We start from the raw sequence: 57,671 nt of genomic DNA on the forward strand, positions 1-57,671 counted from the left end.
ATACTTATGTGCCTCTACAAAAAAAGGATATGCTAAAAGAGTAAATAAAGGATGAAAAAGGTAATTTTAAAAACTGCTCTCTTTTGCTCGCAAATAAACTGTTGCAAAAGAAGAGCGGTAGAAAAAAAAACTAAAACTAAAACCAAAATAACGGCAAAAAGAAAAGTGATACTTACCTCCCAATAGCAAACTTACGGCGACGTCGGTCAACCCAAAAGTATACCACAAAGCCCCGCAAAAGGACTACAATGCGGGGCTTTGATTGGGGGCTTCGCGGATACTTTTCTTTTTGTTGGCTGTAATTAAAAAATACGTAATGCACTACTTTGACTTATACTCCTAAATCAAATAAACACAAATGAATACTGAATTAGCAAACTCATTAAGTGATGAACAAAAAGCAGCGACATTAACTGCTCTAAAATGGATCGGCTTATGGGTAAGTATGGATATTTCTGATTCGGGTGATTTAACGCCTTCATGCGCTGAAAGACTAAGAATAAATTACCAGTTATTGAAGTTTAGTCGCTCCAGTACTTTGTTGAGTAAATACGAAGATGACGGTGCAGAGGATCTTCTTTTTAGGACTCTTAATTCTATTCCAACTATTACAAAGCCTTGGTTTGTTGTGGAAACGTATATGATGGTTTCTGTGGAAGGTAATATTTCTCCAAGAGCTATGCAAATCGCTTTAATGTATTGTGAAAAAATTGGAGTATCAGAAGAAATGTATTTAGAGATTATTAAGGAAGCTTATGTTGCAACAGGCGACTATCGAGAAGGTATGTTCGACAAGTAACTATTAGAAAAGGCAAAACTACAGCCAACATGGGTATTTATGCAAGTATTTCGGGACGTTAAAAACTGGCGGATGAATACCAACTGCATCGATATTTTTTCAGTCAACATCACTACTGCCAATTCCACACCTGCATAAATACCTAAACGTTAGCTGCAACTCTTGAACATTTCGATAATTGATCCGTGCCGTTATCTTTGCCAATGTTTTATAAATTTTTACTTACCTTATTAGCCGCCATAGTTTTATTAGTCTCAACGCTAGGTAAGTATTTTAGTGAGAAGAAGATTGATAGAACAAGAATTAGATTAATCACTATTTGCGCTGTTTTAGGTATCACAATTTCAATTTTTCAGGCTATATTTCAATATTCTTCAGACTTGAAAGCTGAAAAGGGTGCAAAGGAGAGTCGACTTAGGATTGATTCGGTTAACAACGAATTGAAAAAATTACAACAGAAAAATGTCGACTCATTAATAGCATCGTTAGAGATGAGTCGAAAAGTTATATCTCTTCAGGATCGTTTACAATTAAGTCAAAAAGATATTATCCGACGCCAGGAAGAAACAAATAATCAATTAACTGGAAAAAATTGTTTCCCAACGATCAACGTAGGAACAAATGAAGGTAAAATAATTACCAATCAGATTCTCCTGTCCATATCTATTATTAATAATTGCACTTATCCTATTAGAAGTTTAACCGCTGTGGTATCACATCAATACCCATTCGGAAGACAGGAAAATGTGGTTAATGCAGTGGAAGTACGGCTAAATCCCCAAAAATTTGTTGACCAAATTTATACTCCTGTAACAATTGGCGATTTGGGGCCTAAGCAGACCACCGGCTTATTTTATGCCGCCGTGCCTCCTAAAAACGATTCAGAAAACTATAACTTTATAATTAGGTGGACGGGTGGACAATATGAAGTAAGTTATACAATGAAACATACCTCAGGGGGAAAAATAGTTATTATTAATAAAAAGGTAACATCACCTATGAAATCAATTGATATTCCATCCGTTTTAAAAGAATTATAACTACAATGAGAAGAAGAAATGCAGCTAACATTGCATTTAAGCTATGCCGGGTTTTGGGAAGTAATTGATCGTTAGTTTTTCAATTCTAGCTTTAAATCTTCAATTATAGTGATTTAAAGTCTATTGCCGCCACATCTTAAATGCCTGTACGTTTTTCCAAAATCTTCCTACTAAGAGTTTTTCAAAATGTTACTTGTTTTTTCCTGTGTTACCAATAATTACACGTTAATAAACCAAGAATAATCCTGCATTTCAAGATTTGGACTAAGGAAGTTAGTAAAAATATTTGTAATTAGTGCAGGTAAACCGCTTTAGAGGTCTTAACTAATATGCATTAAATGCCGCTCGCTGGGCAAGCTATCAACTGCTATTAACCTAATATTCCTACTTTCTTCCTTTTTTATAATTGTGGTCAAAAAAAGGATTTTTAAGGTGCCTTGTACTTTTACAAACAATATCTAAGATTTGCCTCTTTAAACTAAAAATTTTAGTATTTTTACCTAATATTATTTGCAATGAGTGAACGGTTAATGGAAAAGCTTTCAATACTAGCTGACGCTGCAAAATATGATGTATCCTGTTCATCAAGTGGCAGCAGTCGAAAAAATGAGAACAAAGGTTTGGGCGATGCTAAAGGAGTAGGTATTTGTCATGCTTATACAGAAGATGGGCGATGCGTTTCGCTGTTAAAAATTCTTCTTACCAATCATTGTATTTTTGATTGTGCATATTGTGTTAGCCGCAAAAGCAATGATGTAAAACGTGCGGCTTTTACCGTACAGGAAGTCGTTGATCTCACCATAAATTTTTATCGCCGCAATTATATAGAAGGATTATTTCTAAGTTCCGGTATTTTCAAAAATGCTGATTATACTATGGAACGGTTGGTAAGAATTGCAAAAAAACTTCGGCAAGAGCATAATTTTCATGGGTATATCCATCTGAAAGCTATACCGGGAGCAAGTGACGAACTGCTGAAGGAAGCCGGCTTGTTTGCTGACCGGCTTAGCGTAAATATAGAAATGCCCACAGAGCAAAGTCTGAGGCTGCTTGCTCCTGATAAGAACCGAAAAGACATGATAGCACCTATGAAATACCTGAAAGGTGCAATTGAAGAAAACAGGGAAGATAAAAAAATATTTAAAAAAGCTCCATTATTTGCCCCTGCGGGGCAAAGTACTCAAATGGTTATTGGCGCTACTCCTGAAAACGACAGGCAAATTCTTTGGATGGCCAACCAGTTTTATGATAAGATGAAATTGAAGCGAGTGTATTATTCAGGTTATGTGCCTGTTAGTAATGATAATCGTTTACCTGCTATTGGCACGCCTGTTCCCATGATCAGGGAAAACCGGTTATACCAGGCCGATTGGTTGCTGCGGTTTTACGGCTTTGAAGTAGATGAAATAGTAAATGAAGAAAATCCGTTGCTTGAGATGGATATTGACCCTAAATTAAGTTGGGCTTTAAGAAATCTTCAATTATTTCCACTTGATATAAACAAAGCTGATTTGTCTCTTATCATGCGCATTCCCGGTATTGGTGTTAGCTCTGCAAAAAAAATTGTTGCCGCTCGTAAGTTTAGTAAACTTACCTGGGATCATTTGAAAAAGTTTGGAATTGCAGTTAATCGCGCACGAAATTTTGTTACCTGCCAAAGTGATGTTTTTAACAGGAGAGACTGGCTGCCATCGCAGATAAAAGATAAAATTTTACAGGCAGGAAAAAGTAAATACTCACCCAATTTTTCACCCCAGCTAAAATTGTTTTAGAATTGGTAACTGTTATTTACGACGGAACATTTGAAGGTTTTCTTACTGCTGTTTTTGAGGTGTATGAGTATAAATTTTCTTCAGTTAATATAACTACTAAAGAACGTTTTCAACAAAATGTTTTTAATAATCATCATGAAAGTTTATTTAATGAGGAAAAAGCTGCAAGAGTATGGAAAGGATTGACAGCAAAAATATCTGCAGCAGCATTAAGCCAGTTGTATAAAGCCTTTCTGTCAGAAGAAACAGGAATGGAGGATATACTATTGAAATACATTCAATATGCATTTGCCAAAAAACAAACGATAGAAAGTGACTATTCTAATGCTGCTGTTTTAACGGTTATTCAAACAGCAAAAAAAGTGTATCGCGAAAAGCATAGAATGGAAGCGTTTATTCGTTTTCAACTAACCGGAGATGGTTTGTTTTATGCAGTTTGTCAGCCTGACTTCAACGTGTTGCCTCTTATAGAAAAGCATTTTAAAAGCAGGTATGCAGACCAACGCTGGCTGATCTATGACAGCAAAAGAAAATATGGTATTTACTATGACCGGTTTAAAGTGGAAACTGTACAGTTGTCTTTTGACGAAAAAACAAATAATGGAAAAAATATACAAATTATGCTGGATGAAAAGGAATTATTGTACCAGCAACTATGGCAGCAATATTTTAAAAGTGTAAATATTGTTGCAAGGAAAAACACGAAGCTTCATATACAACATATGCCCAAAAGATATTGGAAATTTTTGCCTGAAAAGCAGTCGGATGCGTTTAGATAAAATGATCTATAGCAAATAATAATGTCACAACTTCTATCCTTCAGATACAAGTTGTGACATTATAAATTACATATTAAACGCTTGCATGAGTTGTGCGGTTGCACTCTACGTTACAAGATCTATAGAGAAAAATTCAGTAACAATTTTTAATAATCATTACTGTAAAAATAGCGACTTATTAAATTTGAGAAAAACTCGCCGGAACCAAAAACGTGCGTGTAATGTTCGAAACAATCTTTGCGTCAGCATACTCGGGGATTGCTTTTATCCTGTTCCATTCAGGATCGCCACCGAATGCTTTCCAGTTTTTGTCATGTTCTTCCATATCATCAAAAGTGAGCATGTAGGTGAGATTGGGACGCATTTCGCCTATTAGTGTTTCTCCAAAAAATACCGGCGTAAGACCAACTCTTTTAAAAATGGCTATTTCCCCTATATCATTAAACATTTTAATTTTCTTTTTTCCTGCGGCTTCACTTGCACTTTCATAACGGCGCAGTTCAAATATTCTTGATTTATTAGGTGGTGCCTGCAGTTTCGGCATTCCGGCAAAAGCTTTCAAAAAAGAGCTTTGAATCCTTTCATATGCCGGGGCAGTAGCGGGAGCATTTAGATAAGCATCACCAGCAGACTGGTAAGTAGCGTCATTAGCCAATTTATCGGAAACATTTATAAAATCTTCGACAGAATTATAAGGAATGATCACATATATTTTACTTTGCCCCTCAGGTTGTTGTTCGGTGAATACTCCTATATTTTTACTGCCTAATTTATTTAAAGCAGGTATAGCAGCATTTTGAAAATAATCTTCTACCAGCTTTTGCTGCTCACTGTTTTTTAAGGTATATACTCTAAGTTCATAATATTCGCCACCTGATTTTTTTCCCATCTGGTCTTTTTTGGAAGCCTTACTAACTATTGGTGCTATGCCTGCTGCTAAAGAGCCGGTAACAAGGGATGCTTTTACAAATAACCGTCTTTTCATCTGTCTTATTTTGCGACTAAATTATCTTAAATAATCGACAATGAGCGCATCTATGTTTTGATAAATATCGTCTTATAAAATTACGCCTGTTTACAATTTTGATTGGGAGGTTTTGAAGGCATATAAATTATAATTTTACCACAAAGAATACTGTAACAGGTAATAAATATTTTTATAGATTTAACCAGTTTTAATAATAAAAAAAATATAGCAATGGGTTTGTTTGATAACATGTTTAATAGTGTACCGACAGAAAAAAAATATGTTCCGGAAGATACCCGGGAGGCTTATGCAGTGGTTTTATATTGCTGTGCAAATGCTGAAGGAAATATAGGGGATGAGGAAATTATTTTTATAGATACTTTATTTCAAACCATGGCTATTTTTAAAGATCACGATGGGGCGGAGTATTTACAAATCGCTGAAAGAGTGTATAGCAATTATAGTTCGCATGAACTAATTGAAGGAAGCATTAATTGTGTGAAAGAAAACCTGCGTCCCCAGTTATTTTGCTATTGTTGCGATGTGTTTTTAGCAGATGGTGTTGTAACCGAAGAAGAGAAAAAAATTCTTGAAAACCTTGCCCAAATATCAGGCATTGATGAAGAAACCTCAAAAAAAATTGTAGAGGTTGCTATAATAAGAAATGTAATAGAGAAATAAAAAAACATAAAAAAAGCATCAATAATTAAATAAATTCCTGATGCTTTTTTTCTTTTAATGATTTTTTTAATCTACCACTTATCTACCTCGTCGGTACTATGGTTGATTATGGGTGCAGAAACCAGCTCTTCATCATCTAAAGTCTCCGTTACTTCCGAAGTTTCCTCAGCAGCCACTTCTACTTCTGCCACTGGTGATTCTGATCGGCCATTTTCTTCATAGTTGTCATGATTAAATGCATCGAAATCAAAGTCAGGCATTAATTCTGTTTTTACATAATCTACCGCTTCAGTTAATGCTTTAGAAAATTTATTAAAATCTTCCTTGTACAGAAAGATTTTATGACGGTCATAACCATTGTCGTTAAACCTTTTGCGACTTTCAGTAATGGTTAAAAAATAATCATTACTGCGGGTAGCCCTTACATCGAAAAAATAAGTTCTTCTTTTTCCTGCACGAATTCGTTTGCTGTAAACACTTTCAATTTTCTGTTCGTTGTTTTCGTAAGCCACAGTTGTTGGTTTTTGTTAATAGTTCATTAAAAACAATGATACACAAATATAGAATTACTTTTCAATTGCCAAAATTTTTAAAAGAAACCTTGTAATTTTTTTTTATTTATCGCTTACTGCAATCACTAACCCTTATTACCCAACGGAAGACACAGTTTGCATCTTATATAGCTCTGCATAGTAGCCATTTTGTAAGAGTAATGACTCATGTGTTCCCTGTTCTGTTATTCTTCCATCCTCAAGTATAACTATTTTATCAAACTTTAAAAGCGTAAATATCCGATGTGTAATTATTATTGCCGTCTTATCCTGCAAATACTGGTATAAATTGGAAATTATTGTATTTTCAGTTGCTGTATCTACGGCGCTTAAACAATCGTCAAAAACAACTATTTCCGGCTGCTTTATCAATCCCCTTGCTATAGATATTCTTTGTTTTTGCCCTCCGCTAAGTGTTACGCCTCTCTCTCCAACCATGGTATCGTAACCCTTCGCAAATTGAAAAATTTCGTTTTCAACGCTTGCCTGTTGAGCGGCCTTACTTATTTGTTCCTCAATAAAATTTCCTTCAAGTCCGAAACTTATATTATTTGCAACCGTATCACTAAATAAAAATACGTCTTGCGGTATGTAACTTACCTGCTCACGTAAACTCTTCAGCGAGTATTCCGAAATATTTTTACCACCTATTGTAATGTCTCCTGTCTGGGGCGTATAAAAACGAAGTAGTAACTGAGCAATGGTAGATTTTCCAGACCCTGTTTTTCCCAATATTAGTACTTTTTCACCTTTTTTTATTTTTAAAGAAAAATCTTTAAGAGCATGAATGCCCGTATGCGGATAAGTGAAATTAACAGTATTAAACCTTATATCGCCCTTAACCTGCTGCGGTATTTTACCATTGTCTGATATAGCTGGCCTTGTATCTAAAAATTCATTCAGCCTTTTTTGTGACGCTGAGGCTCTTTGTACCATACTTGCTACCCAGCCTATTGCGCTTACGGGAAACTGCAACATATTTATATAAATAACGAATTCTACAATTACCCCAACTTTTAGAGGATCATGTAAGGCCTGTATTCCACCTATTAAAATGGTAATTAAAGTACTTAAGCCAATCATTAAAGCCATACTGGGAAAATAAATAGATTCTACCTTAGCAAGACCTATTGCATTGTTGCGGTAATCTTCGCTGTTTTTTGCAAAAAAACCAAGCATAGCTTTTTCCTGCACAAAAGATTTTATAACCCTTATTCCTGAATAGCTCTCTTGTGCATTTGTGGTTAGGTCTGACAGGAGTGATTGTATTTTTTCGCTTTTCTTATAAATAATCTGGTTTACAATATATATTGTTAATGCAAGAATAGGTAAGGGGGCCAGCACGTATAAGGTAAGGGTAGCATCTTTTCTTACCATGTTTACAACGCAAAAAGCGATCAACGTAATAAGGTTTATAAGATACATGATAGCCGGACCGGTGTAGCTCCTAACCCTGCTTACATCTTCGGTCATTCGGTTCATCATATCACCCGTGCTGTGTGTCTTGAAAAAGTTGGTATCAAGTAATTGGTAGTGATGAAATATTTCATTCTTCTGATCAAATTCAATATGACGGCTCATAACTATTATTGTTTGCCGCATAAAAAACATGAGTATGCCGCGTAGAATGGCAAGCATTAAAATAGTGATACAGCAAATAGCAACCAATTTTATAAAGTTGCCCTTTAAAGGCTCCATTATTTTAATAAACCACTGCACAAGGGGATCATTCCATGGTCGTTCAGCTACATGTTTTGCATTGGGCAAACGCTGCTGTACCTGGTTAACCACATAGCTGGTAACCTGCGGTGCCAGAACTGCAAAATAATTTGAGGCTATTACAAACAGGATACCTACAATAAACCTCACTTTGTATTTCCAGAAATACTTATTAAGCGCCGAAAGGTGTTTCAATTAAAGACAATTTTTGCAAATGTACACCTTGCAATCTCTATACATAGCTACAACCAGATGGACCATAATAAATTTTAGCATTCAAATTTCTATTGTTAGCGGTAACTATTTTAGAATGTCATTAATTATAGTTATTATTGTATAAGGCTACAGCCTAAATAGTAGGCTATATAAGCCTGCAGCCTTATAATAATTCTTTTGAAGTCTACAGACTTATAATTAAAAATAATGAATATGGAGGCTATTATAACCGGAGATATCGTTTCTTCGCAAAATATTGAACCGGTACATCGTGAACAATTATTTAAAAAGCTGGATGTTTTCCTAAAGTCTTTAAAAAACAATTATTTAAGCAGTTATGAAACATTTAGGGGTGATAGCCTGCAGTGCAAAACGATTGTGCCTGAGCTTGCATTGCGAACAGCTATACTTATAAGGGCTTTTTTTAGAGCCTATATACCAGAAAACACAAAAAGTGTAATAAACAAGAAAAATAAGAAAGGGTATTTCTCAACCAAATACGATATACGTTTGGCTATTGGAATTGGCGAAGTAGATTTTATAGATGAAAAAAAAATCAGCAGTTCTGATGGGCAGGCTTTTAGGTTATCAGGTGAAGGTTTAGACAGCTTGAAAAATACCTCGCAGCACCTTTTAGTAAAAACTGCAGACCATAATTTTGACGAGCAAATAGAGCCAGCTGTTTTATTAGTAGATGCGCTAATACAAAAATGGACTCAAAACCAGGCCATACTGGTATTATATAAGCTTCAACAAATGAAAGAAGACGAAATAGCTGCACAGTTACAAATATCACAATCGGCCGTAACACAAAGAAAAAAAACAGCTGAATGGTATGCAGTTGAAAAATTGGTTACTTATTTTGAAAAGACAATCCATAACTGGCAAAAGTGAATTCATTTTTTTCATATACAGATGGTAGTATAGTAGTAAAGTTATTAATGGCACATTGCATTACCGATTTTTTTCTGCAACCAAACTCCTGGGTGACAGATAAGAAAAATAATCTATGGGGCTCACGTTATTTATACCTACATGTACTTATAACAGGTATAGTAGCATGGCTATTACTAGCTAATATTCATTTATGGCCCCAAGTGCTTTTAATTACATTAACCCATTTATTAATAGACGGGTTAAAAGTACAGGTTGAAAAATATCTTAAGAACACCAGGAATATCGACTTCCGTCTTTTTATAACAGACCAGGTGCTGCACATTACTGTTATTATTATAGCCTGGCTATGGATTATTAATGGCTGGGTTAACTGGACGAAGATGATAAATGGATTGGTTAGTAATTTTAATATATGGGTAAGAGCGTTCGGATATATTTTTGTAACCTCACCCGTTGGTTATATCATTCAGTTTCTTACACGAAAATGGAATACTGATTTAGCAGGAAACGACAGTTTGCCAAACGCCGGCAAATGGATAGGCGTACTGGAAAGGCTTTTGATCTTAACGATGGTGTTTATAGACCAGTTTTCGGCGATAGGCTTCCTTGTAGCAGCTAAGTCAATATTGCGTGTTACAGATAAACCAGACAAGCCAACATCTGACCCAACAATGGGTAGGCCTTTCAGCTCGCGAAAGCATACCGAGTATGTGCTGATCGGTACTTTTCTAAGTGTCGGCATAGCCATTTTTACCGGTCTTGTAATCAATGCTCTGTTAAGATTAAATAGATAAGGAGAATATTCCTTTTGTAATTATATATGAAATTGCTTGGAAGCAAAAAGTGAATTTCTCCATGGCTGCTCTACATTACATTCCAATTAAATAGTTCTTGCCGGATATATTTTTAAAGCTTCCTGAAGGCAATCCATTGCAGCATTTATTGCAGAAGGATTTATAACATAAGCTAATCTTACTTCCTGCTTTCCGAGTCCAGCGGTTCCATAAAAACCGGTGGCGGGAGCAAGCATAAGCGTTGACCCTTTATACTCAAAACTCTCAAGGAGCCATTGGCAAAATTTGTCACAGTCATCAATAGGCAAGCGTGCCATTGCGTAAAAGGCTCCACCTGGGTTTGGACAAAAAACACCTTCCATGGCATTTAATCTTTTTACTAAAAGATCTCGTCTGCTTCTGTATTCTTCTTTCGTGGTACTAAAATAATCTTTCGGAAGGTCTACTGCAGCTTCGCCAGCTATTTGTGCAAAGCTCGGCGGACTTAATCTTGCCTGGGCGAATTTAATAGTTGTATCTAACACTTGTTGATTTTTGGTAACCAGTGCTCCAATACGCCCACCACACGCACTATATCTTTTGCTTATGGTGTCCATCATGATCACGTAGTCATCAACACCTTTTAGATGCATAGCACTTATTTGTTTCCCTTCATAAGTAAATTCTCTATAAGCTTCATCAGAAAAAAAATACAGGTTGTGTTTTTTTATCAGCTCTTTCAACTGCTCCAATTCCTCTGCAGTATAAGAATACCCTGTAGGGTTATTGGGGTTGCAAATAAGAATTGCTTTGGTTCTTGGGGTAATGGCTCTTTCAAATTCTTCTATAGGCGGTAGCGCAAACCCGTTCTCTATATGAGAAGTAACCGGTACAAGTGAAACTCCGGCTTCTACTGCAAAGCCATGGTAATTAGCATAAAAAGGCTCTGGCACAATTGCTTCATCACCTGAATCCATGCAAGCCATAAAGCCAAACAAAATAGCTTCACTAGCCCCAGTAGTAATAAGGATTTGCTTATGATTTACTTCTATTCCTACAGATTGATAATATTGTACCAATTTTCTTCTGTAACTTTCATTGCCGGCACTATGGCTATATTCAAGAATAGTGAAATTACTTTTTCTTACAGCATCCAGTATCAATTTTGGCGTTTCTATATCAGGTTGGCCTATATTTAGGTGATATACATGGACGCCTTTTTCCTTAGCAGCTTCTGCATACGGAACCAGCTTTCTGATAGGGGAGGCGGGCATTTCTTGTCCGCGATGGCTGATTGTTAACATTTCGCAAAGATAAGGGTCGGAGCAGTTTTTCGATATATCCTTACATTAAAAAAGCTGCCCGTTATGGCAGCCTTTTTTAATGCTTTTATAATAACGTCTATTTTCCTGATTTAGATTTAGTCGCAGCGTCTGCTCCAACAACTTCTCCATCTATTGTTAAAATAATCGGGTCTGCTACTTTAGCAACTTTTACAGTTACCTGCTTTGTAAAAGAACCCATTGATGCTGCATTGTAAGTAACTTTTATTGTTTTTGTCGCACCTTTTGGAATGACACCCTTAGGATAGTCAGGCGTTGTACATCCGCATTGTGCCGTTGCACTTTCAATTACAACCGGAGTTGCAGATGTGTTTTTAAATGTAAAAGCGAACGTGGCCGGAACATTTTGAGGAATTTGGCCAAAGCTATGTTTGGTTTCTTTAAATTCAAGTGGTGCTTTACTTTGAGCAAAAACAGTAGCTGCAGCTAGAAAAGCAACCATTACAAAGAGAATTTTTTTCATGAGTTTTATTTTGTTAAGGTTATAGAGAAAATGTAAAAAATAATTGATTTTTAAATTTATTATTTGCCTGCAGTTTTCAATTTTTGTACTGCACTATTTGACGGAGCGGGTGTTTCGGGAACTTTGTAACCCGTGCCATGAAATTTTATTTGTTTGCTCAAGCCATTATTGAAAAAAATGTCTACATATTTTTCAAAAGGTCCGTCTGCATATCCACTAAAGCCTAAAGTAACTTTAAAATCTTCTCCCGGTGCATAAGCTTTCCCCTGCTCATATTTTGGAGTAGTACAACCACACCCTACTTTTACGTTTTCAATTTTAACTGAATCTTTACTAACGTTTTTTATTAAAACGTCAAACTCTACCGGTTTGCCGTAAGGTATTTTACCAAAATCGTGATTGTCTTCTTTAAATTCCAAGACTTTAGATACGTCAGCTTTTGCCACCGTAGGTGTATTGGCAGCAGTTGTAGTTGCTACTGAAGTCTGGGCATTAACAAACGCGGCAGCTAATAAACACGTCAGAAGACCAGTAATTTTTTTCATTAAGAAATGATTTTTAGGATTATTTAGATTATTGTTGCTTTTACAACGCAATATTATTGTTTTTGAAAGGAATAATTGTGCCTATTTTCGTACTGGTATAGTTTTTAAGTTTTTATTAATTACTATAAAAATAAATAATTAGTTTTAAAAAAGAAGACGAAAATTGGACTTATAAATTTTGGCAGAGTTTAAATAACGATTGTAATTAAAGAATTTTAACCTGCTGTGCCATTTATATATTTTTGATTATGGAAAATTATCATTCTGACATTGATCTTACTGATGAGGTGATGTCATACGACAGGTTCAGGGAGGAGGTGTTGCAGGATTATAAGATTGCAATGGAAAGCCGTGAAACAAGCCTGTTGGGAAGACGTGAAGTGCTTACTGGTAAAGCCAAATTTGGAATTTTTGGTGACGGAAAAGAAATCGCCCAGATTGCAATGGCAAAGTTTTTTAAGAATGGTGATTTTCGTGCAGGATATTATCGCGATCAGACTTTTATGTTTTCAACGGGCCTTGCCACTATAGAACAATTTTTTTCCCAACTATATGCAGATCCTGATATCACACATGATCCTTTTAGTGCAGGTCGACAGATGAACGCGCACTTTGCAACTCCCTTTGTAGATGATGAGGGTAACTGGCTTGATCTTGCAAACCGAAAAAATATTTCAAGTGATATTGCCCCTACTGCCGGACAAATGCCCCGAGCGTTAGGATTAGCCCTGGCGTCTAAAGTTCTTCGAAGTTTACCAGACATAAAAAAATTAAAGAATCTTAGCAATAATGGCAACGAAATATGCTTTTGTACCATAGGGGACGCCAGTACAAGTGAGGGGCATTTTTGGGAAACTTTAAATGCCGCAGGGGTAATGCAGGTTCCGCTTGCTGTATTTGTATGGGATGATGGATATGGAATTTCAGTCCCCAAGAAATATCAGACTACAAAGGGTTCTATATCAGAAGCGATGTCTGGCCTGCAAAAAACAAAATTTAGTAATGGAATTAATATATATAAAGTTAACGGATGGGACTATGCGGGTATGTGCGAAGTATTTGAGGCAGCTTTAACCGAAATGCGGGAGACACATGTACCTGCCCTTTTTCATGTGGAAGAAATCACTCAGCCACAAGGTCATTCAACCAGTGGAAGCCATGAACGTTACAAAACCCACGAGAGGCTAATGTGGGAAAAAGAGTGGGACTGTATAAAAAAGTTTCGTGAATGGATTGTAGCTAATGGGCTTGCATCAGAAGATGAACTGTCTGAAATTGAAGCTGCAGCAAAAACCCTTGCGCGAGAATCTAAAGCAAGAGCATGGTCAAATTATATTGCTCCAATAAAAAAACAGGTAGAAAAAACAGTCAGTCTATTAAATAGCCTTACAGTTGAAAATGGTGATGTGAATGCACAATTGAAGAAAATAGTTACCGAACTTCAGACCAATCGTGACCCTCTCAGGCGCGATGTTATGAAGACTTTGAGCACCGTTTTACAAATAGTTCCTTCTGCAACTGAGGTTAAGGCATACTATAAAGAATTAAAGAAGGAGAATGAGGCGCTTTATAATTCTTACTTGTTTAATGAGGGACCAAAGTCAGCTTTAAAAGTCGCTGAAATAAAACCTTTTTATAATGAAGATTCCCGTGTTGTAAACGGATATGAGGTACTTAATAAATATTTTGATGCATTATTTACTGTCAACCCAAAAGTGTTTGCTTTTGGTGAAGACGTAGGGAAAATAGGCGATGTAAACCAGGGGTTTTCAGGATTGCAGGAGAAGCATGGTGACAACCGGATCTTTGATACCGGCATTCGCGAATTAAGTATAATAGGTCAGGGCATAGGTATGGCTCTGCGAGGTCTCAGGCCAATTGCAGAAATACAATATCTTGATTATCTTTTATATGGACTTCAGCCTTTAAGTGATGATCTTTCTACAATCCATTATAGAACAAGAGGACGCCAGAGTTGTCCGCTTATTGTTCGCACCCGCGGTCACAGATTAGAAGGGATTTGGCACAGCGGTTCGCCTATGGGAATGATAATAAACGCATTACGAGGTTTGTTTGTCTGTGTTCCAAGAAATATGGTGCAGGCAGCGGGTATGTACAATACTTTGCTGAAGGCAAACGATCCGGCTATTATGATCGAAAGTTTAAACGGCTACCGCCTGAAAGAAAAACTGCCGGCCAACCTGGCTGAGTTTACGGTGCCGCTAGGTATACCGGAAGTAATGCAGGAAGGAGAAGATGTAACAGTGGTTTCTTATGGGTCAACCTTACGTATTGTGCATCATGCTGCTGCAACATTAAAAGAGTTTAATATTAGTTGCGAAATAATTGATGTACAAACACTACTTCCTTTCGACATACATCACTCTATTGTTGAGTCGTTAAAAAAGACAAACAGGATTGTATTTGTTGATGAAGACGGACCAGCAGGCAGTACAGCCTTTATGTTTAACGAGGTTATAGAAAAACAGGGTGGTTATCGTTTTTTAGATGTAGCTGCACGTACCATTACTGCGCAGCCCCACCGTCCTTCTTATGGAAGTGATGGGGATTATTTTAGTAAACCAAACGAAGAGGATATTGTGGAAGTCATACGGGAAATGATGGCGGAGTAATAAATAATGGGGTAATAATATTGAGTGGAAGATCCGTTTTTGTATTTGCTCGTTATTGATTGCTATAACTTTTTGGGACCTTTAAGAAGAGGCAGCAAATGCAGATTATATCTTTTTTACGCTTAATCTAAAAACTTGTTTTGCAGATCTGGAGAAGGTACCCAGCACTTTTCTTTCTTTCCGAACCATCTGTACCTGTTGCGTGCAATTAAGTTATAAAAGCCGTTTCTGATAAGCTTAGGAATAAATATAAAAATGGTCAATAGAGGCCACGTGCCATGTAGTTGATTTGTGACCAATAATGCGGCAGTAGACTTAGTGTAAATTTTCCCTGACCTATATAAGATAAAAGAATTGAAAGCATCAGTTGATAAATGAAACTTTTTCAATACCGACAGGCCGTAATCAGACTGCAAAGAGGCAAAACGAAAAATGTCTTTTTTGTCTCTTTTTATTACAAACTGAACAGCGCCGCTGCACAAATTGCAAACACCATCAAATAAAATAACAGGGTGTGGGAGTTCATCAATATCAGACATAATAGATACAGATGTAAAAGTAAAGATAGGTACACAATCAACTTAATTTGACCTGTCAATTTCTGCTTAAAGAAAAGCCTTTTTCGGCCATTCTGGCTTTAACTCTTAAAAATCTTCGTAATTAAGCAATATGGCAAAGAACCAAACAACATTTGACAGTTGCAAATTTTGCAATCTTCCCTAAAATTTATTTAAATTATTTACTGTCTGCATAAGGTAATATCATATTATTAGGCAAAACAATGCTTTTTATAAAAATGCTTCTTCCTATACACGAGAACGACTCAGAAAAATCAAAAATTGGCAGTATTTTTATTGCTATTAAATGACGAGAGATTATTATTTAATTTTTTAAAGTTTTAAAATTTGTAATAAAATTACTTGCAAACGTTTTTATCGAACTTTGCCGGTAAAACCTTTGTTAAGATAAAAAGCGAAAAGTCATAACAAGACTTTTTACTTTATTTTTGATTAGAATGAATAAAATACTTCAATTTATGCTTAAACGCAAAGTACTGCCTGTAGTGCTCGTAGTCTTGTTTGCCGCAATTTTCTGGGCTTTCCAAAGCCAGGGGGGAAGTGGAACTTCTCTTACTACCCAACAAAAAATACTAACCACACTTGGAACTATAATCGAGCAAAATCATTATAAACCTAAACCAATTAATGACAATTTTTCTGAGCAGATTTTTACAAAATTTTTAGCGGCGGTCGATCCAGATAAAAACGTCTTTCTTTTGTCAGATGTAAACTCTCTTAAGAAATACCAAAACAGCATAGATGATGAAATTCACGGTGCTCCTATTCAATTTGTTCCTGCTGTAGATACCATTTATACAAGGAGGATGCAGGAGGTAATGTCTATGTACAAAAAACTCCTTGCAAAGCCTTTCGATTTTTCTGTTGAAGAAGAGATTACCGTAGATGGAACTAAATTAAACTATCCTGCTACTGAAGAGCAGAGAAATGATATGTGGAGAAAAAAGCTGAAATTTCTTACTTTGGAGAGATACACAGATCTTATTGACCAACGTGATAAACTTAAAGCCAGGAAAGACACAATTGTAAAAACCGATGCTGCGCTAGAACAGGAAGCAAGGGAGAAAGTGGGTAAAATGATGGACAAGAATTTTGAGCGATTAAAGCTGAAATTCAACGACGATGATCGTTTTAACCTTTTCATCAATACGATTACTTCTTATATGGATCCTCATTCCGATTATTTTCCTCCTGTAGAGAAAAGATCTTTTGACGAGCAAATGAGTGGAAAATTTTATGGTATCGGTGCTTCATTAAAAGAAGAGGATGGAAATATAAAAGTAGCAAGTCTGCTTACAGGTAGCCCTGCATGGAAAAGCGGACAGATACAAGTAGGAGACATAGTAACTAAAGTTGGGCAGGGAAAAGAAGAACCAGTGGAACTTACCGGTCTTGCAGTAGAGGATGCAGTAAAAATAATAAGGGGAAATAAAGGAACTGAAGTCAGGCTTTCTTTAAGAAAACAAGATGGAACAATAAAAGTTGTATCAATTATAAGAGACGAGATCGTACAAGATGAAGTATATGTACGCAGTGCTATTATTAATGGTAAAGAGAAGATAGGTTACATTTATCTGCCTGACTTTTACGCTGATTACGAAAAACCCGATGGGCACCGTTGTGCGCAAGACGTAGCGAAAGAACTGCAGAAACTGGAAGCCGAAGGGGTAGATGGTGTAGTAATGGATTTACGCAACAACGGGGGAGGATACCTGCCTGAGGTTGTTGAAATGGTAGGTTTATTTATACCGGATGGCCCTATAGTGCAAGTTAAAGACAGGGAAGGAAGACCAACAGTTTTGAGAGACAATGATAAATCCGTATTGTACACAGGACCTCTTACTGTCATGGTAAACGAGTTTAGCGCATCAGCATCTGAGATATTCGCAGCTGCCATTCAGGATTACGGCCGCGGTGTTATAATTGGCAGTTCTTCTTCTTATGGAAAGGGCACCGTTCAACGCAGCATTCCTTTCGGTCGCCCGTTGGATCTTTTCACCGGAAGAACAGAGTATGGAGCTATCAAGCTTACACTGCAAAAATTTTATAGGATAAACGGTGGATCGACCCAATTAAAGGGAGTGACTCCGGATGTTGTTCTTCCAGATGAGTATGAGTACCTGAAATTTCGTGAGAAAGATAATGACAATGCTATGCCTTGGGACGAAATTGCAAAAACAGATTACACAAAATGGCCTGCATCCTATAACATTAGTTTGATAAAAGCAAAAAGCGAACAAAGAGTAAAGAACAATGCGAAATTCAATTTAATAAACAACAACGCATTGTGGTTGTCGAAACAAAACGATAAAACTTACAGTCTTAATCTCGATAAATATAAAGAAGAACAAAAAGCGATAAGAACTACCGTGAAACAAAATGACAGCCTTGCAAAATTAACAGTTGAACTTCCGGTAGTCGGGTTAAAGGCAGATGCGGCGAAATATAATAACGTGGATAAAGACAAGGGAGAGCGTTATAAGAACTGGTTAAAAAATTTAAAGTCGGATATATATATCAATGAGGCTGCTAATGTAATAGAAGATATGAGTGCAAAGCAAACCAATGTAGCAAAACATTAGCATTGATAGTATAACCTAAAGGGAAAGCTGCTATTTTTGATAAAATCTTTTGTATAAATACAATCAGCACCATTTTTAAGAATGTTTTCCTGAAACACATTCTTAAAAATGGTCTTGGTTTTAGTCGAACTCTAAACAAACCTATCTTCAATCACCAATATTTTCCACTTTAAATTATTGCAGTTGTATAACAGCAGAAAGTTATAAAGCTTTTCGAACCGCATAAAGGTAGACTATGGATAGCAGTAAAAAATGGTTTGCACTATACACAAAACCGCGTTGGGAAAAAAAAGTAAGTAGTATTCTAGAACTAAAAGGAGTTGAATGTTGGTGCCCTCTTAAGAAAACCCAAAAGCAATGGAGCGATAGAAGAAAAATTGTTGAAGAACCTTTATTTACTTCATATGTTTTTGTGCGTATAAATGATACAGAGAAGTCTGGAGTTTTAATGACTGATGGTATAATCAACTTTGTTTTTCACGTTGGAAAACCGGCCGTAATAAGAGATCAGGAAATTGAGATAATCAAAAAATTTCTTTTAGAGAAAGAAGCATCAATAACGGTTCAATCTTTTCAATCTTTAGATGAAAATACAAAAATTAAAGTTAATCATGGGGTCTTCATGGATGCTAAAGGCATTGTAGTAAAAGGCGGAAAGAAAAAAGTGTATGTTAAGCTTGAAAGCCTGGATCAGGTAATGATTGTTGAGTTTCCGGCGGAACATCTTTCCCCGCTTTTTTAGTTTTTCCTTATTGTTAGATCTTTTGCCAGTTCTTACTTATTATCTATTTTTTATAATCCTTGTTGTTGTATAAGATTTAAAGAAGTTAAAATAGTTTCCCTACTATTTGCTCAAAAAAAATTTTTCTCTTTTTAGGGCTTAGATGTTGCTTTATCTGCATTATTGTCGTCTTTAACTATAAAGATTTCAGTTATTATTGAATAATATGTAGTATAGCATTGTAAACATAAACTGGCATAAGTTTACAAAGGTTGCACGAAAGTAAAATTTTGAAATTACCAGCAATGATAGATCAAAACTTTTATTAGGTCACTTTATTGAATTATTAAGTATGAGCGATATGAGGTTTGCAATTATTGGTTGTGGCAGAATTGCAGAACGGCACGCTGGTCATATTAACAAAACAGGGGTGCTAAAAGCGGTATGTGATTCAGATTTTAAAAAAGCTGTTGATATTGCAAAAAAATACGATGCAATTGCCTACCAGGATTATGATGAAATGCTTGCCCGGGAAAAAGAAGTTGCTGTAATATCTGTTTGCACCCCTAATGGTCTGCATGCAGAACACTCAATAAAAGCATTACAAGCGGGTTTTCATGTATTATGTGAAAAACCGATGGCAACGAACGTAAAAGATGGCCTTGAGATGATAAAAGCGGCTGAAAAAGCCGACAGGCGATTATTTATTATTAAGCAAAACCGTTTTAATCCGCCTGTAGCGGCGGTAAAAAATGCTGTTGATAAGGGAATTCTAGGAAAGATTTACAGTATTCAGGTAAGTTGTTTTTGGAATAGAAATGCAGATTACTATAAGAATTCATGGAAGGGTACGAGCGCTCTTGACGGAGGTACTTTATACACCCAATTCAGCCACTTTATAGATTTGTTGTATTGGATAGTTGGTGATGTAAAGCAAGTGTTTGCTTTAACAAGCAATTTCGCTCATAAGGGAGTGATCGATTTTGAAGATACAGGGGTTGTCGCCCTGGAATTTGTTAATGGTGCATTAGGAACAATAAATTATACCGTAAACAGTTTCAACAAGAACATGGAGGGTTCACTTACTATTTTTGCTGAGAAGGGAGCTGTAAAAATTGGCGGCGAGTATTTAAATACAATAGAGTATCAAAATATAGATGGATTTGAAATAAAGGATATTGGTGAACAATCCATAGGCAATAATGGTAGATATACAGGCGCCAGCAGTAATCATGATAAAGTATATGAAAATCTAATTAATGTTTTAAGAGATAAAAGTTCAGTTTCGACAAACTCGTTTGAAAGCTTAAAAACATTGGAAATTATAAACAAAATTTATCAATCTTCAAAACTGGGAGGTGTTTAAAGATATGAGGCACATAACATTACAAGTAAGCGTACGCGATGTAGTTTTTGGTGAAAATGTCACTATTATAGAACCTGTAAATATTTATGGCTGTAAAATAGGTAAAAATTCTTTTGTAGGTCCTTTTACTGAAATACAAAAAGACGTGGTTATTGGTGAGAAATGTAAAATTCAAAGCCATGCTTTTATTTGTGAATTGGTGACTATAGGCAATAATTGCTTTATCGGCCATGGAGTTATTTTTGTAAACGATCTTTTTTCTACCGGCGGACCGGCAATGCGTGACAAAGATTTATTAAAACCAACAATTATAGGCAACAACGTATCGATTGGTAGCAATGCTACCATACTTCCCGTTGCGATTTGTGACAACGTAGTAATTGGCGCAGCGTCAGTTGTCACGAAAAATATAACAAAGCCGGGTATATATGCCGGTAATCCAGCCAAATTTTTAAGAAGTATTGAGGGTACTAACACTTATACTACCAACGCACTGAATGGTGAAATAAGTGAAACTTCTGAAAGCGGTATAAACAATTAAAAATTTTGCTTGAATTAGAAAACGTAAGGGAAAAATTACCTTTAAAAGCTAAGGCTATTTTAATGCTTCGTGCCCTTTTCCTTTATAGTTGATATCTTGCATATTGAATCTCCTGCTACATGTTTGATTTCTTGAAAAAATTTGGTAAAACCGTTGACCCTGATTTGTCGTTTCTTGGGGCAGATATGCATTCACATCTTTTACCCGGTATAGATGACGGGTTGCAGGAGCTGGAAGAATCTGTCGAGTTTATAAAAGAGCTGCAAAAGCTTGGCTACAGTAAGTTGATTTGTACGCCTCATATCTTATCTGATTTTTACCCAAACAGCCCCGGTACTATTCTGCCCAAATTAGCAGAAGTAAGGGCTGCGTTAGCGGAGGCAAATGTAGATGTAAAGGTAGAAGCGGCAGCAGAGTATATGATAGATAATGATTTTACTGAATTAATAGCAGGTTCTAAAAAGGAAGATTTATTAACTATTGGCGGAGACTATATTTTAGTTGAACTTTCTTATATGTATCCGCTACCAAATATTGAGAAAATTATTTTCGATGTAAGAATGCTTGGGCTTCAACCCATTATTGCCCATCCTGAGAGATATAGTTATTACCATAACGAATTTTCGAAGTATGAACGTTTTAAGGAACTGGGCTGTAAACTTCAGGTAAATTTATTGTCACTTTCCGGCGCCTATGGGTCGCAGGTAAAAAAGACGGCTGAAAAATTATTTAAAAATCAGATGGTTGATTTTTTAGGAACGGACATGCATCATCAAAGACATTTGGCTATGTTGAAAACCCTTGCTTCAAAACAAGATTTTTACGATCTTGTTGGTAGTGCTCAACTCTTAAACAAAACATTATTATAGTTATGCAAAGATGCCTATTCAACTTGTTTTAGAAAATGGTCATCCTGTAAAATAAACAAACGTTCTGCAGTCCAGTTTTAACCTTTAGTTTCTCCAAGTTTCTTTTTATTGACTTAACTATCTTGCTTTATATTTCTATTTAAATGAAAAACACTGTACAAATTACTATTCCTGTAGAAGATGATAACACGCGTGAAGAATTAATTGCAAAATTATCAGCCATAGAGTTTGATGCATTTGAAGAAAAGGAGTCAGAACTAGATGCTTTTATTGACGAAGAAAAGTTTAATTCTGCTCAGCTTGAAAATATTCTTTCTTATAATAAGCTCAGTTATACAAAAGAAATTATCCAAGATCAAAACTGGAATGCTTTGTGGGAAAGCAATTTTCAACCTGTGATTGTAGATGATTTTTGTGTAATAAGGGCATCATTTCACCCTCCGTTTTCAAAAATTAAACATGAAGTTATAATTACACCAAAAATGAGTTTTGGAACAGGGCATCATGCCACCACTTATTTGATGATAAGTGCTATGAGCCAAATTGACTTTACAGAAAAACAAGTTGCAGACTTTGGTACGGGTACTGGCGTTCTGGCAATTTTGGCTGAAAAACTTGGAAGTAGTTTTGTGTGGGCTATCGATAATGATGATTGGAGTATTGAAAACTCGAAAGAAAATATTGAAAGAAACAATTGTAAAAATATTACAATTGAAAAAGCTGATGGATTTCATTCCAACAAAAAGTTTGAGATCATTCTTGCAAACATCAATAGAAATATAATTCTAGAAAACGCAGAAAACATGGTAACGGGTCTTAAGGCAGAAGGAAAACTTTTGTTAAGCGGATTACTTAGGGAAGATGAAATGGATATTGTCTCATCTTTTGTCCAAAAAGGCTTAATACATGATTCTACGACCGAAAAAAATAACTGGATTTGTATATTATTACATAAAAAGTAGAAAGGCTGCTATAAAGTTATTTAGACCAAAGATGGCTATATTATAAGTAGCCAGAAACATCTTAAAGCTGCATTCAACATAATAAGAATATCTGCCCCTTTTTTGACTATGTTGTTTCTTAACTTTCTGTTGTACAACTGCTTGTGGCTTCTTTTTTTCTCTTGGTACTATTATTGTTTATACTAATCAAAAAAAATATGAAAAACAAATTATTATTATTAAGTATTTTGGTAACGATGCTTGTTGTGGCTTGTTCACGAAATGCCATTACTGGTCGAAACCAACTTTCGTTAGTTTCCGATGCCCAGGTACAGCAAATGGCTCAAACCGAATACAAGACATTTTTATCACAAAATAAAGTAATAAGCCCAAGCCAGAGTAAGGATGCTGAAATGGTAAAGAGAGTAGGCAGCCGTATAGCTAATGCAATTACTCAGTATTATACAAAGCAGGGGCTTGGCAAAGAATTAGAAGGTTACCAATGGGAATATAACCTTGTAAGCAGCGACCAGGTAAATGCGTGGTGTATGCCGGGAGGTAAAATTGTGGTGTATTCCGGGTTGTTGCCTGTTACCCAAAATGAAGCAGCTTTAGCAGTTGTTTTAGGACACGAGATTACACATGCTGTAGCTAAACATGGTAATGAAAGAATGAGCGAAGGCCTTGTTCAGCAATTAGGTGGCGCAGCGCTGCAAGTTGCACTTTCAAACAAACCCGCGGAGACCAGAAATCTTTTTTTACAAGCTTACGGTCTTGGTTCTACTATAGGTGTTACCTTGCCACACAGCCGTAATCAAGAGTATGAAGCCGATAAATTTGGACTTATTTATGCCGCCCTTGCAGGCTACAATCCTCGTGAAGCAATTCCTTTATGGGAAAGAATGGAAAAAATGAGCAACGGTCAAAAACCACCGGAGTTTTTAAGTGATCACCCATCAGAAGGAAACAGGATAGCAAGATTGCAGGAACAGATGCCGAATGCCCTTAAATACTACAAGCCAATGGGGCAGAATAGATAAAAATATGTCTTAATACAAAATCGAAGATATTTGATCCCTTAGGTAATCGAACTTTGATCAGAATTAGATTACAAATCAATGTAAGGCCCTCCAATCAAAGTTGGAGGGCTTTTACATTTTGAATATTCAAGTATGAAAAAGTGCAGGATTGCAAGGTGAAAGAAACAAATCAAGAAAAGTAAGAAGTACAATATGTAAAAGAAAATGCATCTATCAAAAAAATATCTTTTCTTCGACTTGAAATTAATTATCAATGGTTACAGCAGCAATTCCTAAAAAGCGGATTCTTTCGGTAGATGTTCTTCGCGGATTGGTAATGATTGTTATGGCGCTCGATCATGTCAGAGACTTTTTTCATATTTCCGCCCAGACTGCAGACCCGCTCGATCTTGGCACAACTACACCTATCCTTTTTTTTACCAGGTGGATTACTCATTTCTGTGCCCCTACATTTGTTTTCCTGTCCGGCGTTTCTGCTTACCTCTCTGCTGAAAATAAGACTTTGCAAACGGTTAGTAGTTTTCTTATGAAAAGAGGATTATGGTTAGTAATTGTGGATCTTGTTTTGATCTCTTTTGCATTAACTTTTAACCCGTCTTACAATTTGGTCATGCTCACTGTCTTTTGGGCGATTGGTTGTTCTATGATTTTTTTAGGTCTCATATTGAAGATCACTCCCAAACTTGTTCTTCCGTTAGGCCTTCTTATTTTTATTAGTCATGATCTTGTTTCTGCCGCAAATATTCCCGCTGGTGGTACCGCAGAGTTTGCCTTAAAAGTTTTGTTTACAGGAATATATGTAATCCCGGTAACTCCATCTCACTTTATTGGCTTTTTTTATGCTATTGTTCCCTGGTCTGGAGTTATGTTTTTAGGCTATGGGTTGGGGAACCATATTCGTAATAGAAAAACGCTTTTTATTTTAGGAATATCGTTATTGTTACTCTTTTTTTTGTTGCGTTTTATAAACCAATATGGTGAGCCCAAACCCTGGCAGTTGCAAGGCAATTTTTTAAATACTATTTTATCCTTTGTAAATACCACTAAGTATCCACCTTCTCTGCAATTCTTATCCATGACACTAGGCGTTGCTCTCTTACTGCTTGCATGTATTCCAAATTCTTCCTCACGTTTCAATAAAATAATTTCCGTTTACGGCCGTGTTCCATTCTTCTATTTTGTCATGCATCTTTTTCTGGCCCATCTATTATTAGTGGGGGCCTTTTTTATAACCGGTCATACTACGCAGGAAATTAGAGACACAGCATCACCAATTTTATTTAGACCACGTGATTTCGGCTTTTCGCTGCCAATTGTATATTTAGTATGGATTTCGGTAGTTCTGGTGCTTTACTATCCCTGCAAATGGTTTTATAAATATAAAGTCAATAGTAAAAAATGGTGGCTTCGCTATTTATAAAACATCAATAAAAAACCTTCTTTCAAATGCCGGTGGATTTTAAAAGATAGCTCAAATTTGAAAAAATTCAAGATTACGTTAGGGAAGTACAGAACAACGAAAGCGCATTCAGGCATTTTTTTTAGAAAGACAGAAAGAGAGTAAGCGTTTCAAAAAAGCAAAATAAAAAAAGGCTGTCATTTTTAAACAGCCTTCTATCTATTAATCATAATCACTAATTTATACTGATTTTCTTCCCATTATTAATGAAAGAACAAACAGTACGATAAAAATAAAGAATAAAACTTTAGCTATACCTGCAGCACCTGCAGCGATGCCTCCAAATCCAAAAATTGCAGCAATTATTGCAACAATCAAAAATATTACTGTCCACCTTAACATAAAAAAAGATTTAAATTTTACTAAATATATTTCCAAAGAATTAATTAAAAAACTGTGCCATTCATACACGCAGATTCGACTGTAGAACGGTAAATAAAAGAATATTTTTGATTATTATAAAACAATGCACAGAGCCTTCTAATAAACAATTGGTTAAATCGATTGCTTTTTTAAGAAACACAATAGGGTAAACGTCTTATATTTACAATCTTGCTTTTGCAATTACGACGTTGAATAAATTATAATATTTTGTCTGAAGAATTATGGTAGAAGTTAATAAGTTATTGCCTAAAACACCTACAGGAATAGTTGGCCTTGATGAGATAACCGAGGGAGGCATTCCTACCGCCAGACCTACGCTTATTTGTGGCGCCGCAGGTAGTGGAAAAACATTGTTTTCAATTGAGTTTATCGTAAAGGGGGCGCTGGAGTTTAATGAACCGGGTGTTTTTATGGCTTTCGAAGAGAAAGCAGAGGAATTGTCTCTAAACGTCGCTTCACTTGGGTTTGACCTTGAGGCACTGCAAAGAAACAATTTAATTAAAGTTGATCATGTACATATTGAAAGGAGTGAAATAGAAGAAACCGGTGAATACGATCTCGATGGACTTTTTATACGATTGGGCTATGCGATTGATAGCATAGGTGCTAAACGTGTAGTATTGGATACTATAGAAAACTTATTTTCAGGTTTGTCAAACCAATCAATATTAAGGGCAGAGCTGCGGCGATTGTTTCAATGGCTAAAAGAGAAACGCGTTACCGCTATCATTACCGGAGAAAAGGGTGATGGTTTTCTTACAAGACAAGGGCTTGAAGAGTATGTTTCTGATTGCGTAATATTGTTGGACCACAGAGTTAGCCGACAAATTTCGACAAGACTTTTACGAATAATAAAATACAGGGGGTCAGTACACGGTACTAATGAGTATCCCTTTTTAATAGATGCAGACGGAATATCTGTTTTGCCAATTACCTCCCTTAAACTTGAACACAGCGTTTCCTCTGAAAGAGTTTCGTCAGGCATTCCCTCATTAGATAAAATGCTTGAAGGACAGGGTTTTTTTAAAGGAAGCAGCATACTTGTATCAGGAACTGCGGGTACAGGCAAAACAAGCATCGCCGCATATTTTGCAAACGAAACGTGTAAGAACAAAAAAAAGTGCGTCTATTTTGCTTTTGAGGAATCTCCGCAACAGATTATAAGAAATATGCGGTCGATAGGGATTGATCTACAGGAACATATTGACAACGGATTTCTTGAGTTTCACGCATCAAGACCGACTTTGAATGGCCTTGAAATGCACCTTGTTGCTATTCATAAAATAGTTAAAAGGTTTAAACCCGAGGCTATTATACTCGATCCAATAACAAATCTCATTACTGTAGGCGCTGTAAGCGAAGTAAAAGCAATGCTTATAAGGCTGATAGATTTTTTACAGGCAGAGCAAATTACAGTAATGTTTACCGCATTGACACTTACAACTGTTATAAACGAACAAACAGATGAAGGAGTTTCTTCGTTGGTAGATGCATGGCTGCTTGTAAGAGATATTGAATTTAATGGCGAAAGAAATCGTGGATTGTATATTATGAAATCGAGAGGCATGCGGCATTCAAACCAGGTGAGAGAATTCGTAATATCAAATGAAGGTTTAAAGCTGGTAGACGTGTACCTGGGACCAGAAGGGGTTTTAACGGGTTCTGCAAGAGAGGCCCAACAATTGATGGAGGAAACAGGTGTGGTTTTGCGCACCCACGCGGTAACAAGAAAAGACAGAGAAATAGAAAGGAAGCGAATGGTGTTGCAGGCAAAAATAGAAAGCTTAAAAGAAGAATTTGAATCTGTAACAGAAGAATTAAACAAAAGCTACGTAGAAGAAGAATTGAGGAAAGAGGTAATGGAAAAAAATCGTGAACAAATAATAAAAAGCAGGCATAATGGAAACATTAACAAATCCGACAGTTAATCCGGAGCTGGTGAGCGAAGAAAAATGGGAACTGAGGTTATATGTCGCCGGTAAAACAACTAAATCGGTTGCAGCATTAAATAACCTGAACAAACTGTGTGAAGAATATCTTAAAGGAAAATATATTATTGAAGTAATTGACCTGCTACAGCATCCTCAACTTGCAGAAGGAGATCAAATTTTTGCAATACCGACACTGGTAAAAAAAGTACCGGAGCCTATTCGGAAAATAATTGGTGATCTGTCTAACGAAGAAAAAGTTTTGGTAGGCCTTAATATTCGTCCTGCAAAATAATAATATGGGCATTGACAAAGACCTTTTAGAAAAAGCAGGTGATAATAACAGTAATGAAGGTCTTACATATGTTTTGCGTTTGTTTGTTACAGGAGCTTCTGCAAATTCTGTCAGGGCAATAAGTAACTTAAAACAAATATGTGAAACTCATCTTAAAGGAAATTACTCACTTGAGATAATTGATGTCTATCAACAAAAAGCAATAGCTGAAACTGAACAAATTATTGCATTACCTCTTCTAATAAAAACACTCCCTTTACCCCGCAAAAGACTTGTTGGTGATATGTCTGAAAAAGACAAAGTTCTTCGTGGTTTAGGACTTATTATATAGATGTTAGATGGAAGCGAAAACCTACGAAGAACTGGTAAATGAAGTGAACGACCTGCGTCTCCAACTGGAGGAGGCGAACGATACTATTGATGCTATAAGAACAGGCAAAGTAGACGCTCTTGTTGTAAAAGGGAAAAAGGGTCACGAATTATATACCTTAAAAACAGCAGATCAGACCTATCGTCTTTTTATTGAAAAAATGATTGAAGGCGCGGTAACATTAGATCAGCATGGAATAATTCTTTACAGCAATTCGCAATTTGCTTTAATGGTAAACATGCCGTTGTCGAAAGTGATCGGGTTATCTTTTAGTAATTTTATCGATCCTGCTTCAAAGCAACAATTTTCTTCACTTTTCAAGCGGGGTTGGAAAGAAGATTGCAAAGGGGAAATAGTCTTAGTGCATGAAGGCAAGAATAGAGAATTTCAACTTTCATTTACTTCACTTGAACTGGATGAAGGCGTTTCGCTAAGCATTATTCTCACTGACCTTACCGAGCAAAAAGAAAACCAAAGACAGTTAAAGCTAAATAATAAAAAATTAGAGGAAATTAATTGTGCCCTTGAGACCAGCAACCACGATTTACAGCAGTTCGCTTCTGTAGCTTCTCACGATTTGCAGGAACCTCTTCGCAAAATTCAAATTTATTCTAATCTTCTGCAGGAAAAACACCTGGCAGAGTTGACACCCTCTGCCAGTTTATACCTTCATAAAATTGTAGCTTCTACCGAGCGAATGAGAGTTCTTATACATGATATTTTATCCTTTTCCCGTTTATCAGCTAATGACATCAAATATGAGCTAACAGATTTAAAATCATTAACGGAAGAGTTGCTAAAAGATTTTGAAATATTGGTTGAAGAAAAAAAAGCGACAATAATCATCGGAGACCTGCCAATGATAGAAGTTAATCCGGGACAAATAAGACAGGTATTGCAAAACATTATAAGTAATGCAATAAAGTTTTCGCGACAAGATGTTAGCCCTGAAATACATATTTCGGGCACCAGAATATGTGACAATTTATATGACAGTGATCCGCTAACTGACGGTCCTTATGCCTGCATCAGAATAAAAGATAACGGGATTGGGTTTGATGAAAAGTATATGTCGAATGTATTTACCCTTTTTAAAAGATTGCACCCAAAAGACAAGTACGAGGGAACGGGTATAGGTCTTGCCATTGCCAAAAGAATTATTGAAAAACATAATGGCAATATAACCGCTCGTAGTACAGAAGGCGTTGGTTCAGAATTTATTATTGTTTTGCCTGTGCACCAGCAGCAGGTCGTATAATAAAGTAAGAAATCAGTAGACCGCCTTGCAACTTCAATTAGCTTGCTACATTAAAAACAAAAACCTAGATAATTCCTTTGACCGATACTTACAGGATATATTTTCAACTACAATGGGCTGTAGGCGGAAATTTTTAGAAACTATTTCGCCTTCTTATATTGTTTATACCAATACCAAATTATGATATTAGTCATTTTTCCGCTTTAATCATCAAGATACTTTTGCGAAAAAGTATGACAATGACAATACAACAAAAGGATTTAGTAAAGGCAACGGTGCCCGTGTTGAAGGAGAATGGAGTTGTGCTAACAACACATTTTTATAACCGGATGCTGAGTCAAAACCCTGAGCTGAGAAACGTTTTTAACAGCGGAAATCAACATAATAGTTTGCAACCAACTGCATTGGCAATGGCAGTTTTAGCTTATGCTGAAAATATTGATGATCCATCTGTTCTGAAAAACGCGGTAAATAGAATTGCAAATAAACATGTAAGTCTTGATATTCGTCCCGAGCATTATGCGATTGTAGGTAAACACCTGCTTGCCTCAATTGGCGAAGTTCTCGGCGACGCCGCTACTCCAGAACTCGTAGATGCATGGGCTGTGGCTTACGACCAGTTAGCACGTATTTTTATTGGGGCAGAGGCTGATTTGTATAGTGGTTCAATTGCAAAAGAAGGCGGATGGACAGGATGGAGACCATTTATTATTAAGAAAAAAGTGAGGGAATCAAAAGAAATTACTTCTTTTTATCTCTATCCTTCAGACGGAGGTAAGGTTCGCAGTTTTCTTCCTGGTCAATATATCAGTGTACGATTGTTTCTGCCTGAAATAAACGTATTTCAGCCGCGCCAATACAGCCTCTCAAGCGCATATAATGATTCCTATTATCGTATTTCGGTAAAAAGAGAAGCAGGTAACAATCTTAAACCTGAAGGCCTTGTTAGTAACCGGCTTCACCATCATCTAAAGGAGGGAGATGTTATTGAAGTTGCACCTCCTGCTGGTGATTTCACTTTTGATATTAATAAAGAAAGCCCTGTATTTTATATAAGTGGGGGAGTTGGTGTAACTCCGTTATTTAGTATGCTCGAAACGCTTGTTAAGGCAGGTAGCGACAGAGAAATTACTTGGATTCATGGTGCACGCCACCCTGAAGTTCATGCTTTTAAACATGCTGTTGCAGAACTTTCTGATCATCACGGAGGGGTAGACGTTCATACCTTTTACGATGAAATAGAACTTGAAGAAGCGGACAATGAAGATAATTTGTACGAAGGTTTTGTTGACCTGGAAAAATTGAACAAAAGTATTGAACCTGGGGCTGATTACTATATCTGTGGTCCTGCTCCATTTATAAAGAAACACCACGAATTTTTGAGATCAAAAGGTGTTGAGAAATCATCAATACATTTTGAAGAGTTTGGTCCTTCAATTTTAATAGTAAATTAAGCATTTGGCAGTTAAATCAAAGAAGTTATTTTCTTACAGATAGCTTCTTTGATTTTTAGATATGTAAAAAGCAAGTACTAATTGTCTTGCATTCAATTCAAAACTTATCTAAGAAATTCTTACAATTCTAGCCAGTTCTTTAAATAATAGTAATTAATAATAAAATGAAAAACTGATCTAAAGATTTCACCTAACCCGTATAAACTTTTCTGTTTTGCCAAAAAAGGAAAATCCGATATAACCTCTTACCGACATCGTTTTTTGATCTGTGAGTTTTATTGAAGATTTGTATTCTTTGCCATCCTGCGGATTATATATTTTACCACCTTTCCATTCTTCGTTATCGAATATAAAATCCCGCAACATGATCAATCCTAAAAGCTTGTTATTACGTACGTTTTCATCAGGATTTTTAAAATCAACTTTTGGACTGCCTGTTTTGTCGTATGGATGTTTTAGCCATATTATCTTACCATAATACTTTCCATTATTTTTATAAATCTGAATATGACCTTTGTTAGTGCTGTTTGCCCATACGCCTAAAATGGCATCAGCATTAAAGGCCGCAAAGAGCTGATATGCAGAAAAAACGAAAATGAACAAAAAAGCAATTTTTTTCATATTCTCAAATATCCTAAATTATATTTATAAACAAAAGGTTGAAGGAAAGCATTAACAAATGTTAGTTCATAACATGTCCTTGAATTTGTCTGTCGATTGTAACACTTTATCAGCAAACTCGCATATCGGCAAAATTTTTAGCTTTTCTTGCCTCGCATATTCAACTCCTTGCTCTACCAGTCTAAAGCCAACGTCTTTTCCTCTTAAAGATTCATCAACTTCTGTATGGTCAATTACCATTTTTCCTTTTTCAATTGTGTAGGTCATTTCAGCTAATTCTTCTCCATTTTGTTCTATAAAAAATGTTCCTTCATTTCCATCTTCTTTGTGTTGTATAATCATTAGTGAGGTTTTTATTTATCGTTATGCTTAACGTTCTAACAAAAACCTTGCAAAAAAAATTTGTAAAATAAAAAATTGTGCTTCATCTTTGTGCAGCAAATGAAAACAATAAATTTAAATAACAATTGGTGGCATAGCATCTCTTTACCGGGGTAGCTGTGTTATTGCTGTTATTTTACAACATATTACAAGCCCCGGCAAAAGCCGGGGTTTTTTATTTGTTAAGCTTCGCCGCATGGATGAATGGGAATGTTAGATGCAGAACAAAAATTGGCTGAAAGCTGAAAAGTTGTTGCTATAATAATATTAAAAATTAAATCTGGGTTTCTTCTTTTTTAAAGAAGAATGGCTTGGGTGTGGTAAATAAAAATTATGAAACCTATTGTATTTGAAACTACATGTAAGAAGATGCTTGCTGATGTTTACACCCCTGTGGGTATTTATCTGCGATTGCGAGACCGGTTTCCTGGCAGTATTTTATTGGAGAGCTCTGATTTTCATGCTGCTGAAAACAGTTTTTCGTTTATATGTATAAAACCCGTTGCCGGTATTCAGGTGACTACAACTGACACATTTGAATTTAAATATCCCAACGAACCTGTAATTAGGAAAAATTTAAGTGGAAAAGATGCAGTGGTTTCAGAACTCGATTTCTTTTTAAAACGGTTTCAACCTTCAAATAAAAGTGAAATTCCTGTGTCTCAGGGTTTGTTTGGCTACACGACTTTTGACGCTGTTCAGTTTTTTGAAGATGTAAAGCTAAAAGATGGAAAGGACGAACCAAATGCTATTCCGCTAATGAGATACAGGTTGTATCAGTATGTTATTGCTATCAATCATTTTAAAGACGAATTATACATTTGTGAGAACAAAATAAAAGGTCTTGAAAGCGAACTCGAACTTATAGTTTCCCTTATTAGAAGCAAGGATGTTCCTGTGTTTCCTTTTAAGGTTACAGGTGAAGAAACTTCTAACCTTACCGATGAAGAATACGTTGAGATGGTAAAAAGAGGAAAAAAAAGTTGCCACAGGGGAGACGTTTTTCAGATTGTTCTCAGCAGAAGATTTGAGCAAACTTTTACAGGGGATGAATTCAATGTTTATAGAGCTTTACGAAGTGTAAATCCGAGTCCTTACTTATTCTACTTCGATTACAACGACTATCGATTAATGGGAAGTTCTCCTGAAAGCCAGTTGATTATTAAAAATAATAAGGCGATTGTGCACCCTATTGCAGGTACGTTTAAAAGAACAGGGAACGATGAACAGGATGAACTTCTTGCAGAAAAGTTACTGAAAGACCCAAAAGAAAATGCAGAACATGTAATGCTCGTTGACCTCGCCCGTAATGATCTTAGCCATAACGCAGATAATGTTCATGTGTCAAGTTTTCGTAAGGTTCATTACTATTCTCATGTTATTCATTTGGTAAGTGAGGTTACCGGAAATCCAAAACCTGGTACAAATCCTTTTGAATTGCTAGCCTCAACATTTCCGGCGGGCACTCTTAGTGGCGCGCCTAAAGTAAAAGCAATGCAGCTAATCGATGAATATGAAAAAACTTCACGCAGTTACTATGGAGGTACGATTGGTGTTGTCGGCTTCAATGGTGAGCTAAATCATGCGATTATGATTCGCTCATTCTTAAGCAAACAAAACACTCTTTTTTACCAGGCAGGAGCCGGTGTTGTAGATGCCTCAGTGCCAGAAAGTGAATTGCAAGAGGTAAACAATAAATTGAATGCATTAAAGACAGCAATTAAATTAGCAGAGACTATTTGCGAATAATTATTAGGGTAGCAATACTATTAATAATTATTCTGTCTCTCACTTGTGCTAAATAGCAATATTGAACAAATAATAAAACAAATCTTCGTTTTTGGCGAAGTGGTTGAAATGAAAATATTAGTTTTTGATAATTACGACAGCTTTACTTACAACCTTGTTCATTTGGTCGAAAAGATAACACATGAAAAGGTGGATGTTTACCGCAACGACCAAATTCCATTGGAAAAGATAAAAGAGTACGACAAGATTATTTTATCTCCGGGTCCCGGAATTCCGTCAGAAGCAGGTTTATTATTGGATGTAATAAGAGAATATGCGGCCACCAAGTCAATATTAGGTGTTTGCCTTGGTCACCAGGCGATTGGAGAAGTATTTGGGGGACAGCTTGAAAACCTTTCATCTGTTTTTCATGGCGTGGCTACTCCTTGCCAGCTTGCGAGCGATAATACACTATTTAAAGGATTACCAGGGCAAATTGAAGTTGGAAGATATCATAGCTGGGTAGTAAAAGAAGAGGGTTTTCCCGAAGAACTTGAAATTACTGCAAGAGATGATAATAATTATATTATGGGTTTACAACATAAAACATATGATGTAAAAGGTGTACAATTTCATCCCGAGAGTGTGTTGACACCCGATGGAGAAACGATTTTGAGAAATTGGTTGGGCGTCTGAACTGGGATGTGTGAGATGAATGGGATAGAGATGAAAAATCTTCTCCAATTCATCCCATAATTCCCAACAATCCCATTATCCTAGTTCAGATAATTTCTAACATTCCCACTAATCCCAGTTAAGACAAAAAGCATAATATGAAAAAGATACTACAACACCTATTCGAGTATAAAACTTTGTCAAGAGAACAGGCAAAGGAGGTTTTGACTAATATTTCAAAAGCCATTTATAACGAATACGAAATAACAGCTTTTGTAACTGTTTACCTCATGCGCAGTATCACTATTGATGAATTGCAGGGGTTTAGAGACGCACTTCTTGAATTGTGCACCAAAGTTGACCTTAATGGCTTTAAAACCATGGATATTGTAGGCACCGGCGGTGATGGGAAAAACACTTTTAATATTTCGACACTCTCTTGTTTTGTAGTTGCCGGTACAGGACAGAAAGTAGCTAAGCATGGCAATTACGGAATGACCTCTGCCAGTGGTGCATCGAATGTAATGGAACAGATGGGATATAAACTTAAAAATGATATCTCAGCTTTAAGAAAAGAAATTGACACCGCTAATATTTGTTTTCTGCATGCTCCCTTGTTTCACCCGGCGATGAAAACTGTTGGTCCCCTTCGCAAAAGTATTGGCATCCGTACATTTTTCAATATGCTTGGGCCGATGATTAATCCAGCTAATCCGGACTTTCAATTGGTCGGCGTTTATAATCTTGAAATGGCGCGCATCTACAATTACTTGCTCCAACAAACGGGAAAACCCTTTACAATTATTCATAGCCTCGACGGTTACGATGAAATATCGCTAACAGATGATACAAAAGTGATCACCAATGCCGGAGAAAAGGTTTTGACACCTGAACAAGTAGGAAAACGGATGGTGCGACCAGAAGACATCTTCGGAGGCAACACGCCGGAAGACGCGGCAAAAATTTTCTCCCGGATTATAAAAGGGGAAGGAACCTGGGCTCAAAACGCAGTTGTCTTTGCCAATGCTGCCATGGCCCTGCAGTGTTCTGGTAATTTCGGATCTTATGATGATGCTTATGCTGCGGCTGTAGAAAGTCTTGAAAGTGGAAAAGCTTATGAGTGCCTACAAAAACTAATTAGTTTACAATAATCGTAACGACAAAAGTTAGTGGCAGATGTAAAGATAACCGACAGTATAAAAGATGAATTACGATAGCGACGCAACATAGGTGAAATAAAAAACTACAGAATCGACAGAACCAACAGAAAATAAATTTATCAAAGCAGAAAAGCAATCTGGTTTTACTTTTACACAATGAATATTCTTGATAATATTATAGCAACAAAGAGAAATGAGGTAGAACAAAAAAAGGAATTGTTGCCGGTTGAAGAACTAAAAAACTTTCCTAATTATCATTCTACCTGCAATTCTTTGGTTACGCAATTACTAACAGAAGGGGCTACAGGTATAATTGCAGAGTTTAAGAGAAAATCTCCATCAAAAGGAGTCATAAATGGGGAAGTGCAAATTGGTCCTGTTGTAGAAGCTTATGATGCTCATGGTGCTTCCGGTATTTCCATTCTCACAGATGAAAATTATTTTGGCGGCTCAAATGATGATATTGTTTATGCCCGTGATATTGTTTCAGTACCCATTTTGCGAAAAGATTTTATTATTGATGAATACCAGATAGTAGAGGCAAAAGCAATTGGCGCAAGTGTAATTTTGCTTATTGCTGCATGTCTCACTCCAAAGCGCGTTCAGGAGTTGGCACTATTTGCAAAAAGATTAAGTTTAGAAGTTTTACTTGAAATTCATAATGAAGGAGAGTTGAAGCATATTTGCAATGAGGTTGACATAGTAGGAGTAAACAATCGCGATTTAAAAACTTTTACAGTCGATGTTAGCCGCTCAATTGAGTTAAGTGAAAGAATACCGGCAGATAAAATAAAGATTTCAGAAAGTGGTATAAGTGATGTTGATACGATTGTTCGTCTCAGGCAGTTTGGTTTCAGTGGTTTTCTTATCGGGGAAAGTTTTATGAAACATACTGACCCTTCGATTGCTTTTGCTGATTTTGTAAATGCCCTTAAAGCTGCTTCGAATATTGCACTTGAGGGGTAAAAAATTAGTGATGGAAAACAAATATCAATCAGCTTCTGCTAACCTCTATAAAGCTCCTCGTATAAAAGTTTGTGGAATGACAGACCTCAGGCAGATGCACGAGCTTGGTGAGATAGGAGTTGAGTTTGCCGGAATGATCTTTTATCATAAGTCACCACGGTTTATAATGCGTCATTTAAAGGGTTATGAGGTAAAAAAGGCAAAGTTGAAGGTTTTCAAAATTGGCGTTTTTGTAAATGCTTCTTATGATGAGGTTATGAATCATGTTGACAATTTCGGTTTAGACATGGTGCAGTTGCATGGTAATGAAACACCTTATTATTGTTCGAAGCTTTCAAACTATATATCTGTTATAAAAGCTTTCAGAATATCGGAAGATGACAACATAGAATGGAAAATCAAAAACTATTATGACGATTCGGATATGTTTATGTTTGATACTGAAGGTGAGGGTTTTGGAGGAACGGGAAGAAAGTTTAACTGGGAAAAATTGCAGCATGCACAGATCTCTAAGCCATTTTTTCTTAGTGGAGGGATCGAGCCAGACGATGGACCAGGTATTAAAGAGTTTTTGACGGAACCTGTAGCTAAGGATTTGTTTGCGCTGGATATAAACAGCAGGTTTGAATTATCCCCGGGGGTAAAAAATATGGATAAAGTAAGAGAATTTGTAAAGCAACTTTCTAAACCTTAGCTGGGAGATTATGGTATCTAAAAAAACAAAAAAGACTGTTGAAATGATGTTTTAGAAAGTGTTAAGCGTGTAAAAAAAGCTCAATAAATATCTGAAGGTACAAGAGTGCGACGCAAGGATGCTAAATAGAAATACTAATGATGACTACAAAAGAAAATATATTATCACCTATTGGGAAAGAAGGAGTAGGACCAAATGAGTTCGGGTATTACGGAACTTTTGGCGGTGCATTTATTCCTGAAATGCTGTATCCCAACGTGGACCAGTTGAAGACACGATACCTGGAAATTATGTCCGAAGCTTCGTTTCAAAAGGAGTTCCGTGATTTACTGAAAGATTACGTGGGAAGACCAACACCTTTGTTTTTTGCAGAGCGGCTAAGTAAGCAGTTCAACACTCAAATCTTTCTTAAGCGTGAAGACCTTTGCCATACAGGTGCGCATAAAATCAATAATACTGTTGGGCAGATTTTGCTTGCACAACGACTTGGAAAAAAACGAATTATAGCAGAAACAGGTGCTGGTCAGCATGGTGTTGCCACTGCAACTGTCTGTGCTCTCAAAGGAATGGAATGTGTGGTGTATATGGGTGAAGTAGACATAGAAAGGCAGGCGCCGAATGTGGCTCGCATGAAAATGTTGGGAGCAACTGTTGTACCGGCAAAAAGTGGAAGCAGAACTTTGAAAGACGCTACGAATGAAGCTATCCGTGCCTGGATAAATGAACCTGTTGATACGCATTATATCATAGGAAGTGTTGTCGGCCCGCATCCTTATCCTGATATGGTGGCAAGATTTCAAAGCGTGATAAGTGAAGAAATGAGGTGGCAGTTAAAGGAAAAAACAGGAAGTGAATTGCCAACGCATGTAATTGCCTGTGTCGGTGGTGGAAGCAATGCTGCCGGCGCTTTTTATCATTATATTAATGAACCTTCCGTCAAACTTGTGGCTGTAGAAGCTGCAGGCTTTGGAGTAAACAGCGGCATGAGTGCAGCAACAACACAGCTTGGCCGTGCAGGAATTTTGCACGGAAGCAAGAGCCTGGTTATGCAAACCGAAGACGGGCAGGTAGTAGAACCTCATAGTATTTCGGCTGGTTTAGATTATCCTGGTATAGGACCGATGCACGCGCATTTGTACGAGAGCGGCAGAGGTACGTTCTTAAATGTAACGGATGAGGATGCATTACAGGCAGCCTTTGACCTGGCTAAGCTTGAAGGAATAATACCAGCTTTAGAATCGGCTCACGCATTTTCTGCGTTAAAGCAAATGACATTAAACGAAAAAGATAAGGTAGTTATTTGTTTAAGTGGAAGAGGCGATAAAGATTTGGCTACATATATGAAAGCAATGAGAGTATAGTTTTATGTAGTCAGCATCTGTGCTACTATAAGCATCGTTGCGTCGCACTCTTGTACGGTATCGTTTTAATCATCTTTTTTTGATAACAAATATTGTGGTTCATTATACTTTATCTCCGGCAACTGATGTTGATTTTGGCTTTGCCTATCAACTTAAAAAAATAGCGTATAAGGAATATATAGAACAAACGTGGGGCTGGGATGAGGAGTTTCAAATCCAATTTCACAACGAAAACTTTTCAACAGAAAATACAAAAATTATAAAAGTTGAAGAAGAACCAATAGGAACTGTGGATGTTAGGGAAGGAGATAAAAATATTTTTATAAGTGGCTTGTATCTTTTACCTGAATTTCAGAATAAAGGAATTGGAAGTTCAATTTTGGAGGCATTGCAAAAGAAAGCAGAAGTAGGTAAAAAAAGAGTTGAACTTGAAGTTTTACGTGTAAATACCAAAGCGCAGCAGTTATATAAAAGACTCGGATTTACAATGGATGAAAGAGATGAAACAAAGTTCTTCTTGTATAAAGATTATAGTGTCAGCGAGAGCACGATGAGCAATTTAGAAATCATAGGATATTCAGATAAATACCAGGAAGATTTTGCGGCACTAAATAAAGCCTGGCTTCAAAAGTATTTTACTGTTGAACCTATAGATGAAAAGATATTTGCAAATCCGGCGGAATATATAATAGGCAATGGAGGCTATATATTTTTTGCAAAATTAGGTAATGCAATTGCAGGAACGTTTGCTTTAATGAAAATAGGAGATGGAGTTTTTGAATTATCAAAAATGGCGGTTGATGAAAAATTCCAGGGGCAGAAAATTGGAAACAAAATGCTTGAATTTAGCATTAAGAAGGCAAAGGAATTGGGTGCGCAAAAAGTGATACTATATTCAAATACAGCTTTAAAACCTGCAATTTATTTATACAAGAAATTTGGTTTTAAAGAAGTGCCTCTAGGTTCTGTTGAATATAAGAGGGCAAACATAAAAATGGAGATTGAATTAAATAAATAAGATGACAAGGATAGAAAAGTTGTTTAGTGAAAAAAAACAACAAAAAGTTTTAAACGTGTATTGCACTGCCGGCTTTCCAAAGTTAGACAGTACACTTGAAGTGATGAAGTCACTACAGGCTAACGGAGCCGATTTAATCGAGCTCGGGATGCCTTACAGCGACCCTCTTGCCGATGGCGAAGTCATACAACAAAGTGGTGCTGTGGCATTGCAAAACGGAATGACAATCGCTATACTGTTTGAACAACTGAAAGAGATGCGTTCGATTATCAATATTCCTGTTATACTTATGGGGTATATGAATCCAGTTCTGCAATACGGCTTTGAAAATTTTTGTGCTAAAGCTGCTGAAGTGGGTGTCGATGGATTAATCCTTCCAGATCTGCCGATGTATGAGTATGAGAGTGAATATGGACAAATCATAAAAAAGTATGGATTAAATTTAATATTTCTGGTTACTCCTGAAACGAAAGAAGAGAGAATAAGAAGAATTGATGACTTAAGTACTGGTTTTTTATATGCTGTTTCATCCTCATCAACGACGGGAAGCAACAAAGATATTAGTGAACAGGAACCTTATTTTAAAAAGCTTCACGACATGAATCTTAAAAATCCTATACTTGTTGGTTTTGGTATAAAAGACAAGCAAACTTTTGAAGCTGCATGCAAGTATACAAATGGTGCAATTATAGGAACAGCTTATATAAAAGCACTCGGAAACGGTAAAGATGTACAAATGGCAACAAAAGAGTTTTTAGAGAAAATTGTGTAAATATAGATTTTTAAGAATTAGATGATTTTTCTTTAAATCTTTTCTGCAACTGATGGAAAAAACTTAGAAAACAATGAATCTCAAAATAGTAAAATACAATGCAGGCAATATTCAATCAGTGCTTTTTGCATTAGAGAGAATTGGCGTGCAGGCAGAGGTTACAGATGACATTGAAAAGCTGCGATCTGCTGATAAAGTAATATTTCCCGGAGTTGGCGAAGCAAGCACCGCTATGGAATATTTAAAGGCAAGAAACCTTGATAAGGTAATTAAAGAGTTAAAGCAACCTGTTTTGGGCGTTTGTCTTGGCATGCAGCTAATGTGTGCTTATAGCGAAGAGAATGACACACAATGTTTTGGCATATTTGAAGAAAGGGTATTACGTTTCGATAGTGCAGGTACTGACTTAAAGGTTCCACAGATGGGTTGGAACAATATCTATAATTTAACGTCGCCTTTGATGGAGAATGTAGGTGAGAACAGTTACTGTTATTTCGTACACAGTTATTATGCTTCCCTTGGTAATCATACAATTGCCACAACCGATTACACTAAACCTTTCAGTTCAGCATTAAATAAAAACAATTTTTACGGAGTGCAATTTCACACAGAAAAGAGTGCTGAAGCAGGCGAACAAATTCTTAAAAATTTTATAAACCTGGAGCCCCGCCCCTAAAGGCAGGAGGGAGAAGTTAAAAAAAATTTAAAACTAAGGAAGTGAAAAAAGAGATGTTTTACGGAGCGAGTAATTTGATATTTGAGAAAGCAGAAGAATTGCGAAATAATGTTACGCCAGCCGAAGATTTATTGTGGAATTATTTGAAGGGAGGACAGTTAGGTGTGAAGTTTAGAAGACAGCATCCTGCTGCTTCATATGTACTTGATTTTTATTGCCATGAACTTAAGCTATGTATAGAATTAGATGGTAGTATTCATGCTTTAGAAGAAGTTAAAAGAAGCGATGCAATACGAGAAGCGCATTTGAAAGAACTAGGAATTACAATTGTACGTTTTGATAATAGAGAATTATTTAAAGATTTACCAGCCGTAATAGAAAAAATAAAAATCGCGTTGAATACAGCTAAACAAAAAAGCTCTGGTGTTACCAGCTCCCCTTCAGGGGCGGGGGGGCTTCAAATAATTCCTGCAATTGATATTATTGAAGGAAAATGTGTTCGGTTAACGCAAGGAGATTATTCTCAAAAAACAATTTACAACGAGCACCCCTTAGAAGTTGCCAAACAATTTGAAGATGCCGGACTAACTCGATTGCATTTAGTTGATTTGGATGGTGCTAAAGCAGGCGCAGTCAAAAACTGGAAAGTGCTTGAATCAATTGCCGCAAAAACAAAATTGACAATTGATTTTGGTGGTGGAATAAAAACAGAAAAAGATGTAAACATAGTCTTTGAATCTGGTGCTGCTTATGCCACTGTTGGCAGTATAGCAGTAAAAGATGAAACAGCGTTTAAAAGCTGGTTGCAAAGATTTGGAGCCGATAAATTTATTTTAGGCGCTGACGTAAAAGATGAAAAAATAGCAATAGCAGGCTGGCTTGAAACGACTGATATCTGGATTTACGATTTTATTGAAAAATATATTAATAAAGGAGTTCAACAAATATTTTGCACCGACGTAAGCAAAGACGGAAAGTTGGAAGGGCCCTCTTTAGATTTATATAAAAACATTATTTCCAAATTTCCTGAGCTTCATTTTATTGCAAGTGGTGGAGTAAGTTCACTAAAAGATGTTGAACAGTTACAGAAAATTGGATGTAAGGGAGTCATAATTGGAAAAGCTATTTATGAAAATAAAATATCGTTGTTAGAGTTGAAACAATTTAAATAGCTGCTGTAATAAGATAAAACATGCTGACAAAGAGAATAATACCTTGTTTAGATATTAAAGACGGGCGAACCGTAAAAGGCATCAATTTCGAAAATATTCGCGATGCTGGTGACCCTGTAGAATTAGGTGCATTGTATGCACAACAAGGGGCAGATGAACTGGTGTTTCTTGATATTACCGCTACAGTTGAAAAGCGTAAAACTTTAAGTGAACTTGTTAATCGCATTGCCCATAAAATAAATATTCCGTTCACTGTGGGTGGAGGAATTGGTAGTGTTGAAGATGTAAGCGTCTTGTTAGCAAATGGCGCTGATAAAATTTCAGTAAATACCGCCGCTTTTAAAAACCCTTCAATGTTAAATGAACTTTCAAAAGAATTCGGCTCACAATGTGTGGTCTTGGCAATTGATACAAAACAGGAAGAAGATGGCGAATGGTATGTTTACTTAAATGGGGGAAGAACGAAAACAGAAACCAAATGTTTTGATTGGGCAAAAGAGGCTGTTGACAGAGGCGCAGGTGAAATCTTATTAACATCAATGAATAATGATGGAACAAAAAAAGGTTTTGCCTTAGATATTACGAAAAAGCTTTCTGTCAATTTGCCCGTTCCTATAATTGCATCTGGCGGCGGTGGAACAATGGAACACTTTACAGATGTTTTTGAACAGGGAAAAGCCGATGCAGCGTTGGCTGCCAGCATTTTTCATTTTAAAGAAATTTCAATTCCTGACTTGAAAAGATACTTGCGGGAGAAGGGAATTGCAGTTAGGTTGTAGGTTTTCCTGTTGAACTCTGCGGGTGTGAAGATTATTACTTTTTATAAGTGCTTTTTTTCTTTTTTTTAAAGAAGCGGAGTAAAGAAATACAGCACAAGAGTGCGACGCAACGGATGTTACAATAGAATTACAAATGGCGACTACAAAAAATAAATCAGTGAATATAGATTTTTCAAAATACAGTGATGGACTTGTTCCTGCGGTTGTGCAGGATGATGTAACGAATAAAGTATTGATGCTTGGATTTATGAATGAGGAAGCATTAACTAAGACTAAGGAGATTGGCAAGGTGACTTTTTATAGCCGCACTAAAAAAAGGCTTTGGACGAAAGGAGAGGAGAGTGGAAACTTTTTGTTACTGAAAACCTTGCTGCTTGATTGCGATAATGATACTATTCTTATAAAAGCTAACCCTGTCGGGCCTGTTTGCCATACAGGGGCAGATACGTGTTTTAATGAAATTAACCAATCCGACAATTTTTTAAATTATTTGGAAAGTGTTATAGAACAAAGGAAAACGCTTAAAGCATCTGATTCTTATGTCGCTTCACTTTTTTCAAAAGGCATTAATAAAATTGCTCAGAAAGTAGGCGAGGAAGCGGTGGAAGTTGTGATAGAGGCAAAAGATAGTAATGAGGATTTGTTTTTAAATGAATCAGCAGATTTGCTCTTTCATTATTTGATTTTACTTAACGCAAAAGGCTATAAATTGCAGAATGTTATTAGTATTTTGCAGAAACGCCACTCGAAGTAATATGAAGAAATTATTGCCACTTTTATTGTTTCCCTTTTTTTCTATAGCTCAGAATGTAAATGATTCTACAATTAAAGGTGATTTTTCTATAACCGGAAATATAAAAGGCTTACCTGACAGCACAATGGTTTTTCTTGCCCGTCCCGGACAGCCTTCAGATGTTCTTGCTACAACTTATGCCCAGAAAGGTAAGTTTAACCTGTTTGGAAAAGTTGTGGACGGAGATATTTACCAGTTAAACTTTATAGGTTTTCCTGATCAGCCAGATGTGTTTTTGACTCCTGCTAAAATAAACGTAACAGGCGACGTAAAAACACTTAAAAAACTTGTCTTTACCGGTTCGACGGCACAAAACGATTATCAATCTTATACATTGAAGTTTAATGCACTGAAAGACAGGCTGGCAAATTTAGCTGGCGTAATTAATAAAACTCCTGAAAGTCGTAAGAGAGATTCTTTGATCAACATTTTTGAAAAGAATAAGCAAAAAGTACTTGAGCAGGTTGATTTGTTTGTAAAAGCTAAACCTGCATCACCGGTAACACCTTTTATTATATATGTTACCAGCCCGGTTGATAATAATGTAAATGGTCTTGAAAACCGGTATTCTGCTTTGCTGCCAGCCGCGAAAGAGACTTTTTATGGACGGGAAATAGCTAAGCTACTTGCATCTTCCAAAATCGGAATGGAGGGTACCCAGGCTATTGATTTCACTCAGAATGACACCGCAAATAACCCTGTTTCTCTTTCATCCTTTAAAGGAAAATATGTTTTGGTAGATTTTTGGGCAAGCTGGTGCGGACCTTGTCGTCATGAGAATCCTGCGGTGGTTGCTGCTTACAATCAGTATAAAGACAAAAACTTTACTATTTTAAGCGTTTCCCTTGATCAAAATAAGGACAAATGGAAACAAGCCATACTTGCCGATAATCTTACCTGGACACATGTAAGTGATTTAAAATACTGGCAAAACGAAGTTGCCCAGTTGTACCATATTCAGAGCATTCCTGCAAATATGTTAATAGACCCAAGTGGAAAAATAATTGCGCGTGATTTACGGGGTGAAGCATTGTCAGAGACACTGGGAAAGCTCCTGAACAAATAATTTGATTAATGGTTTGATTTGCCGGCAGCTGATCGTTGCGTCGCATCTCGTTCAAGCTTTTTGTACTATGGGCAGCATTTTGTAACTACTGCTGCCCATACACAAGTTGATTTACATTCTATCCAGCATTGCCTTTAATACCCTTAGCGGCACTCTCACCCAATCAGGTCGGTGATTCAACTCATAGTTAAGGTCGAGCATTACTCTTTCAAGCAAATAAGTTTCCAGCATCATTTGAAGATCATCCTCATCTTTTGGAATAAATGCACTTCCCTTCACTGTTTCAAGATACGCCCTTAGAAAAAATCCCCTCATATACAAAGCCCACACGTCTGCAAAAGGAAGAAGACCTTGTATGTCTTCTTTAGGCACCTGGCTTGTTTTCATAAAACCTTCATTAGCCACATACCTGATCGAGCGCATCATTCCCGCCACGTCTCGCAGTGGAGAGCGTTTTAATCTTCTGTCACTAAAGCTTCTTACAGGATCGCCGCCGAAATCATTTATCACTATGTCCTTTCCGGTAAATAGCACTTGGCCTAGATTGTAATTACCATGAATCCTTGTTTTAATCACATCCAGTTTCTTGACATATATTCTCTTAAAGATTTTCAGCACATCATCTCTTCTGGCTAGAACTTCTTCCAAATCTATTCTTACGTTATCCGGAAGCTTTTCAATTTTTTCTTTTTTTATTTGAAACGTTTGTCTGACAAGTGATTGCATAGATGAAAATAACGATCGTTGGTAGTGGAGCGAAAAATCCTCAGGCGCAAAGTCTTTTACTCTTTTTTCTGAAGCGAGAGCAAGATGCATTTGTCCTGTTCGTACACCTATGGCTCTTACCTGTTCACTTGCAGTGGGGCCTAATAAGGTTTGTAACTCTTCCGGCAATTCATCAAAAGATACAGGGTTTGTAAGGCTGCCTGGTTTTGCTAATGTAAAAAGTTCGCCTTTATCTGGGGCTGCAAGAATTCTTTCAATATAATTACCTATCCGTGTTAGCATAAAGCTATAAGCATCGCCGTGGTTTTCTTTCAATAACTGCAGCATTCCGAGAGCTATGGTATCGTTTTGAAACTTCCACTCTATAGCACCGCAGAAGGCGGGAACATGTTCAAATTGAGCTTTTTCTGTAAGAAACCTGGTAATCTCAACATCGGGGTTTGTTGTAGGATCAATCTTTCTATACACTTTTATGAAAAAACCATTGTCGTAATTAATTGAGGTAAAACCGTCTTCAGTGTGTATTTTCGATTTCACATCCGGTTGTTGCTGTAATTGATTTTTTAACTGACTGATGCCGTAAAATTCTATTGAGCTCTCCTCTAAAGGAATAACATCATTAGCCGCCATTTTTTGAATAAGGTCATTTTGAAAATTAGCACTAAATAAGGCGTCAATTAGAATAGCTTCCTCACCTCCTATTTTCAATTTTGCAACTATCGCCTCGGGACAAGTTTCTTTCATTTTTAAAGCCAAATCTTCTTTTGCAAAAGTCAGTGGCAATTGATAAGACTCAGGTAAGCTACCTTCAAATTGAACTTCGACAAGTATTAAAACGACTTTCTCCTCCCTTGTTGGAATAGTGGCATGATTGGTAATTACAATGCTTTGAATACTGCGTTCTTTATTTATGAACCAATCAGTTTTTATTAAATAACTAGCCAGATTATTTTGTATTTCTTCCAAAGTGCTCTCTTTCAAAATTTCATCCCACGTTTCAATTCTAATTGTAGGGAGGGCCTCCAGGGTTTGAGCTTTAGTATTTACATTTTCCAGTTCAAACCATTCATATGCATAGGCTCCAAGTGTAAAAAAATAAGGGCTGTCTTTAACTACGGGAAACCTATTCTTACTAAAAACCTCTACGGGAATGTGATTTTTGTAAGCAGACAAATCAATTTCTGCTGCAAGTGAATATTTTGATAAATTAACAATTACCAATAGCGTTTCATCCTCATATTTCCTGGTAAACGCTAGTACCTTAGGATTGTCGGCATGAATAAATTTCAAATCTCCTCTGCCAAAAGCTTTAAATCTCTTCCGAATGTTTATCATGCGTTTCATAAACCAAAATAGTGAAGATGTATTGGCGCGTTGCATTTCAACATTTACAGCTTCATAATGATATTCAGGGTCTAATATAACCGGTAGGTAAAGTTTTTGAGGATTAGATGCTGAAAAGCCAGCGTTTCTGTCAGGAGACCATTGCATGGGCGTACGTACTCCGTCACGGTCACCAAGGTAAAAATTATCTCCCATTCCGATTTCATCGCCATAATAAATAACAGGAGTTCCCGGCATAGAAAATAAAAGACAGTTCATCAATTCGATCCTTCTGCGGTTGTTACCCATAAGCGGCGCAAGCCGATGACGAATGCCAAGATTAATTTTTGCCTTTGGATCTTTTGCATACACTTTGTACATGTAATCACGTTCTTCGTCAGTCACCATTTCAAGTGTTAACTCATCATGGTTTCTTAAAAACATTGCCCATTGGCAATTGGCGGGGATAGCAGGGGTCTGCTCAAAAATATCAGTAATAGGGTAGCGGTCCTCCATCTGAAGTGCCATAAACATTCTTGGCATTACAGGAAAATGGTAGTTCATATGACATTCATCACCATCACCAAAGTATGACGCAGAATCTTCTGGCCACATATTTGCCTCTGCAAGAAATACGGTACCGGGAAAATTATCATCTACATGTTTTCTCAATTTTTTTAAAAAAGCATGTGTCTCAGGCAGATTTTCCCCATTTGTGCCTTCACGTTCAAACAGGTAAGGCACGGCATCAAGGCGAAATCCGTCGACGCCCATTCCACACCAATAATCAAGTATTTTAATTACTTCCTCCTGCACCAGGGGACTATCATAATTCAGATCGGGCTGGTGATGGAAAAACCTGTGCCAGTAATATTGCTGTGCTACCGGATCCCACGTCCAGTTGCTTGCTTCGTAATCGGTAAAGATGATTCTAACATCTTTCCATTGATCCGGATTATCCGTCCAAACATAAAAATCTCGCTCAGGAGAACCTTTAGACGCTGTACGCGCTCTCTGAAACCACGGATGCTGATCGGAAGTGTGATTAATGACAAGTTCGGTTATTACTTTAAGATTGCGTTTATGAGCTTCATTTAAAAACTGTTTAAATTGAGTTATATTACCGTAGCGCGAATTTATACTATAGTAATCGGCAATGTCATAGCCATCGTCTTTAAGTGGGCTTGGGTAAAAGGGAAGCACCCAAATAGCTGTAACACCCAAGTCCTGCAGGTAATCCAGTTTTTGAAACAATCCCTGGAAATCACCTATTCCATCTCCGTTGCCATCGCAAAATGCTTTTATATGCAGTTCGTAAATAATTGCGTCTTTATACCAATGAAGTTTATCGTCAATTGTTGTATTTATATCCATAACTGCTAATTATAATTTTAATTGTCTATACCTGCATAATTTGCGTGCCAATGTAAATCAACCTAATAAACCGAGATTTATGGGATTATTATAGTTGTAAATAAAATAAGAATTTAAAATAATTTTTATTTGAAATGCTGTAAAAGCAGAATAAAGAACTTCAAAAGTAGAAAAGTGGCTAAAATGATTTTATATTGTTTTGACAAATAATCGTAAATCTGCAAAGCATTAATAATTTTAAATTTCCAGGTGCCTCTTTTTTATCAAAAAAATATCAGCCCGACCACAAAGCTAGCTATTTGGGAAATTGAAGAACAGGAAACGTTTTTTCTTTCAAAAGTACCGTTGCATAGAGAAATTACTCATCCTAATAAACGGTTGCAACATCTTGCCGGCAGGTATCTTTTACCTTTTTTATTTAAAGACTTTCCAACAAAAGAAATTGAAATTGCAGACACCCGAAAACCTTTTTTACCCAATGAGCAATATCATTTTTCCATTTCGCATTGTAATAAATTCGCAGCAGCAATTGTAAGCAGTGACTGCCGGGTCGGTGTAGATGTTGAATTTACTACCCCAAGACTTCATAAAATAAAACATAAGTTTTTGCATCCCGACGAATTGCGATTTGTAAATTCACAATTACCTGGCAAACAGATTGACGTTTTAAGTATACTTTGGTCTGCAAAAGAAGCTATGTATAAATGGTATGGTGAAGGATTGGTCGACTTTAGTGAAATGATGAGAACATTTCCTTTTGAATTACAAAGAGATGGTATAATAGATGCAGCATTTATGAAAAACGGATTTCATCAAAAATTACTTCTTAATTACAGACGAATGGAAGAATTGACTTTAGTTTGGGTAGGTTCATAAAATAAAACAGACATTGATGGTGTGTTATAGGATTAATTTACCTTTTTTAATAGATTTTGATACGGTAAAGGCTGGAGCATTACTGCGCATCTTTATTCTTTTGATCAAAACTGTCCAATCTGAAGAAGAATCTGAAGGGGGATGTCCAATTGATACAGTTCCGGAATTTACATGTTTTATACTTCCATTTTGCAAGGGTCCTCCTGCTCTCGGATTATACCATTGTACAGAATAAGAATAATTACTAAAAGGAAGGTGTATGTTAGAAGTTCCACCTTTTTTTAAATACACTACATATACTTCACTGTCTTTTCCCAAACTCCATCCGTTTGAAACATTATTTAAAGGTTTTAGTTCTATTGATGAAAGATAAGTTTTGAAAAATTCAAGTGCATATTTTGCATATCTCCAACTCTTGGCGCGGCTTCGAAAATCCTGGCAGGTCAAATCTGTTTCCCCTGTCTTATAACCAAAGTAGTATTCTACTCCGGCGCCTCCCGCCATAAAATTTCCCCACAATACACTTTTCCTTATAGCATCTGAGTTGTCAGCAACCGAACCTCTATTTCCGGCATATTCACGATCTGCTGCCACTCCTACATCTGCAGGATTTTGCTCGTCGTTTGCTACAATCCATTTCTTTCCTGCTTTTGCAGAAGCTTCAACCCATTTTCGGGTTTCTGCATAAACATTCGAAGTATCGGTCTGAATCGAAATTCCTGTAAAATCAGACGCTTTGCCTAATAAAGGCCTGTACACTTCCTCCTGTTTACGTGGAAACGTATGAATGACAATATTGTGATTATAGGGGTCATGATCATGCAGGTACTTTGCCATGTCCTTTCTTTGCTTGTCAGTCTGGCTGTTTTCTTCACCTATATTCCAGTTTAAAGCAAGATGATGTGCAAAGCGTGCTATTAATTCTCTGCAATATAATTTTCTCTGTATACCCAGCTCTCCTTTATCCAATAAATTATTACTTTCAGTTTCCTGTAGTTTGAAATGGAGATACATACCCATTTTTTGCGAATGCTCAAATACAATTTCCCATTGGTCCATTTTAGAAATATCTATTCTTGTAAGATCAGAAGGAGTTATATAGGGAAAAACGTTTTTGTCGTCCCCATTTATATTTAACGTGAGAAAAGAAAAAGAATTCATGCCTTGCTCAGATAAATAATTTACTGCTCCGATTATTCCTTTTCCTTTTTTACTTTTCCAGGTAGTATCTCCACTATTCCAATCTTTTATATGCGGAGCCCATGTTTTTCTTCTTCCACCGCTGTCAGGTGTATTATCAAAGTCTGTATACGCTAAAAAATTTTCAGGAGCATCAGAACCTGCTTTTCTAAAATATTCTCCCGTTTCTGCAAATTGCAAATAAGCTGCTCCAACATATTGCAAACGACCTTTTGCTCTAAGATCTTTTCCTGTTTTGTTTGAGGATAAAATAGAAAAACTGCCTGAAGCGCCGTCAATTAAAGATATTGGAGTTCCTGAATTTATATCATCACTTACCGCTACCTTATTACCTTTCCTAAAAGAAGCAACATATGTCCATCTTCCCGTTTCATCGGGACTGAAATGCACTCTCCACTTATTGCCGGATGTTGCCGATGTTTCTCCTGCATTTCCATCTGCTGCGAAATATCCCGGTACTTTATAGCTTTTTCCTGAAGTATGGGTGAAGGTTACGTCAAGCCGATAATTGAGGAAAGGATTTACAGAGTTTGTTTCGCTTGAAAAAGGTCCATCAAAAGTAATTGTAACGCGATGCCATTTTTTAAGTTCCCCGGATATTTTCCCCGCTTTGGCTTGGGCAGTAATTACACTATCTTTTGTAGCCTGAAAAGGTAGTTTCGAAGATTTTGGTGCATCATTTTTAGTTTTAAAATTTAAATAAGGCGATGCTGGCAGTACTTGTATGTTTTTAAACGGATCAACGCTGTTTTTCGTATTTTGGTTTACAAGATTAAAGGAGGTTTTCAACTGGCCTGATAATAAGAATACAATAACCTGGATGAATATTATATATAGCCAGTTCAACGAGTCTAATTTTTTCATCCTGATTTCATCAATACAGGTAATAAATTTAGAATTTAAATTTCATTTTAATATATAAAAGTGTCTTTTTAAATAATGATTCCAAATTCTTACCTATAATAAAACAAACAGCCTTTTTCATAAAGGCTGTTTGTTTTATTATTTCCTGTACTTATTTCGCTACAATGCTTATCATATTCCTTTGTATTAATCCAGCAAATAACTGTCATTTTCTTCCACCAGACTCATGTTTACTGCATCTGCTCCTGCAATACCTTCTATAGAACCACGAATGTGAGCTGCGTTTAAAAGAACTTTTTCAAGTTGCTTTTCTCTTGCTTTCCAAAGCTTTTCCATTGTGTCTCTCTCTCTTTGAATACTTAGCCGCATGCTCATAAATCCTTCCCTAATGGCACTCCATTGTTCGGCAAATTCATTACTGGTAAGATAATCGTACAACATTTGCATTTTATCGCCCCTGTTTTCCTGACTTTTAGTAAGTGCAAATACTTTAAGAATGCTTGTTCGTAAAACGGTAGCAAGGCTTTTTACTTCTGAGAATGTACATATATATACTCCATCTCTTTCACCAAATCTTTCCATGTCTTTTGGCAAAGATTGGGTAACGATAACCGCTATATCTGCTCCCTGCGACCGCATATCGGCTTTTAACTTATCAATCCAGTCGTTTCCGAAATCCTTTGTCCTTTTGCTTTCATAAATTATCTTTCCGCACTCGTTGCCATAGGGATTGCAGATAATTTGAACGCAATCTGCACCACGTACGCCTTTACCAACTGGTACTACCTTATCAAAAGGAAAACCAGATTTTAAAATATTTTCGAGTAATAATTCCTGTACTTCGCCCTGCATTTGCATGCTCCCCTGCTCAGCTTTACGCTTCATTTCATCTATTAGCTTTTCCTGGTCTTTCATTTTCTTATCATACTCTGCAAGACGCATGTGAAACTCTGTTTCTTTTAACGAGTTTTTTTGGGCCTCTTCCAAACGTATCTGCTCAGCTAACTGCGACCTTTGCTGCAAAAGTTTGCGCTGCAGTTCCAACTCCAGTTCGGCTTCCCTGTCTTTTAGCTTTTGTTCCCGTTGTAGATAATCCAGTTCTTTTTTGCGGGCTTCTTTCAATTTCTCAGAGCTCTCCTCGCACGATTGCTCCAGCATTTTCATTTTCATTTCATAGTCCGAAGCTACTGACCTTTGTATTGATTCCTGCAATTCCTGCTGCAATTTTTGCTTTTCCTGTAAAAGTCTTTGCTGTACTTCCTGCTCCTGCTGTTCGTGTTGTTTGGCGAGCAACTCTTTTTGATGCTGTAGTGCGATCTTATCTTTATCCACCTCCATTTTCATCTTTTGCCACTCTGCTGTCATTTTTTGCCTGGCCTGGGTCTCAAAATCTTTCATAAACGCTTCGCCGGGCTCAAACTTGTATTGGCAATTAGGACAATTTATAGATAACGCCATCTTCTGATTTTTTTGCTAAAGTAACTAATCATCCGTCAAAAGATTGCAAGTTTTAGCTAAAATTTTTAGTAAAAAGAGGAATTGTTTATTTCTTATTTATTTATGTTAACAAGTAAAAAAGAAATAGCTACAAGAAACGTTTAACGAGGGAAATGAATGAATAAAAAGATATGGTAAAGCTGATTAAAAGTGGAAAAGTACAAATGTGCGATGCAACGGAAGTCCAACTATGTTATTCGTTTGCGACCCAATCAGCTTTTTCAGGTGGATCCTCGCAGCATCCTCTTGTGCCTGTCTCTTAAAAAATCATTGCATCAATCAATCCTTCTGCTGATATCTGCATCAATTTTGTCAAAAAGATGTTGTGGCTTGTAGACCCTCCAGTTTTGAATATTCATCAGCTCGATGTAGTAATTCAACTTTTTGCGTTTAAAATCATATTGAGTTTGTTCGGGCATGTTTAAAGCAACTATCCAGCCTCCTTCATCAGTTACTTCTTCAAACCACTCTTCGTAGTAATCTTTATCCCCGCTATGAAAATTAAGCACATTTTCAGTTATAAGAATGAATTTAGTAATATGTTCATAAAACATATCATCTATAACATCCCGCTTCAATGTCATAATGTCGTTTTCAATAGCATCGTTCCATTCTCCTATCAATTCAATTACGGCAAAGTTTTCTGAATAATCAACGTACAATACTTTGAGGTATAAAGTTTTGCTTCCAAAATCATCCCATTGCGGATGTATATAATAATTGTATACAGTCTGTGAATACTCAAACTCACTATAAGTACGACCGAAGAAAGGAGACTTTTCATCTTCTTCAGCGGTGTACATATGCCTCCAGTTAAAAAAAGGTTCAATATCATGCATATCTCTGACCCCGGCTCTTTCTTTTATAATTTTTACTAATTGCAAATACGAAGATAAATGAGATAATTAAAAATTTAAAGCATAAATATTACGTGAAAAATTACCAAATGGCATCAGAAAAGTTAACCTAATACTAATGCATTTAATTTTTAAATTACTCTATCAAAAGTTGTATAAGACAAAAAAAGGCCGCTTTTTGCGACCCTTTTTTATAACATCAGTTTGACGCTATTGAACTATAAGCTTGTCGTTGTAAAAGACTTTTTTGTTGCCACCTGTTAATTTTATCAAATACATTCCGCCTGCTGAGGTGCGAGGTAGAGATACTTTTTCTGTTTGTCCCGGAAGGGCAATATTCAATGGTTTTGTTATTACATTTCTGCCTGAAGCATCTGTCAAAACCAGGTTGTATCTCCCTGCAGGCACTTTGTCAAATTTCACGGTAAAAGTTCTATTTGTAGTAGGATTTGGATAAACACTTACTGCCTCATTGCCTTTTACTTCAGACCATACTATTTTGTCTGCATCTCCTTTTTTCTGGTACAATAAGTTGCTGTTGGCCAAATCTGAACTGTTATAAACTTCGTTTTCGTTCTTGTTAATAGCAGTAGCCTCCAGGGTAGAAATGTTTACCTTATAATAATTATTGCTTAAGGTAGCACTGCTTACGATCAACTCACCATTATTATTAACCACCATTCCATTACTTGTAAATTCAGGAGGGACTCCTTTTAGCTGACCAAGATAGTCTGCAATTCGGGTTTTAGGATTTAATTTGAAAATATGATTGCGGTAAGTGACCAGGTACATATTCCCGTAAGCGTCGCCTACCATATCTCCACCCCAACTGCTGCATTGAGCATGTATGCTCATAGTTCCGTTTTTCTTACCGTCAATTAATTCACTAAGGTTTGTTACAGAAGGCTTTTGATCAGTGGTGAAACGGATAAGGCTTTTTCCATCGTTAGTTATTGCATATCCTACCCCGTCAGATGCAAAAGCCATACGGGTAATTATGTTTGCCTCGTCAACTTTATTGCCTGTATTAAATGCAGGATTGTCATCAATCACAACGTTTAGATCACTTGAACCTAAGTCAAAATACATTAGGGTGTTTGATCGCATGCAGGTAAAATATAGACGGTTGTGTAGTGCATCAAAAGCTGCAGCCGCGACGCCAGAACCAGTGGCCGAACTTAGAAATGAGTTTCCTTTATTGAGACCAGAGGTTAATTTATAATTTACGGATTTTTTTACAGACGGATCATAAACAGTGCGAATTACTTCGCCTGTAGCCAGGTCAATTTCCCTTATCACGTTCCACGTAAAGTTTCCCTTACTTTCACCGGTAACGGCAAACGCAGTGTTTTTTTGTGCGATTGAATGAGATGAAATTAAAACTGCTGCAATGGCCAGGTAGGGTAAAATTCTCTGTTTCATATAGTAGTTTTTTATACTACTAAGTTATGCCTTTAATATAAGAAAAGGAAATTATTTACTGCTTTCAACCGCCTTTTTTATACTTCCATGTTTCAGTAAAAGTGATTTTGCAGAATTATAATCTTTTAAGTGTAATTGTTCCATAATCATTGTAACTCCACGGTCTATAAGCTTTGCATTAGTTAATTGCATATTTACCATTTTGTTATCTTCGACTCTTCCCAACCGTATCATTACTGCTGTTGATATCATATTAAGTACCAGCTTTTGAGCAGTGCCGCTTTTCATACGTGTGCTGCCTGTAACGAATTCCGGACCAACAATTACCTCTACCGGAAAATCTGAAAAAGAAGCGGCCGGACTGCTGGGATTACAGACAATACAACCGGTTTTGATACCTCTTTTTTTGCACTCTTGCAATGCTCCAACCACGTACGGTGTCGTTCCACTTGCTGCCAAGCCAATCACTACATCTTTGTCACTTACAAAATGTTTTTGTAAATCGTTCCAACCTTGTTCGGAGTTGTCTTCAGCAAATTCGACTGCCTGGGTTATTGCCTTTTCTCCTCCCGCAATCAATGCTATTACCAGTCCGTAAGGTATGCCATAAGTGGGTGGACACTCACTTGCATCAACAATAGCCAGGCGGCCACTTGTACCCGCGCCAATATAAAATAGTCTGCCCCCGGCAAGCATTTGATTTGTTATTGCAGCTACCAGTTTTTCAATTTGTGGAATTGCTTTTTCAACAGCCGCTGGCACCGTTTTGTCTTCGCGATTAATGTTTTCAAGTATTTCATTAACAGTCATTTTTTCCAAATGCCTGTATTTTGATGGTTGTTCGGTTATTTTTATAAAATCTGACATAGAGCTCCAAAGTTCCCAAAAAAGCTTTTACAACTTCTAAATTATTTGATAGCAAACGAATTTAAATTACCATCAAACGTCGTATTACTAATTTCTTTTAATTTATGCTACACCGGTATGATATTTCACCAGGCCTTCCATGGGGTTCTTAAGAACATGCCCTAAATCGAGCTGGTGGCTGTTGCATAATTCCTGCAGTACGTCTTTGAATCCAAATGCAATACTGCCAATAAAATTTATAGGTAATTTCCAGCTTTCGCGATATTTATATAAATGATAGAAGAAGAAATCGTTCAAACCATCTTCCAATATGTTTTCGACCATATAATGGCCTCTGTTATCTGAAAGAAAAATAGCGAAGCTGGCAAGATATCGGTTGGGAAAAGGCTTTTTATAGAGATTTTCTAAAATTTCCATTTGATTTGTTACAAACATCGCATCAAAGCGTGCTTTTAAATCTTCGTCAAAAGTATTGTAGAGATAGTGTTGTAAGACTTTTTTCCCCAGCGAGGCGCCGCTTCCTTCATCCCCTAAAATATATCCCAGGCTGGGAGTGCTATTCATTATCTTTTTGCCGTTGTAATAACAAGAATTTGATCCGGTTCCTAATATGCAGGCAATTCCTTTTTCGTTGCCACATAGTGCACGCGCAGCTCCCAGCAGGTCTGTATCTGCCTTAACTTCCGCATCAGGAAACAATTTTTTCAATGCTTTGCAAATAATTTTTACATTACCCGGATTGCCAAGACCTGTGCCGTAAAAATGTACTTTATTTACTTCAGCATTTTGTAACCCGGGAATTAGCTCTTCTTGCAATAATTCAACAATTTGTGCTGCATTTAAAAAATAAGGACTGATGCCAGTGGTAAAAATTGTTTTCTTTTTTCCACTATCACTTACACCGCACCATTCGCATTTTGTAGCACCACTATCCGCAATTAATTGTATTGGCATATTTACACGTAGAAAAATCGGGAAGATTATTTCTTTTCTTTTAAAAATTATAAAGAACAAGGCAATGCGAAATCAATTATTTACCATCTTATTTCTTCATTAGGTACTTTAAAATTTCATTTGCTGCCATAACTTAAGCACCAAAGTAATAACTTAAATAAAAAGAAAAAAGAGATTTAATTTTTTTGGCTCAAAAACAGCATTTTACGGGAAAGGTGCTGTTCATAAAAACTTAATAGCTATAATAGAACACGATAATTATACTTTTACAGCTAATTAAGTATTAGTACTGATGAAATGTAAAGGAGTATTAAGGCTGGCTTTCTTATTTATGGCCTTTTTTTATGGGCCTTACAAATCAATGGCTTGGGGAATGTTGGGACATCGTATTGTAGGCGAAATTGCAAGTACTTACCTGACACCCAAGGCAAGAAAAGAAATTCAACAGATTTTGGGAACAGAATCTATTGCGATGGCGAGTAACTGGGCAGATTTTATAAAGTCAGATACTACCTATAAGTACCTTAACTCATGGCATTATATAGATTTCGATAGCGCAATAAATTATACCAGAATGCAGTCATACTTAAAATCTGATACTGCAACTGATGCATACACAAAACTTAATTTTCTTATCAGAAAGCTTAAAAATAAAAAGCTTTCACAAAATGAAAAACTAATGTACCTGCGGCTGCTTATACATATTGCGGGTGATGTACATCAGCCTTTGCATTCAGCTCGTACTGGCGACGCAGGTGGAAATGAAATAAAAGTTTCGTGGTTTGGTCAACCTTCAAATCTTCACCGTGTATGGGATGAGCAGTTGATTGAATTTCAAAGACTAAGCTATACAGAATATGCTGCGGCAATTAATCATGCAAGTGT

Annotated in this window: 53 protein-coding genes (1 of these 53 running past the window's edge); 36 read left to right on the top strand and 17 right to left on the bottom strand. The window is 36.6% G+C overall.

The features are described from left to right. Nucleotides 1-358: 358 nt before the first annotated feature. From B154_RS0104355 to B154_RS0104370, 4 genes are all read left to right on the top strand, one after another. On the top strand, nucleotides 359-799 hold the full coding sequence (locus B154_RS0104355) for a hypothetical protein (RefSeq protein ID WP_018612100.1): 441 nt from the start codon (nucleotides 359-361) through the stop codon (nucleotides 797-799). Nucleotides 800-1,002: 203 nt separating this feature from the next. Further along, nucleotides 1,003-1,839, top strand: a complete 837-nt coding sequence (locus B154_RS0104360; RefSeq protein WP_018612101.1) for a hypothetical protein — start codon at nucleotides 1,003-1,005, stop codon at nucleotides 1,837-1,839. A gap of 515 nt (nucleotides 1,840-2,354) precedes the next feature. Then, nucleotides 2,355-3,611, top strand: a complete 1,257-nt coding sequence (locus tag B154_RS0104365) for a putative DNA modification/repair radical SAM protein (RefSeq protein ID WP_018612102.1) — start codon at nucleotides 2,355-2,357, stop codon at nucleotides 3,609-3,611. 2 nt (nucleotides 3,612-3,613) lie between these two features. Next, complete coding sequence (locus B154_RS0104370) at nucleotides 3,614-4,390, top strand: TIGR03915 family putative DNA repair protein (RefSeq protein ID WP_018612103.1); 777 nt, start codon at nucleotides 3,614-3,616, stop codon at nucleotides 4,388-4,390. Between the two features lie 178 nt (nucleotides 4,391-4,568). Here the strand turns inward: B154_RS0104370 and B154_RS0104375 are convergent, their stop codons facing one another. Then, nucleotides 4,569-5,375, bottom strand: a complete 807-nt coding sequence (locus tag B154_RS0104375; protein WP_018612104.1) for an NIPSNAP family protein — start codon at nucleotides 5,373-5,375, stop codon at nucleotides 4,569-4,571. A 213-nt stretch (nucleotides 5,376-5,588) separates the two neighbouring features. Here B154_RS0104375 and B154_RS30520 point away from each other — a divergent pair, with 213 nt between their 5' ends. After that, a complete protein-coding gene (locus tag B154_RS30520; protein ID WP_018612105.1) occupies nucleotides 5,589-6,038 on the top strand; it encodes a tellurite resistance TerB family protein in 450 nt (149 codons plus the stop codon). A 71-nt stretch (nucleotides 6,039-6,109) separates the two neighbouring features. On the opposite strand, the gene B154_RS0104385 is transcribed toward B154_RS30520, so the two are convergent. After that, on the bottom strand, nucleotides 6,110-6,550 hold the full coding sequence (locus B154_RS0104385) for a DUF3276 family protein (RefSeq protein ID WP_018612106.1): 441 nt from the start codon (nucleotides 6,548-6,550) through the stop codon (nucleotides 6,110-6,112). Between the two features lie 135 nt (nucleotides 6,551-6,685). Further along, entirely contained in the window at nucleotides 6,686-8,503 is a 1,818-nt protein-coding gene (locus tag B154_RS0104390) for an ABC transporter ATP-binding protein (protein ID WP_018612107.1), read from the bottom strand. A 234-nt stretch (nucleotides 8,504-8,737) separates the two neighbouring features. Between B154_RS0104390 and B154_RS0104395 the strand changes: the two genes are divergently transcribed. Together B154_RS0104395 and B154_RS0104400 are read left to right on the top strand one after the other, a co-directional pair. Next, nucleotides 8,738-9,418 carry a hypothetical protein gene (locus tag B154_RS0104395; protein WP_018612108.1) on the top strand — a complete coding sequence of 227 codons (681 nt, stop codon included), beginning with the start codon at nucleotides 8,738-8,740 and terminating at the stop codon, nucleotides 9,416-9,418. Next, on the top strand, nucleotides 9,415-10,215 hold the full coding sequence (locus tag B154_RS0104400) for a DUF3307 domain-containing protein (protein ID WP_018612109.1): 801 nt from the start codon (nucleotides 9,415-9,417) through the stop codon (nucleotides 10,213-10,215). The genes B154_RS0104395 and B154_RS0104400 overlap by 4 nt, the downstream gene beginning before the upstream one ends. Nucleotides 10,216-10,301: 86 nt before the next feature. On the opposite strand, the gene B154_RS0104405 is transcribed toward B154_RS0104400, so the two are convergent. The 3 genes from B154_RS0104405 to B154_RS30525 form a co-directional block, all read right to left on the bottom strand. Further along, nucleotides 10,302-11,498 carry a pyridoxal phosphate-dependent aminotransferase gene (locus tag B154_RS0104405; RefSeq protein WP_018612110.1) on the bottom strand — a complete coding sequence of 399 codons (1,197 nt, stop codon included), beginning with the start codon at nucleotides 11,496-11,498 and terminating at the stop codon, nucleotides 10,302-10,304. 97 nt (nucleotides 11,499-11,595) lie between these two features. Further along, nucleotides 11,596-12,000 carry a DUF1573 domain-containing protein gene (locus B154_RS0104410; protein WP_018612111.1) on the bottom strand — a complete coding sequence of 135 codons (405 nt, stop codon included), beginning with the start codon at nucleotides 11,998-12,000 and terminating at the stop codon, nucleotides 11,596-11,598. A 59-nt stretch (nucleotides 12,001-12,059) separates the two neighbouring features. Continuing rightward, entirely contained in the window at nucleotides 12,060-12,545 is a 486-nt protein-coding gene (locus tag B154_RS30525) for a DUF1573 domain-containing protein (protein WP_018612112.1), read from the bottom strand. Between the two features lie 248 nt (nucleotides 12,546-12,793). Here B154_RS30525 and B154_RS0104420 point away from each other — a divergent pair, with 248 nt between their 5' ends. Next, a complete protein-coding gene (locus tag B154_RS0104420; protein ID WP_018612113.1) occupies nucleotides 12,794-15,178 on the top strand; it encodes an alpha-ketoacid dehydrogenase subunit alpha/beta in 2,385 nt (794 codons plus the stop codon). Between the two features lie 122 nt (nucleotides 15,179-15,300). Here B154_RS0104420 and B154_RS0104425 read toward each other — a convergent pair whose 3' ends face one another. Next, nucleotides 15,301-15,717: a thiol-disulfide oxidoreductase DCC family protein gene (locus B154_RS0104425; protein WP_018612114.1), complete on the bottom strand. Its 417-nt coding sequence runs from the start codon at nucleotides 15,715-15,717 to the stop codon at nucleotides 15,301-15,303. 497 nt (nucleotides 15,718-16,214) lie between these two features. Between B154_RS0104425 and B154_RS0104430 the strand changes: the two genes are divergently transcribed. The 8 genes from B154_RS0104430 (at nucleotide 16,215) to B154_RS0104465 (ending at nucleotide 25,236) form a co-directional block, all read left to right on the top strand. Next, complete coding sequence (locus tag B154_RS0104430) at nucleotides 16,215-18,338, top strand: carboxy terminal-processing peptidase (protein ID WP_018612115.1); 2,124 nt, start codon at nucleotides 16,215-16,217, stop codon at nucleotides 18,336-18,338. A gap of 235 nt (nucleotides 18,339-18,573) precedes the next feature. Then, the gene (locus tag B154_RS0104435) at nucleotides 18,574-19,080 is read left to right on the top strand and encodes a UpxY family transcription antiterminator (RefSeq protein ID WP_018612116.1); all 507 of its coding nucleotides are present in this window, start codon (nucleotides 18,574-18,576) and stop codon (nucleotides 19,078-19,080) included. A gap of 331 nt (nucleotides 19,081-19,411) precedes the next feature. Beyond that, nucleotides 19,412-20,425 carry a Gfo/Idh/MocA family protein gene (locus B154_RS0104440; protein ID WP_018612117.1) on the top strand — a complete coding sequence of 338 codons (1,014 nt, stop codon included), beginning with the start codon at nucleotides 19,412-19,414 and terminating at the stop codon, nucleotides 20,423-20,425. A 4-nt stretch (nucleotides 20,426-20,429) separates the two neighbouring features. After that, nucleotides 20,430-20,966, top strand: a complete 537-nt coding sequence (locus B154_RS0104445) for an acyltransferase (protein WP_033411131.1) — start codon at nucleotides 20,430-20,432, stop codon at nucleotides 20,964-20,966. Nucleotides 20,967-21,085: 119 nt separating this feature from the next. Next, a complete protein-coding gene (locus tag B154_RS0104450) occupies nucleotides 21,086-21,835 on the top strand; it encodes a tyrosine-protein phosphatase (RefSeq protein ID WP_018612119.1) in 750 nt (249 codons plus the stop codon). Between the two features lie 143 nt (nucleotides 21,836-21,978). After that, nucleotides 21,979-22,797 carry a 50S ribosomal protein L11 methyltransferase gene (gene prmA / locus B154_RS0104455; RefSeq protein WP_018612120.1) on the top strand — a complete coding sequence of 273 codons (819 nt, stop codon included), beginning with the start codon at nucleotides 21,979-21,981 and terminating at the stop codon, nucleotides 22,795-22,797. A gap of 197 nt (nucleotides 22,798-22,994) precedes the next feature. Beyond that, a complete protein-coding gene (locus B154_RS0104460; RefSeq protein WP_018612121.1) occupies nucleotides 22,995-23,816 on the top strand; it encodes a M48 family metallopeptidase in 822 nt (273 codons plus the stop codon). A 253-nt stretch (nucleotides 23,817-24,069) separates the two neighbouring features. Next, the gene (locus B154_RS0104465) at nucleotides 24,070-25,236 is read left to right on the top strand and encodes an acetyltransferase domain-containing protein (RefSeq protein WP_018612122.1); all 1,167 of its coding nucleotides are present in this window, start codon (nucleotides 24,070-24,072) and stop codon (nucleotides 25,234-25,236) included. Between the two features lie 219 nt (nucleotides 25,237-25,455). On the opposite strand, the gene B154_RS31265 is transcribed toward B154_RS0104465, so the two are convergent. Next, nucleotides 25,456-25,617 carry a DUF1328 family protein gene (locus B154_RS31265; protein ID WP_018612123.1) on the bottom strand — a complete coding sequence of 54 codons (162 nt, stop codon included), beginning with the start codon at nucleotides 25,615-25,617 and terminating at the stop codon, nucleotides 25,456-25,458. Nucleotides 25,618-25,880: 263 nt separating this feature from the next. Between B154_RS31265 and kaiC the strand changes: the two genes are divergently transcribed. From kaiC to hmpA, 5 genes are all read left to right on the top strand, one after another. Next, complete coding sequence (gene kaiC / locus B154_RS0104475; RefSeq protein WP_018612124.1) at nucleotides 25,881-27,587, top strand: circadian clock protein KaiC; 1,707 nt, start codon at nucleotides 25,881-25,883, stop codon at nucleotides 27,585-27,587. Further along, a complete protein-coding gene (locus B154_RS0104480) occupies nucleotides 27,559-27,882 on the top strand; it encodes a circadian clock KaiB family protein (protein ID WP_018612125.1) in 324 nt (107 codons plus the stop codon). Before kaiC ends, B154_RS0104480 begins: the two co-directional genes overlap by 29 nt. Nucleotides 27,883-27,886: 4 nt before the next feature. Then, a complete protein-coding gene (locus B154_RS0104485) occupies nucleotides 27,887-28,213 on the top strand; it encodes a circadian clock KaiB family protein (protein WP_018612126.1) in 327 nt (108 codons plus the stop codon). 7 nt (nucleotides 28,214-28,220) lie between these two features. After that, the gene (locus B154_RS0104490) at nucleotides 28,221-29,510 is read left to right on the top strand and encodes a sensor histidine kinase (protein WP_018612127.1); all 1,290 of its coding nucleotides are present in this window, start codon (nucleotides 28,221-28,223) and stop codon (nucleotides 29,508-29,510) included. A 239-nt stretch (nucleotides 29,511-29,749) separates the two neighbouring features. Next, nucleotides 29,750-30,964 (top strand): NO-inducible flavohemoprotein, encoded by a 1,215-nt coding sequence (hmpA, locus tag B154_RS0104495; RefSeq protein WP_018612128.1) that lies wholly within the window; start codon nucleotides 29,750-29,752, stop codon nucleotides 30,962-30,964. A gap of 186 nt (nucleotides 30,965-31,150) precedes the next feature. Here hmpA and B154_RS0104500 read toward each other — a convergent pair whose 3' ends face one another. Together B154_RS0104500 and B154_RS0104505 are read right to left on the bottom strand one after the other, a co-directional pair. Then, nucleotides 31,151-31,585, bottom strand: a complete 435-nt coding sequence (locus B154_RS0104500) for a DUF2147 domain-containing protein (RefSeq protein WP_018612129.1) — start codon at nucleotides 31,583-31,585, stop codon at nucleotides 31,151-31,153. A 66-nt stretch (nucleotides 31,586-31,651) separates the two neighbouring features. Beyond that, nucleotides 31,652-31,927, bottom strand: a complete 276-nt coding sequence (locus B154_RS0104505; RefSeq protein ID WP_018612130.1) for a GNAT family N-acetyltransferase — start codon at nucleotides 31,925-31,927, stop codon at nucleotides 31,652-31,654. Nucleotides 31,928-32,299: 372 nt separating this feature from the next. Between B154_RS0104505 and B154_RS0104510 the strand changes: the two genes are divergently transcribed. The 13 genes from B154_RS0104510 (at nucleotide 32,300) to B154_RS27680 (ending at nucleotide 44,826) form a co-directional block, all read left to right on the top strand. Beyond that, nucleotides 32,300-33,715: an anthranilate synthase component I family protein gene (locus tag B154_RS0104510; RefSeq protein ID WP_018612131.1), complete on the top strand. Its 1,416-nt coding sequence runs from the start codon at nucleotides 32,300-32,302 to the stop codon at nucleotides 33,713-33,715. 108 nt (nucleotides 33,716-33,823) lie between these two features. Then, nucleotides 33,824-34,390 (top strand): anthranilate synthase component II, encoded by a 567-nt coding sequence (locus B154_RS0104515; protein WP_018612132.1) that lies wholly within the window; start codon nucleotides 33,824-33,826, stop codon nucleotides 34,388-34,390. A 137-nt stretch (nucleotides 34,391-34,527) separates the two neighbouring features. After that, on the top strand, nucleotides 34,528-35,520 hold the full coding sequence (gene trpD / locus B154_RS0104520; RefSeq protein ID WP_018612133.1) for an anthranilate phosphoribosyltransferase: 993 nt from the start codon (nucleotides 34,528-34,530) through the stop codon (nucleotides 35,518-35,520). A gap of 165 nt (nucleotides 35,521-35,685) precedes the next feature. Continuing rightward, on the top strand, nucleotides 35,686-36,495 hold the full coding sequence (gene trpC, locus B154_RS0104525) for an indole-3-glycerol phosphate synthase TrpC (RefSeq protein ID WP_018612134.1): 810 nt from the start codon (nucleotides 35,686-35,688) through the stop codon (nucleotides 36,493-36,495). Nucleotides 36,496-36,505: 10 nt separating this feature from the next. Continuing rightward, nucleotides 36,506-37,189 carry a phosphoribosylanthranilate isomerase gene (locus B154_RS0104530; protein WP_018612135.1) on the top strand — a complete coding sequence of 228 codons (684 nt, stop codon included), beginning with the start codon at nucleotides 36,506-36,508 and terminating at the stop codon, nucleotides 37,187-37,189. A gap of 137 nt (nucleotides 37,190-37,326) precedes the next feature. Further along, nucleotides 37,327-38,550: a tryptophan synthase subunit beta gene (trpB, locus tag B154_RS0104535; RefSeq protein ID WP_245542547.1), complete on the top strand. Its 1,224-nt coding sequence runs from the start codon at nucleotides 37,327-37,329 to the stop codon at nucleotides 38,548-38,550. Between the two features lie 79 nt (nucleotides 38,551-38,629). Then, on the top strand, nucleotides 38,630-39,568 hold the full coding sequence (locus B154_RS31780; protein WP_018612137.1) for a GNAT family N-acetyltransferase: 939 nt from the start codon (nucleotides 38,630-38,632) through the stop codon (nucleotides 39,566-39,568). A 1-nt stretch (nucleotide 39,569) separates the two neighbouring features. Beyond that, complete coding sequence (gene trpA, locus B154_RS0104545; protein WP_018612138.1) at nucleotides 39,570-40,340, top strand: tryptophan synthase subunit alpha; 771 nt, start codon at nucleotides 39,570-39,572, stop codon at nucleotides 40,338-40,340. 73 nt (nucleotides 40,341-40,413) lie between these two features. Continuing rightward, a complete protein-coding gene (gene hisH, locus B154_RS0104550; protein WP_018612139.1) occupies nucleotides 40,414-41,016 on the top strand; it encodes an imidazole glycerol phosphate synthase subunit HisH in 603 nt (200 codons plus the stop codon). Nucleotides 41,017-41,057: 41 nt separating this feature from the next. Then, nucleotides 41,058-42,188: a 1-(5-phosphoribosyl)-5-[(5-phosphoribosylamino)methylideneamino]imidazole-4-carboxamide isomerase gene (gene hisA / locus B154_RS0104555; RefSeq protein WP_245542548.1), complete on the top strand. Its 1,131-nt coding sequence runs from the start codon at nucleotides 41,058-41,060 to the stop codon at nucleotides 42,186-42,188. 20 nt (nucleotides 42,189-42,208) lie between these two features. Beyond that, the gene (hisF, locus tag B154_RS0104560) at nucleotides 42,209-42,967 is read left to right on the top strand and encodes an imidazole glycerol phosphate synthase subunit HisF (protein WP_018612141.1); all 759 of its coding nucleotides are present in this window, start codon (nucleotides 42,209-42,211) and stop codon (nucleotides 42,965-42,967) included. Between the two features lie 133 nt (nucleotides 42,968-43,100). After that, nucleotides 43,101-43,721: a bifunctional phosphoribosyl-AMP cyclohydrolase/phosphoribosyl-ATP diphosphatase HisIE gene (gene hisIE, locus B154_RS0104565; protein ID WP_018612142.1), complete on the top strand. Its 621-nt coding sequence runs from the start codon at nucleotides 43,101-43,103 to the stop codon at nucleotides 43,719-43,721. 1 nt (nucleotide 43,722) lies between these two features. Next, nucleotides 43,723-44,826, top strand: coding sequence for a TlpA disulfide reductase family protein (locus B154_RS27680; RefSeq protein ID WP_018612143.1), 1,104 nt, complete (start codon nucleotides 43,723-43,725; stop codon nucleotides 44,824-44,826). A 111-nt stretch (nucleotides 44,827-44,937) separates the two neighbouring features. Here the strand turns inward: B154_RS27680 and treS are convergent, their stop codons facing one another. Beyond that, nucleotides 44,938-48,249, bottom strand: coding sequence for a maltose alpha-D-glucosyltransferase (gene treS, locus B154_RS0104575; RefSeq protein ID WP_018612144.1), 3,312 nt, complete (start codon nucleotides 48,247-48,249; stop codon nucleotides 44,938-44,940). 249 nt (nucleotides 48,250-48,498) lie between these two features. Here treS and B154_RS0104580 point away from each other — a divergent pair, with 249 nt between their 5' ends. Further along, the gene (locus tag B154_RS0104580; RefSeq protein WP_018612145.1) at nucleotides 48,499-49,125 is read left to right on the top strand and encodes a 4'-phosphopantetheinyl transferase family protein; all 627 of its coding nucleotides are present in this window, start codon (nucleotides 48,499-48,501) and stop codon (nucleotides 49,123-49,125) included. 24 nt (nucleotides 49,126-49,149) lie between these two features. Here the strand turns inward: B154_RS0104580 and B154_RS0104585 are convergent, their stop codons facing one another. The 6 genes from B154_RS0104585 to B154_RS0104610 form a co-directional block, all read right to left on the bottom strand. Then, a complete protein-coding gene (locus tag B154_RS0104585) occupies nucleotides 49,150-51,189 on the bottom strand; it encodes a DUF5060 domain-containing protein (RefSeq protein WP_018612146.1) in 2,040 nt (679 codons plus the stop codon). Nucleotides 51,190-51,375: 186 nt separating this feature from the next. Next, nucleotides 51,376-52,647 carry a DUF2130 domain-containing protein gene (locus B154_RS0104590; RefSeq protein ID WP_018612147.1) on the bottom strand — a complete coding sequence of 424 codons (1,272 nt, stop codon included), beginning with the start codon at nucleotides 52,645-52,647 and terminating at the stop codon, nucleotides 51,376-51,378. A gap of 314 nt (nucleotides 52,648-52,961) precedes the next feature. After that, complete coding sequence (locus B154_RS0104595) at nucleotides 52,962-53,570, bottom strand: hypothetical protein (RefSeq protein WP_245542549.1); 609 nt, start codon at nucleotides 53,568-53,570, stop codon at nucleotides 52,962-52,964. 183 nt (nucleotides 53,571-53,753) lie between these two features. Then, nucleotides 53,754-54,965, bottom strand: coding sequence for a T9SS type A sorting domain-containing protein (locus tag B154_RS0104600; protein WP_018612149.1), 1,212 nt, complete (start codon nucleotides 54,963-54,965; stop codon nucleotides 53,754-53,756). A gap of 51 nt (nucleotides 54,966-55,016) precedes the next feature. Next, nucleotides 55,017-55,832 carry an N-acetylmuramic acid 6-phosphate etherase gene (gene murQ / locus B154_RS0104605; RefSeq protein WP_018612150.1) on the bottom strand — a complete coding sequence of 272 codons (816 nt, stop codon included), beginning with the start codon at nucleotides 55,830-55,832 and terminating at the stop codon, nucleotides 55,017-55,019. 102 nt (nucleotides 55,833-55,934) lie between these two features. Further along, nucleotides 55,935-56,786 (bottom strand): hypothetical protein, encoded by an 852-nt coding sequence (locus tag B154_RS0104610; RefSeq protein ID WP_018612151.1) that lies wholly within the window; start codon nucleotides 56,784-56,786, stop codon nucleotides 55,935-55,937. Nucleotides 56,787-57,147: 361 nt separating this feature from the next. Here B154_RS0104610 and B154_RS0104615 point away from each other — a divergent pair, with 361 nt between their 5' ends. Then, nucleotides 57,148-57,671 carry the 5' portion of a S1/P1 nuclease gene (locus B154_RS0104615; RefSeq protein ID WP_211217458.1) on the top strand. It continues 208 nt past the right edge of the window, so the window shows 524 of its 732 coding nt (coding positions 1-524); its start codon is at nucleotides 57,148-57,150; its stop codon lies off the right edge, out of view.

This window comes from Segetibacter koreensis DSM 18137 (assembly GCF_000374045.1).
Lineage (GTDB): Bacteria > Bacteroidota > Bacteroidia > Chitinophagales > Chitinophagaceae > Segetibacter > Segetibacter koreensis.

What these genes read in the sequence shown, in the direction of transcription:
- B154_RS0104355 (WP_018612100.1), top strand. Translation starts at nt 359, where the DNA reads ATGAATACTGAATTAGCAAACTCATTAAGTGATGAACAAAAAGCAGCG.
- B154_RS0104360 (WP_018612101.1), top strand. Translation starts at nt 1,003, where the DNA reads ATGTTTTATAAATTTTTACTTACCTTATTAGCCGCCATAGTTTTATTA.
- B154_RS0104365 (WP_018612102.1), top strand. Translation starts at nt 2,355, where the DNA reads ATGAGTGAACGGTTAATGGAAAAGCTTTCAATACTAGCTGACGCTGCA.
- B154_RS0104375 (WP_018612104.1), bottom strand. Translation starts at nt 5,375, where the DNA reads ATGAAAAGACGGTTATTTGTAAAAGCATCCCTTGTTACCGGCTCTTTA.
- B154_RS30520 (WP_018612105.1), top strand. Translation starts at nt 5,589, where the DNA reads ATGGGTTTGTTTGATAACATGTTTAATAGTGTACCGACAGAAAAAAAA.
- B154_RS0104395 (WP_018612108.1), top strand. Translation starts at nt 8,738, where the DNA reads ATGGAGGCTATTATAACCGGAGATATCGTTTCTTCGCAAAATATTGAA.
- B154_RS0104405 (WP_018612110.1), bottom strand. Translation starts at nt 11,498, where the DNA reads ATGTTAACAATCAGCCATCGCGGACAAGAAATGCCCGCCTCCCCTATC.
- B154_RS0104410 (WP_018612111.1), bottom strand. Translation starts at nt 12,000, where the DNA reads ATGAAAAAAATTCTCTTTGTAATGGTTGCTTTTCTAGCTGCAGCTACT.
- B154_RS30525 (WP_018612112.1), bottom strand. Translation starts at nt 12,545, where the DNA reads ATGAAAAAAATTACTGGTCTTCTGACGTGTTTATTAGCTGCCGCGTTT.
- B154_RS0104420 (WP_018612113.1), top strand. Translation starts at nt 12,794, where the DNA reads ATGGAAAATTATCATTCTGACATTGATCTTACTGATGAGGTGATGTCA.
- B154_RS0104425 (WP_018612114.1), bottom strand. Translation starts at nt 15,717, where the DNA reads ATGTCTGATATTGATGAACTCCCACACCCTGTTATTTTATTTGATGGT.
- B154_RS0104430 (WP_018612115.1), top strand. Translation starts at nt 16,215, where the DNA reads ATGCTTAAACGCAAAGTACTGCCTGTAGTGCTCGTAGTCTTGTTTGCC.
- B154_RS0104435 (WP_018612116.1), top strand. Translation starts at nt 18,574, where the DNA reads ATGGATAGCAGTAAAAAATGGTTTGCACTATACACAAAACCGCGTTGG.
- B154_RS0104440 (WP_018612117.1), top strand. Translation starts at nt 19,412, where the DNA reads ATGAGCGATATGAGGTTTGCAATTATTGGTTGTGGCAGAATTGCAGAA.
- B154_RS0104445 (WP_033411131.1), top strand. Translation starts at nt 20,430, where the DNA reads ATGAGGCACATAACATTACAAGTAAGCGTACGCGATGTAGTTTTTGGT.
- B154_RS0104450 (WP_018612119.1), top strand. Translation starts at nt 21,086, where the DNA reads ATGTTTGATTTCTTGAAAAAATTTGGTAAAACCGTTGACCCTGATTTG.
- prmA (WP_018612120.1), top strand. Translation starts at nt 21,979, where the DNA reads ATGAAAAACACTGTACAAATTACTATTCCTGTAGAAGATGATAACACG.
- B154_RS0104460 (WP_018612121.1), top strand. Translation starts at nt 22,995, where the DNA reads ATGAAAAACAAATTATTATTATTAAGTATTTTGGTAACGATGCTTGTT.
- B154_RS0104465 (WP_018612122.1), top strand. Translation starts at nt 24,070, where the DNA reads ATGGTTACAGCAGCAATTCCTAAAAAGCGGATTCTTTCGGTAGATGTT.
- B154_RS31265 (WP_018612123.1), bottom strand. Translation starts at nt 25,617, where the DNA reads ATGTTAAGGTGGACAGTAATATTTTTGATTGTTGCAATAATTGCTGCA.
- kaiC (WP_018612124.1), top strand. Translation starts at nt 25,881, where the DNA reads ATGGTAGAAGTTAATAAGTTATTGCCTAAAACACCTACAGGAATAGTT.
- B154_RS0104480 (WP_018612125.1), top strand. Translation starts at nt 27,559, where the DNA reads ATGGAAACATTAACAAATCCGACAGTTAATCCGGAGCTGGTGAGCGAA.
- B154_RS0104485 (WP_018612126.1), top strand. Translation starts at nt 27,887, where the DNA reads ATGGGCATTGACAAAGACCTTTTAGAAAAAGCAGGTGATAATAACAGT.
- B154_RS0104490 (WP_018612127.1), top strand. Translation starts at nt 28,221, where the DNA reads ATGGAAGCGAAAACCTACGAAGAACTGGTAAATGAAGTGAACGACCTG.
- hmpA (WP_018612128.1), top strand. Translation starts at nt 29,750, where the DNA reads ATGACAATACAACAAAAGGATTTAGTAAAGGCAACGGTGCCCGTGTTG.
- B154_RS0104500 (WP_018612129.1), bottom strand. Translation starts at nt 31,585, where the DNA reads ATGAAAAAAATTGCTTTTTTGTTCATTTTCGTTTTTTCTGCATATCAG.
- B154_RS0104505 (WP_018612130.1), bottom strand. Translation starts at nt 31,927, where the DNA reads ATGATTATACAACACAAAGAAGATGGAAATGAAGGAACATTTTTTATA.
- B154_RS0104510 (WP_018612131.1), top strand. Translation starts at nt 32,300, where the DNA reads ATGAAACCTATTGTATTTGAAACTACATGTAAGAAGATGCTTGCTGAT.
- B154_RS0104515 (WP_018612132.1), top strand. Translation starts at nt 33,824, where the DNA reads ATGAAAATATTAGTTTTTGATAATTACGACAGCTTTACTTACAACCTT.
- trpD (WP_018612133.1), top strand. Translation starts at nt 34,528, where the DNA reads ATGAAAAAGATACTACAACACCTATTCGAGTATAAAACTTTGTCAAGA.
- trpC (WP_018612134.1), top strand. Translation starts at nt 35,686, where the DNA reads ATGAATATTCTTGATAATATTATAGCAACAAAGAGAAATGAGGTAGAA.
- B154_RS0104530 (WP_018612135.1), top strand. Translation starts at nt 36,506, where the DNA reads ATGGAAAACAAATATCAATCAGCTTCTGCTAACCTCTATAAAGCTCCT.
- trpB (WP_245542547.1), top strand. Translation starts at nt 37,327, where the DNA reads ATGATGACTACAAAAGAAAATATATTATCACCTATTGGGAAAGAAGGA.
- trpA (WP_018612138.1), top strand. Translation starts at nt 39,570, where the DNA reads ATGACAAGGATAGAAAAGTTGTTTAGTGAAAAAAAACAACAAAAAGTT.
- hisH (WP_018612139.1), top strand. Translation starts at nt 40,414, where the DNA reads ATGAATCTCAAAATAGTAAAATACAATGCAGGCAATATTCAATCAGTG.
- hisF (WP_018612141.1), top strand. Translation starts at nt 42,209, where the DNA reads ATGCTGACAAAGAGAATAATACCTTGTTTAGATATTAAAGACGGGCGA.
- hisIE (WP_018612142.1), top strand. Translation starts at nt 43,101, where the DNA reads ATGGCGACTACAAAAAATAAATCAGTGAATATAGATTTTTCAAAATAC.
- B154_RS27680 (WP_018612143.1), top strand. Translation starts at nt 43,723, where the DNA reads ATGAAGAAATTATTGCCACTTTTATTGTTTCCCTTTTTTTCTATAGCT.
- treS (WP_018612144.1), bottom strand. Translation starts at nt 48,249, where the DNA reads ATGGATATAAATACAACAATTGACGATAAACTTCATTGGTATAAAGAC.
- B154_RS0104585 (WP_018612146.1), bottom strand. Translation starts at nt 51,189, where the DNA reads ATGAAAAAATTAGACTCGTTGAACTGGCTATATATAATATTCATCCAG.
- B154_RS0104590 (WP_018612147.1), bottom strand. Translation starts at nt 52,647, where the DNA reads ATGGCGTTATCTATAAATTGTCCTAATTGCCAATACAAGTTTGAGCCC.
- B154_RS0104600 (WP_018612149.1), bottom strand. Translation starts at nt 54,965, where the DNA reads ATGAAACAGAGAATTTTACCCTACCTGGCCATTGCAGCAGTTTTAATT.
- murQ (WP_018612150.1), bottom strand. Translation starts at nt 55,832, where the DNA reads ATGTCAGATTTTATAAAAATAACCGAACAACCATCAAAATACAGGCAT.
- B154_RS0104610 (WP_018612151.1), bottom strand. Translation starts at nt 56,786, where the DNA reads ATGCCAATACAATTAATTGCGGATAGTGGTGCTACAAAATGCGAATGG.